This is a genomic window from Mesorhizobium sp. WSM4817 (genome assembly GCF_055811135.1).
Genome location: NZ_JBVVQQ010000023.1, coordinates 1 through 57,671, shown reverse-complemented (window position 1 = coordinate 57,671; position 57,671 = coordinate 1). Strand labels below are relative to the sequence as shown.

General features: G+C 61.6%; 47 protein-coding genes and 3 pseudogenes (1 of these 50 running past the window's edge). 24 read left to right on the top strand and 26 right to left on the bottom strand.

Features of this window, described 5'->3' with window-relative positions:
* The 4 genes from AC0L2K_RS26380 to AC0L2K_RS26365 all read left to right on the top strand — a co-directional run.
* Positions 1-149, top strand: the end of a protein-coding gene (locus tag AC0L2K_RS26380) for a Crp/Fnr family transcriptional regulator (RefSeq protein ID WP_473532750.1). It extends 535 nt beyond the left edge of the window; the window shows 149 of its 684 coding nt (coding positions 536-684); its start codon lies off the left edge, out of view; its stop codon occupies positions 147-149.
* 237 nt (positions 150-386) lie between these two features.
* Complete coding sequence (locus AC0L2K_RS26375) at positions 387-632, top strand: hypothetical protein (RefSeq protein WP_027155570.1); 246 nt, start codon at positions 387-389, stop codon at positions 630-632.
* A 7-nt stretch (positions 633-639) separates the two neighbouring features.
* Positions 640-879 carry a hypothetical protein gene (locus AC0L2K_RS26370; protein ID WP_473532749.1) on the top strand — a complete coding sequence of 80 codons (240 nt, stop codon included), beginning with the start codon at positions 640-642 and terminating at the stop codon, positions 877-879.
* Between the two features lie 442 nt (positions 880-1,321).
* Complete coding sequence (locus tag AC0L2K_RS26365) at positions 1,322-1,621, top strand: DUF1236 domain-containing protein (protein WP_473532748.1); 300 nt, start codon at positions 1,322-1,324, stop codon at positions 1,619-1,621.
* Between the two features lie 203 nt (positions 1,622-1,824).
* On the opposite strand, the gene AC0L2K_RS26360 is transcribed toward AC0L2K_RS26365, so the two are convergent.
* On the bottom strand, positions 1,825-2,718 hold the full coding sequence (locus AC0L2K_RS26360; RefSeq protein WP_128247807.1) for a transglutaminase family protein: 894 nt from the start codon (positions 2,716-2,718) through the stop codon (positions 1,825-1,827).
* A gap of 317 nt (positions 2,719-3,035) precedes the next feature.
* Here AC0L2K_RS26360 and AC0L2K_RS26355 point away from each other — a divergent pair, with 317 nt between their 5' ends.
* Complete coding sequence (locus tag AC0L2K_RS26355; protein ID WP_036263866.1) at positions 3,036-3,236, top strand: hypothetical protein; 201 nt, start codon at positions 3,036-3,038, stop codon at positions 3,234-3,236.
* Between the two features lie 360 nt (positions 3,237-3,596).
* Here AC0L2K_RS26355 and AC0L2K_RS26350 read toward each other — a convergent pair whose 3' ends face one another.
* A complete protein-coding gene (locus AC0L2K_RS26350) occupies positions 3,597-3,797 on the bottom strand; it encodes a CsbD family protein (RefSeq protein ID WP_023800267.1) in 201 nt (66 codons plus the stop codon).
* Positions 3,798-4,004: 207 nt separating this feature from the next.
* Positions 4,005-4,268, bottom strand: coding sequence for a hypothetical protein (locus AC0L2K_RS26345; protein WP_027155567.1), 264 nt, complete (start codon positions 4,266-4,268; stop codon positions 4,005-4,007).
* 225 nt (positions 4,269-4,493) lie between these two features.
* On the opposite strand from AC0L2K_RS26345, the gene AC0L2K_RS26340 reads away from it, so the two are divergent.
* Positions 4,494-4,778: a DUF3606 domain-containing protein gene (locus AC0L2K_RS26340; RefSeq protein ID WP_023800269.1), complete on the top strand. Its 285-nt coding sequence runs from the start codon at positions 4,494-4,496 to the stop codon at positions 4,776-4,778.
* Between the two features lie 37 nt (positions 4,779-4,815).
* On the opposite strand, the gene AC0L2K_RS26335 is transcribed toward AC0L2K_RS26340, so the two are convergent.
* The 5 genes from AC0L2K_RS26335 to AC0L2K_RS26315 form a co-directional block, all read right to left on the bottom strand.
* Positions 4,816-5,736, bottom strand: coding sequence for a YihY/virulence factor BrkB family protein (locus AC0L2K_RS26335; RefSeq protein WP_473532747.1), 921 nt, complete (start codon positions 5,734-5,736; stop codon positions 4,816-4,818).
* Positions 5,737-5,901: 165 nt separating this feature from the next.
* On the bottom strand, positions 5,902-6,621 hold the full coding sequence (locus AC0L2K_RS26330) for a hypothetical protein (RefSeq protein WP_128175894.1): 720 nt from the start codon (positions 6,619-6,621) through the stop codon (positions 5,902-5,904).
* Between the two features lie 321 nt (positions 6,622-6,942).
* Positions 6,943-7,353: a TadE/TadG family type IV pilus assembly protein gene (locus AC0L2K_RS26325; RefSeq protein WP_023800272.1), complete on the bottom strand. Its 411-nt coding sequence runs from the start codon at positions 7,351-7,353 to the stop codon at positions 6,943-6,945.
* The gene (locus tag AC0L2K_RS26320) at positions 7,343-7,786 is read right to left on the bottom strand and encodes a TadE/TadG family type IV pilus assembly protein (RefSeq protein WP_287347089.1); all 444 of its coding nucleotides are present in this window, start codon (positions 7,784-7,786) and stop codon (positions 7,343-7,345) included. The genes AC0L2K_RS26325 and AC0L2K_RS26320 overlap by 11 nt, the downstream gene beginning before the upstream one ends.
* Positions 7,787-7,791: 5 nt before the next feature.
* Positions 7,792-9,027, bottom strand: coding sequence for a TadE/TadG family type IV pilus assembly protein (locus tag AC0L2K_RS26315; RefSeq protein ID WP_128247765.1), 1,236 nt, complete (start codon positions 9,025-9,027; stop codon positions 7,792-7,794).
* A 209-nt stretch (positions 9,028-9,236) separates the two neighbouring features.
* Here AC0L2K_RS26315 and AC0L2K_RS26310 point away from each other — a divergent pair, with 209 nt between their 5' ends.
* Together AC0L2K_RS26310 and AC0L2K_RS26305 are read left to right on the top strand one after the other, a co-directional pair.
* The gene (locus AC0L2K_RS26310; protein ID WP_287067490.1) at positions 9,237-10,553 is read left to right on the top strand and encodes an NAD(P)H-dependent oxidoreductase; all 1,317 of its coding nucleotides are present in this window, start codon (positions 9,237-9,239) and stop codon (positions 10,551-10,553) included.
* The gene (locus AC0L2K_RS26305; RefSeq protein ID WP_473532746.1) at positions 10,553-10,711 is read left to right on the top strand and encodes a hypothetical protein; all 159 of its coding nucleotides are present in this window, start codon (positions 10,553-10,555) and stop codon (positions 10,709-10,711) included. Before AC0L2K_RS26310 ends, AC0L2K_RS26305 begins: the two co-directional genes overlap by 1 nt.
* A 244-nt stretch (positions 10,712-10,955) precedes the next feature.
* Here AC0L2K_RS26305 and proC read toward each other — a convergent pair whose 3' ends face one another.
* The 3 genes from proC to AC0L2K_RS26290 form a co-directional block, all read right to left on the bottom strand.
* Positions 10,956-11,771, bottom strand: a complete 816-nt coding sequence (gene proC / locus AC0L2K_RS26300; RefSeq protein ID WP_287239923.1) for a pyrroline-5-carboxylate reductase — start codon at positions 11,769-11,771, stop codon at positions 10,956-10,958.
* 128 nt (positions 11,772-11,899) lie between these two features.
* The gene (locus tag AC0L2K_RS26295) at positions 11,900-13,219 is read right to left on the bottom strand and encodes an O-antigen ligase family protein (protein WP_473532745.1); all 1,320 of its coding nucleotides are present in this window, start codon (positions 13,217-13,219) and stop codon (positions 11,900-11,902) included.
* The gene (locus AC0L2K_RS26290) at positions 13,188-14,186 is read right to left on the bottom strand and encodes a glycosyltransferase family 2 protein (protein ID WP_128247761.1); all 999 of its coding nucleotides are present in this window, start codon (positions 14,184-14,186) and stop codon (positions 13,188-13,190) included. Before AC0L2K_RS26290 ends, AC0L2K_RS26295 begins: the two co-directional genes overlap by 32 nt.
* 171 nt (positions 14,187-14,357) lie before the next feature.
* Between AC0L2K_RS26290 and AC0L2K_RS26285 the strand changes: the two genes are divergently transcribed.
* From AC0L2K_RS26285 to AC0L2K_RS26275, 3 genes are read left to right on the top strand one after another with little or no spacing between them, the layout of a single operon-like run.
* On the top strand, positions 14,358-15,530 hold the full coding sequence (locus tag AC0L2K_RS26285) for a glycosyltransferase (protein ID WP_473532744.1): 1,173 nt from the start codon (positions 14,358-14,360) through the stop codon (positions 15,528-15,530).
* Positions 15,527-16,357: a WecB/TagA/CpsF family glycosyltransferase gene (locus tag AC0L2K_RS26280; RefSeq protein ID WP_473532743.1), complete on the top strand. Its 831-nt coding sequence runs from the start codon at positions 15,527-15,529 to the stop codon at positions 16,355-16,357. The genes AC0L2K_RS26285 and AC0L2K_RS26280 overlap by 4 nt, the downstream gene beginning before the upstream one ends.
* Positions 16,354-17,277 carry a DUF6492 family protein gene (locus AC0L2K_RS26275; protein ID WP_473532742.1) on the top strand — a complete coding sequence of 308 codons (924 nt, stop codon included), beginning with the start codon at positions 16,354-16,356 and terminating at the stop codon, positions 17,275-17,277. The genes AC0L2K_RS26280 and AC0L2K_RS26275 overlap by 4 nt, the downstream gene beginning before the upstream one ends.
* Before the next feature lie 100 nt (positions 17,278-17,377).
* On the opposite strand, the gene AC0L2K_RS26270 is transcribed toward AC0L2K_RS26275, so the two are convergent.
* Both AC0L2K_RS26270 and AC0L2K_RS26265 read right to left on the bottom strand, forming a co-directional pair.
* The gene (locus AC0L2K_RS26270; protein ID WP_473532741.1) at positions 17,378-18,526 is read right to left on the bottom strand and encodes an alpha-hydroxy acid oxidase; all 1,149 of its coding nucleotides are present in this window, start codon (positions 18,524-18,526) and stop codon (positions 17,378-17,380) included.
* A gap of 454 nt (positions 18,527-18,980) precedes the next feature.
* Positions 18,981-20,276: a lipopolysaccharide biosynthesis protein gene (locus AC0L2K_RS26265; protein ID WP_473532740.1), complete on the bottom strand. Its 1,296-nt coding sequence runs from the start codon at positions 20,274-20,276 to the stop codon at positions 18,981-18,983.
* A gap of 197 nt (positions 20,277-20,473) precedes the next feature.
* On the opposite strand from AC0L2K_RS26265, the gene AC0L2K_RS26260 reads away from it, so the two are divergent.
* The 5 genes from AC0L2K_RS26260 to AC0L2K_RS26240 all read left to right on the top strand — a co-directional run bounded on the left by AC0L2K_RS26260 (position 20,474) and on the right by AC0L2K_RS26240 (position 27,414).
* Complete coding sequence (locus tag AC0L2K_RS26260) at positions 20,474-22,666, top strand: GumC family protein (RefSeq protein WP_473532779.1); 2,193 nt, start codon at positions 20,474-20,476, stop codon at positions 22,664-22,666.
* A 123-nt stretch (positions 22,667-22,789) separates the two neighbouring features.
* Positions 22,790-23,689, top strand: coding sequence for a bifunctional methylenetetrahydrofolate dehydrogenase/methenyltetrahydrofolate cyclohydrolase (locus tag AC0L2K_RS26255; RefSeq protein ID WP_473532739.1), 900 nt, complete (start codon positions 22,790-22,792; stop codon positions 23,687-23,689).
* Positions 23,690-23,708: 19 nt separating this feature from the next.
* Positions 23,709-24,707, top strand: a complete 999-nt coding sequence (locus tag AC0L2K_RS26250; RefSeq protein ID WP_287055993.1) for a GlxA family transcriptional regulator — start codon at positions 23,709-23,711, stop codon at positions 24,705-24,707.
* Positions 24,708-24,882: 175 nt separating this feature from the next.
* Complete coding sequence (locus tag AC0L2K_RS26245) at positions 24,883-26,544, top strand: vWA domain-containing protein (protein WP_473532738.1); 1,662 nt, start codon at positions 24,883-24,885, stop codon at positions 26,542-26,544.
* A 336-nt stretch (positions 26,545-26,880) separates the two neighbouring features.
* The gene (locus tag AC0L2K_RS26240) at positions 26,881-27,414 is read left to right on the top strand and encodes a dihydrofolate reductase family protein (RefSeq protein ID WP_473532737.1); all 534 of its coding nucleotides are present in this window, start codon (positions 26,881-26,883) and stop codon (positions 27,412-27,414) included.
* Positions 27,415-27,777: 363 nt separating this feature from the next.
* Here the strand turns inward: AC0L2K_RS26240 and AC0L2K_RS26235 are convergent, their stop codons facing one another.
* The gene (locus AC0L2K_RS26235) at positions 27,778-29,667 is read right to left on the bottom strand and encodes a CHASE2 domain-containing protein (RefSeq protein WP_473532736.1); all 1,890 of its coding nucleotides are present in this window, start codon (positions 29,665-29,667) and stop codon (positions 27,778-27,780) included.
* A 5-nt stretch (positions 29,668-29,672) separates the two neighbouring features.
* On the bottom strand, positions 29,673-30,209 hold the full coding sequence (locus tag AC0L2K_RS26230) for a FecR domain-containing protein (protein ID WP_473532735.1): 537 nt from the start codon (positions 30,207-30,209) through the stop codon (positions 29,673-29,675).
* Between the two features lie 665 nt (positions 30,210-30,874).
* Between AC0L2K_RS26230 and AC0L2K_RS26225 the strand changes: the two genes are divergently transcribed.
* Positions 30,875-32,557, top strand: coding sequence for an adenylate/guanylate cyclase domain-containing protein (locus tag AC0L2K_RS26225; RefSeq protein WP_473524107.1), 1,683 nt, complete (start codon positions 30,875-30,877; stop codon positions 32,555-32,557).
* A gap of 696 nt (positions 32,558-33,253) precedes the next feature.
* A complete protein-coding gene (locus tag AC0L2K_RS26220; protein WP_473532734.1) occupies positions 33,254-33,508 on the top strand; it encodes a hypothetical protein in 255 nt (84 codons plus the stop codon).
* 146 nt (positions 33,509-33,654) lie between these two features.
* On the opposite strand, the gene AC0L2K_RS26215 is transcribed toward AC0L2K_RS26220, so the two are convergent.
* Positions 33,655-36,390, bottom strand: a complete 2,736-nt coding sequence (locus tag AC0L2K_RS26215; RefSeq protein WP_473532733.1) for an adenylate/guanylate cyclase domain-containing protein — start codon at positions 36,388-36,390, stop codon at positions 33,655-33,657.
* Positions 36,372-38,351 carry a peptide ABC transporter substrate-binding protein gene (locus tag AC0L2K_RS26210; RefSeq protein ID WP_473532732.1) on the bottom strand — a complete coding sequence of 660 codons (1,980 nt, stop codon included), beginning with the start codon at positions 38,349-38,351 and terminating at the stop codon, positions 36,372-36,374. Before AC0L2K_RS26210 ends, AC0L2K_RS26215 begins: the two co-directional genes overlap by 19 nt.
* 482 nt (positions 38,352-38,833) lie before the next feature.
* Here AC0L2K_RS26210 and AC0L2K_RS26205 point away from each other — a divergent pair, with 482 nt between their 5' ends.
* From AC0L2K_RS26205 to AC0L2K_RS26185, 5 genes and pseudogenes are all read left to right on the top strand, one after another.
* Positions 38,834-39,322, top strand: coding sequence for a cupin domain-containing protein (locus tag AC0L2K_RS26205; RefSeq protein WP_473532731.1), 489 nt, complete (start codon positions 38,834-38,836; stop codon positions 39,320-39,322).
* A gap of 665 nt (positions 39,323-39,987) precedes the next feature.
* Positions 39,988-40,425 (top strand): YybH family protein, encoded by a 438-nt coding sequence (locus AC0L2K_RS26200; RefSeq protein WP_027152611.1) that lies wholly within the window; start codon positions 39,988-39,990, stop codon positions 40,423-40,425.
* Between the two features lie 624 nt (positions 40,426-41,049).
* Complete coding sequence (locus AC0L2K_RS26195) at positions 41,050-41,976, top strand: adenylate/guanylate cyclase domain-containing protein (protein WP_473532730.1); 927 nt, start codon at positions 41,050-41,052, stop codon at positions 41,974-41,976.
* Positions 41,946-42,752: a hypothetical protein gene (locus tag AC0L2K_RS26190; protein WP_473532729.1), complete on the top strand. Its 807-nt coding sequence runs from the start codon at positions 41,946-41,948 to the stop codon at positions 42,750-42,752. The genes AC0L2K_RS26195 and AC0L2K_RS26190 overlap by 31 nt, the downstream gene beginning before the upstream one ends.
* 51 nt (positions 42,753-42,803) lie before the next feature.
* Positions 42,804-43,287 (top strand): annotated as a pseudogene (locus tag AC0L2K_RS26185) (GNAT family N-acetyltransferase).
* A gap of 124 nt (positions 43,288-43,411) precedes the next feature.
* On the opposite strand, the gene AC0L2K_RS26180 reads toward AC0L2K_RS26185, so the two are convergent.
* From AC0L2K_RS26180 to zwf, 7 genes and pseudogenes are all read right to left on the bottom strand, one after another.
* Entirely contained in the window at positions 43,412-46,759 is a 3,348-nt protein-coding gene (locus AC0L2K_RS26180) for an AAA family ATPase (protein WP_473532728.1), read from the bottom strand.
* 284 nt (positions 46,760-47,043) lie between these two features.
* The gene (locus AC0L2K_RS26175; RefSeq protein ID WP_287239888.1) at positions 47,044-48,264 is read right to left on the bottom strand and encodes a cytochrome P450 family protein; all 1,221 of its coding nucleotides are present in this window, start codon (positions 48,262-48,264) and stop codon (positions 47,044-47,046) included.
* Positions 48,265-48,373: 109 nt separating this feature from the next.
* Positions 48,374-48,648, bottom strand: a pseudogene (locus tag AC0L2K_RS26170) (RNA polymerase sigma factor SigJ); the annotation flags it as partial.
* A gap of 6 nt (positions 48,649-48,654) precedes the next feature.
* Positions 48,655-48,870 (bottom strand): annotated as a pseudogene (locus tag AC0L2K_RS26165) (MAPEG family protein); the annotation flags it as partial.
* Between the two features lie 1,022 nt (positions 48,871-49,892).
* Entirely contained in the window at positions 49,893-51,737 is a 1,845-nt protein-coding gene (gene edd / locus AC0L2K_RS26160) for a phosphogluconate dehydratase (RefSeq protein ID WP_473532727.1), read from the bottom strand.
* Between the two features lie 66 nt (positions 51,738-51,803).
* Positions 51,804-52,520, bottom strand: a complete 717-nt coding sequence (pgl, locus tag AC0L2K_RS26155; protein ID WP_473532726.1) for a 6-phosphogluconolactonase — start codon at positions 52,518-52,520, stop codon at positions 51,804-51,806.
* Entirely contained in the window at positions 52,502-53,971 is a 1,470-nt protein-coding gene (gene zwf, locus AC0L2K_RS26150) for a glucose-6-phosphate dehydrogenase (protein WP_287286050.1), read from the bottom strand. The genes pgl and zwf overlap by 19 nt, the downstream gene beginning before the upstream one ends.
* Before the next feature lie 306 nt (positions 53,972-54,277).
* Between zwf and AC0L2K_RS26145 the strand changes: the two genes are divergently transcribed.
* Complete coding sequence (locus tag AC0L2K_RS26145) at positions 54,278-55,024, top strand: SDR family oxidoreductase (RefSeq protein WP_287286053.1); 747 nt, start codon at positions 54,278-54,280, stop codon at positions 55,022-55,024.
* A gap of 212 nt (positions 55,025-55,236) precedes the next feature.
* Here AC0L2K_RS26145 and AC0L2K_RS26140 read toward each other — a convergent pair whose 3' ends face one another.
* Together AC0L2K_RS26140 and AC0L2K_RS26135 are read right to left on the bottom strand one after the other, a co-directional pair.
* Positions 55,237-56,067, bottom strand: a complete 831-nt coding sequence (locus tag AC0L2K_RS26140) for an SH3 domain-containing protein (RefSeq protein ID WP_473532725.1) — start codon at positions 56,065-56,067, stop codon at positions 55,237-55,239.
* A 227-nt stretch (positions 56,068-56,294) separates the two neighbouring features.
* Positions 56,295-57,578 (bottom strand): NAD(P)/FAD-dependent oxidoreductase, encoded by a 1,284-nt coding sequence (locus AC0L2K_RS26135; protein ID WP_473532778.1) that lies wholly within the window; start codon positions 57,576-57,578, stop codon positions 56,295-56,297.
* Positions 57,579-57,671 lie beyond the last annotated feature (93 nt).

Genomic DNA, 57,671 nt, shown 5'->3' with positions numbered 1-57,671 from the left:
GCCCCGGGGTTACCACCGCCCTGCAAATGCTGGAATATCGGGGGCTGGTTCACGCCAGGCGCGGCGAGATCACGATCGTCGACCGTGCCGGAATGATAAAGCTCACACATGGCGCCTATGGCGACGAGGAGCAACGTCACTTCGGCTAATGCATGTCGCGCACAAGCATGCCCCTCGGGGACTGTCCCAGGACCTGACCCAGGGCCTGACCCGAGCGTGTGCAGCGGTTTTGCGATAACGACATGCATAAAAACAACATCCTAAAGCGCGTCGCATGGGCAGGGTCAAACGCGACGCGCTCCGCCTGATTGTCCGATATCAGACATATGCTTGAAGGCCGCAGCATGTTAGACGAAAGTCGAATAGTTGGCAGGGAGGAACTGTTGATGAGCCACACTTTTCACACAGTCACGGTTGAAGGCGCGGCGGAGGCCTATGTCCTTTCCAGAGGCAAGGCTCGGTATCTCTCGATCGCGCAGGCGATCCGCGCCATTCGAACACTCATGCCGGCTTGCAAGGCCACCAACCACGAGTTGGAGGAGATGCTGGCGGCGGCATGCGTAGTGCACGGCGTGCCCGTTGCCTTCGACGCCAAAACAGCCGATGGCCTGGAACCACGGCTCCATTCGTAGGCCGGAAATGTCCGCGCCGCTGCAGAAGCCAAATTCATTGGATGTTCGGCAAGCGATTGTCCGCTACCTGATCAATCATGTCGACAATCCGAGCGTCTCGATAGTCGAAGTGAGCATCGCCGTGAGGAAGATGTTTCCACTTTGCGAACTCACGGATTGGCAAATTGGCGATCTCATTGCGCGAAGCGCCATCGACGCGGGATTTGCGATCGATTTCGATGCGGCCCCCTGGACGGAAACTAGCTAAGCTAGACGCCTTTGGGTAGCAGCATAGTGGCGTTACGGGTTCGCGCAGTCGCCTCGCACAGCTGATGCTGGGGTCAATCCTAAGCGGGAGCCTGCTATAGTCCCGTATGGCCGCTCGCATAGTGGTTATCCTGGCGCTGCTTACCGCCTTCGCCTACGGCTTCGCAAAACTCGTGGAACGTTATGGCGACGCCGGCGACAGGCCCTCTGCGTGTGAAAAATGGCCACAGCCTGATTGTCCGGTCCCAAGCGCGCCGCCTCAAGAAAAAACCAGGCCTTGAGCGGGCGTTCGCGAGCGCCGCCAAACTTCGGTGTTGATAGGCCGTGGCAGCCGGTTCGCGCACCGCCGGTGGAACAAGAATTGCTCCGCATCGTTGAGATGACTAGGCAACCCGCCGCGGTAGCAATCAAGCACCGCAGCTAAAGGTTGCTTGGAGGCTATTATGGGAAAGCACCTTACATTGGCTGCGGCAGGCATGCTTCTGCTCGTCGGTGTCAGCGCCGCTGCCGCTCAGGACGTCATTATTCAACCCGAGCATGACACCGTGATCCGCGAATACGTGAAAAAGAAACCGGTAGCATCACTCAGCCTTCCTGGCGTCGAACTCAACATCGGCACAGCTTTGCCCGAAACAGTCGAGCTTTACGAGGTGCCGGACGTTCAGTACCGCTACGTCGTCATCGATGGCCGAACTGTCCTGGTCGATCCAGGTACCCGCAAGATTGTGAAGGTCTACGACTGACGTGACCCCACGCTGAAGCCCGTCGTGCCGAAAGGCGCGGCGGGCTGGCGCCTTCCCGATATGCCGATGGCAGAGATAGAAGGTGCAATATCGCGCTGGAACAGTCATGCAACGGCGTGAATTGCGAAAAGCGTAAAATCCCGACAGACACCGGCGAGCAAACTCCCGCGAACAGTTCCGAATATATTGGAAGATGCTGATTTTTATCGATGCTGGTGATTGCCGGCTTCCCTCACCACCTTGACCTCCACCGTCATGCCGAGAAAGCTCGACGCGCTGCCGCAGTAGCTTCCCGAAAGTGGGATGGCTTGCCCGGGATGCCTGGCCACAGCCACCCTGATCAGATCCCGGTTGCCGACAATGCCGTTGGTGGGATCGAACTCGACCCAACCCGCGCCAGGCAAATAGACCTGGCACCAGGCATGCGTCGACCCGCCGCCGACGACAGAACCGCTGTCGCGGTTCGGCACATAGACATAACCGGTCACAAACCGGGCGGCAAAACCGAGCGAACGAACCGCTTCCATCATGAACAGCGCAAAGTCTCGGCATGTGCCTCGACGCAGGTGCAAGGTCATCAGAGGCGGTTGCGTCCCTGATTCAGTTCGACGCGAATAAACAAAGCTCTCGTGGATGGCGTAGCAAAGCGTCATCAGCAATTTGCCGGTCTCGGTGCGCCCTTTGGCGCTCACGAACTGTCGTGCCCATTTGCCGATCTCGTCGCCATCATCGAGGTGATGGCGCTCGATGGTTTGGCTGAGGTCGGTTGCCTCGTCGGGATCATAGGAAAATGGATAGCTGAGTGCTGCGTCATCGATACGGAAATCGGGCGCATGCTGCGGCGTGTGATCGAGCCGAATGTCTGTCACGAAACGCAGTTCGTCGCCCGAGCCGTTGAAATCGATTACGGCAACGCAGTTTCCGAAAACGTCATGGATCCAGCCAATCTCTTTCGGCTCGGGGTCGACTAACAGGGCGTGATCCAGAAGACGCTGATCGAAACTGTCGCGCGGCCTGAACATCAGCCGGTGCTCGCCGAATGTCACCGGCTGCGTATAGCGATAGACGGTCGTGTGCTTGACTGAAAAGATCGGCATTGGCTTGCGTCGACCACCTGCGATATCAGCGCCATCATATAATCTTTTTTGATGTGCAGCGGACAAAATGGGGCTGCCCCTCAAGACGGCCGTATCAGGCGGACTGATGAACAGATCGGCGCGGCTAGCGCCGAATTGATCATCCATGCTGGCCCGCTGTTCTTGGTTCTGTCGGCAGCATGGCCGCGAAAAAAGCAGCGGACTTGCGCCGCAGGCCTTTTGCAATCTCTAATTGGTAGACTCTCTCAAGACCGGGGAAGTTAATCCTTGCGCCGCGGAGGGGCCAAGGCGAGGAACGTCGCAAACGGGAGGAAGCAATGAATGAAGACTACGAACTGGCCATAGACCACGACAAGCCTTACGAAATAACTGCTTTCGCTAAAAAGCACGGCCTTACGACAAGGGCTGCCGAGCTGATCCTTTTCGCCTATAGCCCGTCCCGAGCGGCGTGCGATACTGCCGCAACGGCTTTCCTCACCGCCGTCGCCGTGCAAGCCAAGAGACAATCGGCGCGCTAGCCGATCGTGACATCGGGGCGTCGCGGCGATCGTATTTTGATGCTGGCGGGGCAGCGCCCCTCTGTCCTGCCGGACATCTCCCCCACAAGGGGGGAGATTGGCAATGTCACTGTGGGCGCCCTCTTTGCGGCGTCGAGATTGGCGAAAGCGGTCCCGACATCCGATTTCCCCCCAAGGGGGGAGATGTCCGGCAGGACAGAGGGGGCGCCTCCCTCCGCCATCAACGGTTCTGCACCGTCGTGACGCTCTGAGGTAACGGCATGGATCCTAGGTCTGCGCCGCGTCGCTTCGCTCCTTGCTTCGCCCTAGCTAGGACGACGAAGGCGCGCCGATCGACGGCGCAGCCTGGATATTGAAGACTCAGGTGAGGCTTCTGGACCAGTCGTCTACCTGGCGCTCTGCCTCTTCCTTGGCGATTCCATACCGCTCCTGAATGCGTCCTGCGAGTTGGTCACGATTGCCCTCGATGCGATCAAGGTCATCGTCGGTAAGGTCGCCCCATTGCTCCTTGGCCTGGCCTTTGAACTGCATCCATTTTCCCTTGATTTGATCCCAGTTCATGAATTCCTCCTTTGTTGTCTAGAGGAAATGCAACTGGACACCACATGTTCCCAAACAGCGGATCGCCATGACGATTATTGCCGATGACGATTGTCATTGGCGACGCGGCAAACACGCCGCCGGCCGGAGCCAGCGGGGCGAATTGGAGCAGGACGGGAACGATCCGCGTCTTGAAATCACACTCGCCGGAAAGGTCCCTCAGCCGGATCAGCTGGCGCGCGCCAAGGCTATCGATATGACGTTGTCTGCATCCGCCCCCGGCAGATCGAACAGCATCGGAAGTTGGCGGGTCATGGCCATTTCAACGATCAACTCTTCGATGGAAGCTGTCGGCAGATCGGTCTCGAGACTATTCGAGATCATCGAGGCAAGCTTGTGGACTGGCACTGGTGCCGACTTCGCACGGTCGTCGAGCAACCTGCTGATTTCGATTACAACGTCTGCGTCAATGCTCTTTGGCAATTCGCGCATGGCTTTTCCTCCCTGCCCATATCATGCGCGTGCCTGAGGGCTGAGTCTCGAAAAATCGACGTATGGACTTAACCAGATACGTGCTTCGACCCGATTGCTTTGGCCGGGCGCTCGGGCCTGCGGCGAAAAAGCGAACTGCATTGGTGTCGCATGCGGCAACGAATTCGCCCGTTTTGCGTTGGCCAATCGTACATCGTGAGCAAACGTGACCAAAGGAGAGTAAGCATGACAGCCGACGCGGCGAAGCTCTATCCCCGCCACCGGGATCGGATCTCCGGCAGCGAAGCTTATATGGTAAGGCATTTTGCCCGACAGAACGGCATCACCCCAGCGCAAGTCCATCAGTTGATCAAGAGATATGGAAGCAACCGCGCCAGGCTGGTGGCTGCGGCGAAGGAGCTTCGCGCGTCGCTCCGACCGGATGTCCCCAAGGCCATGCTCGCCTCGGGGCGCCGCGCCGGGCGTCTCAGCGCCAGTGTTGATGCTGGAAATGGCTTAGGGACGCAGTGAGCGGACTGCGGAAAACAATCTAGCCGACGACTTCGTTTTAGACTTTTCGATCCTGGCCGCCGTCGCCGGCTTCTGTTTGCGATTTACTTGCTTCAATGGTCGCCTCCAGGTCGGACCGGCTGCCATATCGAACCGAGTAGGCTCGTGTAAATTCGGCGCCCAACAGAAAGATCTCGGACGAATAGAAGACCCACAGCAGCACGACGAGCAGTGCACCGGCTGCCCCGTATGACGAAGCGATGGCGCTGGTCCCGATATACCAGCCGATCAGTGACTTGCCGATCGTGAAGAGAAACGCCGTCGCTACGGCGCCGAAGCCAACGTCGCGCCATTGCAGCGCGCGGTCGGGCAGTATCTTGTAGATTGCCGCAAACAACAGGGCGATCATGGCAAACGACCCGATCCCGTTGATTGCGCTCAGGATGAGGGTGCCAAAGGGCAGATATGCGTTGATGATATCGCCAAGCGCCGAAATTGCAGCGCTTACGACGAGGGATACCAGCAGCAGAAAGCCAAGCGCCGCGACGAGACCCAGGCTGGCAGCGCGCGCCCGGACGAGCCGTGAAATCGATGTGCCAACCGGTTTGACTTTCCAGATCTCGTTCAGGGCAACCTGCATTTCGCCGAAGACGCCGGATGCGGCAACCAACAGCGTGACGAGCCCCAAAATGCTGGCAAGAGTTCCCGCCTCTTTTTGTGACGCGTTCTCGATTGTCGCTTGCAAAAGCTCGGCGCTCTGCGGACCCATCAGGCCCGCCAGCTGGGCCGAAAGCGCCAGTTGTGCGGCATCGTTTCCGAAGGCCATGCCTGCGATGGCGACAACGATGAGCAGGATCGGCGCAAGCGAGGTCGTGGCATAAAACGCCATCGCTGCGCCGTGGCTCAAGGCATTGTCATTGATGAAGCCGACAATGCTCTCCTTAAGGAGCGTCCAGCCCTCTTTCGCCACATCCCACATGTTTGCCTCGCCTGCTTCTCAAGCAAATAGAGGCAGTGCCGCGGCGGACCAGACCGTGGCAGGTCGCAAACCTCTATAGGATTGGGAGCTGGAGGTCGCTCGGCAGCGACCGCTCACAGTCCCTTTCAGGCTCAGTCGAAGAACCAAATCCTCTGTGCAGAGCAATCAGGTGACGGATCCCGGCTTGTTTGGCGCGACCTGCCCCGCGGCTCTTCTTGTGAGACCATCCTGCGTCGGGAAGGCCGCGAATGCCGCGATGGCCAGATAGACCGGAATCCCCAATTCGAGGATTTCCTCGAACACTGTCGAGGTATCGTTCCGGGCAAGATGGATGCCGAGAAATGTGAGATTTGACGGCGCCCCGTCGATGACCTTCGAAAGGACGGCGCAACCGATAGCGGCGGCAATGGCAACGGCAGTCGCCTCGCCGTGGCGAAGCCCGTGCACAAAGCTACGGAGGCCGTCTTTGAGGAGAAAATAGAAGGCAACGGCGAGGGCGATAACGACCGTCGCGCCGATCAGCTTTTCCAACAGCGGAACGTCAGGCGAAATGTAGAGGGTGGTCTTGGTGATGTTGTGGGTGGTGAAATGCGCATGGAAATCCAGCTCGCGCAGGCACATCGCGATCGAGATGGCAACGAGATACCAGCGCTTGAGCAGCTCCCGATAGGACATTTCCCGCACAAGCGTCGCCACGACGATCAGGTAACCGGCGGCCGAGAAGACTTCGATGGGACCGCCCTCGCTGAGGTAGAACTTCCGTATGTCTTCGGGAAGAAAGGCGAGCGGCAGGGCGATGAGAAAGACGAGCACCAGCAGCGCAAGGCCCATTTGAATGAAATAATGGTCCTTGCCGTAACCGGTCTTTCTTTCGCTCCATGCCATGTCTGTCTCGCCCATGTCTGTCGCACCGACTCTCTATTGATCGTGATTTCACTCAATTTGAAAGATTGGGCCTTTGTCAAGTTGCCGCTCCGCATGCCGCGCCCGATGCCCGGCCGCTTGCCGGCGCTCTGACGGCATGACTGCGCAAGCGTGACGAGCCTGGTCCGGCCTAGCGCGGTGATGGCTGTCCTGTCCAGAAACGTGCCTTTGTAGCGACGACGACCCGTTCGCTCACGCCACCGATCGCCGCCATCGACCCTGCGGCGGTGTTAATCGATCGACACCCCACCGCCTGTTGCGTAGAGGCGCTGTTGGACGCTCTCACGATCCAACCAACGGAACTGTGACAGTTGTCGCATAATTGATCGGATATTGGTCGAAGTACGGGAACTCGATCACGAAAGCATATCTGGCCGTGAGATGCGCCATGCGGAAGCCGCCGCTGGGAGGGTCGATTGCTATCGTCACATCGACATCTTTCAATCCCAAACCCAGCAATTTTTCTGTGGCTATGGCCTCTATTTCGGCCTCGGTCAGCGAGTTCTTCAAATGCAGCGCACGTGAGGACGTTTCCAGCGTATAGCGAACGCTGGACATGGCATTCAGAGCCCAGCCGAATGCGAAGATACCGAACAAAAGCATTATCAGAAAAGGTGCGATCAGCGCGAATTCCAGCCCAGTCCCGCCTGATGCATCACGGCTGAACGCTCTCGCGATCCGCTTAGCGGACACGGATCACCTCTTGATGGCCGATCTCGCGAGAAAGAGAAAACGCGCCAAAAATGAAGGGCGGGGACCAGGTCGCCGTCGCTTTTATTTCCACGAAGACCGAGGGAGCTTTCGTCCCCCCGTTGCACAGGCTCGATGCATCGACCACGGTGCTTCCGCACATGTATTTCCGGCCCAGTGTAACCTGTGCGCCTTCGGGATGGTTTTCCCAACTTGAAAGGGCGACGGCTTGGGTGGCCGCGTCGTCGGTTGCTCCCTCCATCACAAGATTTGCCGCCGTCTTGACGCTTGCGCGCATCGACAGCGAGCTTGATACGAAAGACCAGCCGTCAATGATGCCGAAAAGCACCAGGCAAAGGATCGGCACAATCAGGGCAAACTCCACCGCAGCAACACCCGAATCGTTCCGGAAAATCCGACGTGACCGCCGTTCCATGACGGTTACTCGACAAGCTGAACGGATTGCGCGGCCGGAATATCTCGCATTCCGAGGCTCGTGCAATCCTGCTTGATGCTTGTAGCGCCGGACCACTCTATCGTATCGGCGACGACCTGTGTGCAACCACCTTGGCCCGAGAAATTGCCGAGATATTTAACCTCCTGCGTTGGAAAATACAGAACGCCTGTCAAAAGCGAATCCGCCGTGCCATTAAACGAGTTCGATCCCGCCAGGTTTGCTCTGTCGCCGTAAAACAGCACACCCGAATAGGTGCCTGACGTCGGGGCGCTAAGCTTGACGGTGGCCGTGCCGTTCATGCTGACGCCGGAGCTGCCGGCCAGATAGATGATGACTCCGTCGCCGGAAATATTTGCGTTCGCGCTTGCTTTGAAATCGCCCCCCTCAACGACATATACCCCAGGCGAGAGCGTTACACTGCCGCTCAAGCTGAGCCCCTTGCAGTATCTTCCAGGTTGCAAGGTCGACTGATTGTCGTTTTGACAAGGATTCGTGGCTGGCGGCGCCGGCAAGTCGGCAAAAGGATCTGCAGCGGGCAGCGCCTGGGTTAGCGGGTTCGCGCAAACGGTTTTTACAACGTTGCTCAAAGAAACACCGCCTGCCGATATCAGGCAATCGGCCTCCAGATATGCCGACCCTTGAAGCTTGAGGGCGTCCGCGGCGATTGAATCCGACATGACGGAGCAGCCGGTCAGCTTGAGATTCGAACTGCCGGAAAATAGCGCCGCTCTCGAAGCGGAAGGATTGAGCGCCAGAACGCAGGCTTTTGACGCGTCCGTGATAAGAGCCACTGCCCTTGCCTGTGCGCCGACCGCGCTTTGACTGAAGATCGATGTGAAAAATCGATCGAGCGTCTGATGGACGACTACTTCAACAGCCTTTTTTGCGACATTCGGTCCGGACGATGGAGGCGTGAAGACCTCGATTGTGCCTGTCGATGGTCCCCAGCCGTTCGTGATCGCTGACAGTGTCGCGGCCGAGACAATCATTGGCTTGTCGGATCCCGAAATTTTTTCCAAAGCGCCAGCATAGGCTGCCGCATCTGCCACCGCCTGTAGCTTCAGGCTGCTGTAATACCAGTAGGAAGTCTCGACACCGAGTCCCGCCCCGCCGACAACAATCGGCAAAGACAGGGCAAAAATAATAGCAACGTTGCCGCTCTCGCTGATTCGTCGCGGACAGCTGAAAAAACGCCTGAAGGTATCGCCACCCCATCCCATTTGCCTATTCAAGCAGCGATGCATAAAGGAATGACTAAGATTTTCACTCGATTTGTTAGCTGCGCTCCTCGCCATCCGCCGACACTGAGCCAGCTTCTTCCTTTTCCCGGGGTCATGCGCAACAAATTGCCGACGGCTGCCGGTTTCGTTGGCAAAAGGTTACCGTTCCCTGCTATTCCCCCCTCAAATCAAAAGCAGTGGACTTGCGCATGACCAATGTCGCCCTGACCGGGCTTGCCAGCGATCTCGCCAAGCGCGCCGCGGAAGGCCGTCCGGTGCGCATCGGCGTCATCGGCTCCGGCGAGATGGGCACCGACCTGGTGACGCAAGGCATGCTGATGCAGGGCATTTCGGTGTGCGCCGTCTCGACCCGCCGCCCGCACACGGCGCGTGATGCCGTCCGCATCGCCTATGGCGACGAGGCGAGGGCACGGGAGGCCGATACGCCGTCGAAAGTCAGCGAGGCGATCGAGAGCGGAAAAATCGCCATCACCTCGAACGAGATGCTGGTCACCAATCCGCTCATCGACGTCGTCATCGACGCCACCGGCAAGCCCGGCGTCGCCGCCGATTTCGACCTGATGGCGATGGAGCACGGCAAGCATCTGGTGATGATGAACGTCGAGGCCGACGTCACCATCGGCTGCTATCTGAAGCAGCAGGCCGACCGGCTCGGCGTCGTCTATTCGGTCGGCGCCGGCGACGAGCCGTCAAGCTGCATGGAACTGATCGAGTTCGCCGCAGCACTCGGCTACACCATCGTCTCGGCCGGTAAGGGCAAGAACAACCCGCTCAACCACGACGCCGTGCCCGACGACTATCGCGCGGAAGCGCTGCGCCGCAACATGAACCCGCGCATGCTGGTCGAGTTCGTCGACGGCTCGAAGACCATGGTCGAGATGTGCGCCATCGCCAACGCCACCGGGCTGGTGCCCGACATTGCCGGCATGCACGGTCCCAAGGCCGACCGCGATGAATTGGCCAAGGTGCTCATCCCGCGCGCCGACGGCGGCATCCTGTCGAGGAAGGGCGTCGTCGACTACACCATCGGCAAAGGCGTGGCGCCCGGCGTGTTCGTCATCGTCGAGGCGACGCATCCGCGCATCATCGAGCGCATGGACGATCTGCATATCGGCCATGGACCCTATTACAGCTTCTTCCGGCCCTATCATCTGACCTCGCTGGAAGTGCCGCTCACCGCCGCGCGCATCGCGCTCTATGGCAAGCCGGACATGGTGCCGCTGCCGAGGCCAGTTGCCGAGGTCTGCGCCGTGGCCAAGCGCGATCTGGCGGCGGGAGAGAAATTCGACGCCATCGGCGAGACCTGCTACCGCTCCTGGACGATGACTGTCGAGGAGGCCCGCGCCAACCGCGCCGTGCCGGTCGGCCTGCTCGAAGGCGGCAGGGCGCTGAGGCCGGTCAGCAAGGGCGAGCTGCTGACATCAGCCAATGCCGCGCCCGACCCGACCACCAGGCTGTTCGCCTTGCGCCGGCTGCAGGACGAGATGCTGTACGGATTAGGATAATGATCGAGACGCGTGAATCCGAATTGAAGCGGGAAAGTGGACGCATTCCTCTGGCCAAACGACTCGCAGCCATTGCCCACGATCTCAAAGCCAGAGCGGGCAAGAACGGCCGGCCTGTGATCAAGGATGAGATCAACGAGTTGTGGGGACATCCCTGATGCCGGCGAATGGAACGACCATATCGAAACGGCGATGCGGCTCGATCTGACCACTGGATCGCTGCACTTCTGGGCCACTGTAACGGCATGATCCTAGGATCCATGCGGTTACCTCTGAGCATCGCAGCGTTTGAATACGGAGATTCTGTGACCTTCGAGCGCTGCTGCACTGAACAGCAGGCAGCAGCTCACCCGGTCGATCGACCGCCGGCTGAATATCAACGCCTGACTCGCAAAGCCGCCGCTACTTCCCCAACTCGATCGACCGCAGCCGCGCCGCCTCCACCGCTTCGGTGAGCAGTTTTGTCAGCCGGTCCTCGCCCATCAGCACGGCAAGCGCGGCGGCCGTTGTGCCGTTGGGGCTGGTCACCTGCTGGCGCAACACGCCCGGATCTTCGCCGCTTTCGGCGGCGAGCGAGGCGGCGCCATAGACCGTCTGCACGGCCAGCAGCCTGGCGGTTTTGGCTGGCAACCCGGCCGTCTCGGCAGCCACCGCCAGTGCTTCGATGAAATGGAAGACATAGGCCGGGCCAGACCCTGACACCGCCGTCACCGCGTCCATCAGGCCCTCGTCGTCGATATCGGTCACTTCACCGCTCGCCGAAAGCAGATCAGCAACGAAACGATTCGTATCGATGGAGACCAGCCGGTTGGAAAACACCACCATCATGCCCTTGCCGATCGCCGCCGGCGTGTTGGGCATGCAGCGCACGACCGGCGCGCGATCGCCCAGAATGGCCTCGAAAGTGGCGACCGGCGTTCCGGCGGCGATGCTGAGGAAGGTGGTGCGGCCATCATTGAAGCGCTTGTAGGCGGCGGTCACGTCGCGGATCACTTGCGGCTTCACCGCAATGACGGCGAGGGCCGGCACCGCGTCTGCCGGAATGCCGCCGGCATCCGCGGCAGCACTGCAGCCCAGCGCTTCGGCGCGCTTGCGCAAATCGGCATTGGGCTCGACCACGAAAACCGCCGCCGCGGCGAGCTTGCCCGATTTCAGCCAGCCGGAAAGCATGGCGTAGCCCATATTGCCGCAACCGGCGAGGACAAGCTTGATCGTCATTGGAGCCTCCGCAGAGCATCGGACCCAAAAGTGGGTACCGGTTTTGGCAAAAATCCGATGCTCAAACCAAAAGATGGCTTCCCATAGACGTTCGTGGCGGGGCGGGGAAGCCCTGTTGGGACGGAGGATCAGGACGGACCACGAACCGCCATCGGCCGCAGCGACACTTGCCTCAGTCCGAACATGCCGAACACGAAGAACAGCCAGACCGGGTCGGCGCGATGGAAGAAGAAGCTTTCAAGGAAGGCGTTCAGCGCTGCGAACAGCACCACCATCATGAAGAAGTCGCCCAGATAGATGTTCTCCTTGCGCAAGGGAATGCGCATGTAATCGCGCAGCGGCGCGACAAGGAACGTGTAGACCGCCACGCACAAAGCCGGGATGCCCATCAGCACCGCGATGTCGAGATAGCCGTTATGGCCGTGCACGATGGTTCTGATGTCCCAGGCGCGGTCGAATGGCTGGTCCTGGTTCAACAGCAGCGGCGTGCCCCAGAAGCTCTCGAAGCCATAGCCGGTCCACGGCCGCTTCGCCAGCATCTCGCCGGCGAACTCCCAAAGAGTCGTGCGCCCAGTGTAGGTCAGGTCGGGGAAATAGAGTGCCGCCAGATGCTTCACCGGCGGCAGGAAGACGATGCCCAGCGTGCCGATCGCTGCGGCGATGATGGCCAGCGCGAACAGGATCGGCGTGCCAAGCCGCATGCCGATCAGGCTTGGCAGCACGACGATCAGGATCGAAAACGGCACCAGTCCGGCCGTCGTCTTGGAACCGGTGTGCAGCATGAAGATCATCGCTGCGCAAAAGATCGATGCGCCCCAGAGCCGCTGTCCGCGCCGGTAGAGGTACAGCCCGGCGAAGCTGAAGCAGGCCATGACGGGCCCAGCGATGTTCTTGTGGGTGAACACGCCGCGCCACAGGCCGACATGTTCCGGCTCCAGCGACGCGGCGGTGTGCAGCGCCTCGTTTGGAAAGACGATGAGCCCGATATAGGACAGGCCCATGACGACGACGATGGTGAAGATGATGACTTTCGAGAAAGCTTCGGCGTCGCGCGGAAGCGCTAGGATCGTCACCATCGTCAAAATGCCGATCAGCGTGAAGAAGGCGGCGCGCATGGCCGACGGCGGATCGGTTGCCATCACCACCGAGAACATCAGGAAAGCCAGCATCAGCAGCCAGGACGGGCTGAGCAGCGAGCGCACCACGCGCGGGTCGGCAAAAGCCATAAGCGAGAAGACCGAGATCGCGCCAAGCGAGCCGAAGCCGAGCTGGTTGACGATGTCGCCGCCATCGCCGGTCGTTGCGGCGCCGGCCGGCTGGAACGGACGGAACGACACCAGGATGACGGTGAACAGCAGCGCGGCGACCGCAGTCGCGACACCGTCGCGTGTGAAGGCCGCGCTGAGCGGCGCGCGTTCAGTTCTTCTCAGGCTGCCGGTATTGCTCATTGGCGTATCCGAATTCGGCAAGCACGCGGCCGACAGCGACATGGATTGGGTATAAGGCCGTCGCCAACGACCGCGTCCGCGCCAGCCTGGCCGCGCCGCGAAACGGCGAGACGGCAAGCAGCGCCAGGCTCTTCAAGAAAACCCTGGTGCCGGCGAACGGCGTGCCGGCCCGCTTCTTCTTCTCGACCAGTGTCGAGATGACGCCGTTGCGCAGGCTGCGGGCACGGATCCAGTCGGCCTCGATGCGCCGGGCCGGAACTGTTTCATGCACTTGCGCTTCGGCGCACCAGCCAAGCACAAAACCTGTTTGTGCCGCCCGGCTCAGGAAATCGGAATCGCCGCCGCCCATGAAGTTGAATTTCAGGTCGAGGAAGGGCGGCCCCATGGCGGTGAGCACGTTGCGGCCGACCAGCAAATTGCCGGAGGAATACAGCGCGGGCACCCGCCCGGTCTGCCGATAAGGTGGCGCAAAGACCGGGTGCTCGGCCCAACTGGCATGGGCCGCGTCGGCAAACACAGGCATTTGCGGGCCACCGACAATATCGGCACCGAGCGTCTCGGCCGCATGGCACATGCGCTCGAGCCACTGCGGATCGGCGATCTCGTCGTCGTCGATGACCAGCAGGTGGCTGAAGTCAGGAAAGTGGAGGATAGCCGTCTGCCAGCCGGCATTGTAGGCGCTGCAATTGCCGCGCTCATGCGCGACGATCACCATGCCCGGGATGTCGCCGCCCTCGAACAGCGGCAGCGCCGCCCTGGCGCCGGCGCGCGCCTCGGCTTCGTTCTCGATGACGATGATTGCGAAACGTCTGCCGGTTTCCTGGGCCTTGAGCGATGCCAGCGTCGCCAGCAGTTGCTCGGGCCGTTTGAAGGTCGGCAGCGTAACGACCGCCTCGACAGCAGCGGCGACAAGTCCCGGCGACCGCCCTGCGATCGATACCGATCCGTCCGATGGCAAAGGGATCATCCGTGTCCAGCCCGGGATGGTGAGTTTGGCTCTCGATAGCATCGCGGTGATAACGTTTCGTTAATCACCTTCGCGGACAAGCCGGCAAATCGGCAACGCCGGGCCACCAGATAGCTTCACTTAATCAAGGCTTCACCGCGCCTTGCTAACCAATCAGCGCTGGAAGGTGAGATGCATCTGCTGTTCGCCACATCGATCGTGCCCGACGGGGCCCTTGCCTCGGGCTACGAGATCGCCAATGCCGCGATCATCGCCGCGTTGCGGCGCGCCGGCGCGCGGGTCACGGTGATCGGCTTCACCTGGCCGGGCAAGCCTGCGAGCGATCCGCAAAACACCATCGTACTCGGCGCCGTCGATGTGCGCACGGAAACCGCCTCATCGCTGCAAAAGCTCGCCTGGGTTGCAAGGGCGATGCTCTCCGACCTCACTTTCGCGTCGGTCAAGCTGCGCGTGGTCAACGACAGCGAGGTCCGCGCCGCCGTCAAACGCGCCGGCCCTTTCGACGGCTACGTCTTGAATTCCGTGCAGTTCGCCGGCGCCTTCGAAAGGCTTTTCGGCGACCGGCCGTCGATCTTCGTCGCCCACAATGTCGAGCATCGTTCGGCGCGTGAGAACGCCGCTGCCGCCCGCGGCCTTTTCCAGCGCCTGCTGTTTCGCCGTGAGGCAAGGCTGCTCAAGACTGTGGAAGAACGGCTCTGCCGCCGGGCACGCTTCGTCTTCACGCTGGCCGAGGAAGATCGCTCAGCGCTCGGCGTCGCCTCCGACGACCGTTCGGCGGTGCTGCCGCTGGTGACCTGCGCCGAGCCGCCGGTGCAAAAAACCCCGCGCCGCATCGACTGCGACGCGGCGCTGATCGGCACCTGGACCTGGCAGCCGAACCGCATCGGCCTCGACTGGTTCCTGGAAAAGGTAGTGCCGCATCTCAGGCCCGATTTCCGGGTCAGGATTGCCGGCGGCATGCCGTCCGGCCTCGCGTCCGCGCATCCCGGCGTCGAATTCGTCGGCCGCGTGCCGGACGCGCAGGCTTTCGTGCGCAGCGCCGCCGTCATCCCGCTGATCAGCACCTCCGGCAGCGGCGTGCAGCTCAAGACCATCGAAACCTTCGAGCTCGGCCTGCCTTCCGTCGCCACCAGCCATTCGCTGCGCGGCATCGACCATCGCCCGGTCAATTGCGTGGTGACCGATGATCCGGTCGCCTTCGCCGGCGCCCTTGAAGCAGCAGTGGCTGATGTCGGGGACGTCGACGGCAGCGCTTTCCACCGCCGGCAGCTGAAGGCGCTCGATGCCGCAATCAGGCTCGGCCTGGAAAAGCTCGGGCGTGTCGGCCAGGAGATGTTTGCATGAATGTGCACAACGCCCGCGCCGTTTTCGGGGCCGACAGCTTGAAATCGATCCTGGGCATCCCGGTCCTTGCCATCCGCTGGGACGATGCGGTCGCGCACCTGACCCGGTTGATTGCAGAGCGGCGCTTCACCAAGGTCACCTTTCTCAACGCGCACAACGCCAATGTCGCCTATACGGACCCGGTCGTTGCCGAGGCGCTCGACAATTTTCTCATCCTGCCGGACGGCGTCGGCGTCGATCTGGCGGCGAAACTGCTTTACGGAGCATCGTTTCCGGACAATCTCAACGGCACCGATTTCATCCCTGCCTTCCTGCAGGCGTCCGCCAGGCCGCTGACCGTGGGGCTGCTCGGCGCGACCCGTGTCAACGCCGAGGCGGCGTCGAAGAAGCTGGCAGCGCTCGCGTTGCAGCACCGGTTCGTCGTCATCCATGACGGTTATTTCTCTCCCGCCGAGGAGCCGGCAATCGTCGATCGCATCGCCAGATTGCGGCCGGACGTGCTGCTTGTCGCCATGGGCGTGCCACGCCAGGAATTATGGATCGCGCGTCACATCGACGCGCGCCACTGCACGCTGCCGATCGCCGTCGGCGCGCTGCTCGATTTCCTGAGCGGCACGGTGCCGCGGGCGCCGCTGTGGATGCGCCGGCTCAGGCTCGAATGGCTGTTTCGGTTGTGGATCGAACCGGGCCGTCTCTGGCGCCGCTATGTGGTCGGCAATCCCCTGTTCCTGTGGCGCGTCATCGGCCAGAAATTCTTGCGCAGGCCCGCTCCTGCCAAAACTCGCCCCAGAGCAGGCCCCGGAGCGGGCCCCGGAGCAGATCATTGAACAACCGGTTCGTGCCGAGCCCTGATCCCGAGGCTGATTTCCTTCCCCGGGCGCCGACGGCGGCGGTCGTGACGGCAAGCTATGCGCCGGATTTGGAGCGCTGCCGCCTGCTGTGCGACACAATCGACCGCTACGTTTCCGGCGTGGCGCACCACTATATTCTTGTCGAGCATCGTGACGTGGCGCTGTTTCGTCAGTTGGAGAACAATCGCCGCACCATCGTCGACGAGCGGGACCTGTTGCCGCGCTGGCTGCATGCCTTCGACGATCCGCTCAGCCTGTTCCGCCGACGCATCTGGCTCAGCCTGAAGACCAAGCCGCTGCGCGGCTGGCATGTGCAGCAGCTTCGCCGCATCGCGATATCGGCGCATGCCGGCGAAGACGTGCTGGTCTTCTGCGATTCCGACGTGGCGTTCCTAAAACCTTTCGACTACAGCGCCTTCTGGCGCGATGGCAAGGTGCGGCTGTTCCGCCGCGACGGCGTGCTGTCTGGTGACGGTCATGAGGAGCATCGCATCTGGTCGCGCAATGCCGGTTCGGCGCTTGGCATCGAGCCATCGGAGGTTTCGACCCACGACTACATTTCGACGCTGATTGCCTGGCGCCGCGAAACCGTGACGGCGCTGTGCGCGCGGATCGAGACGATCCATGGCCGCAACTGGGTCGAAGTCGTCGGTGCGGCGCGCAAATTCTCCGAATGCATGATCTACGGCCGCTATGTCGACGACGTGCTCGCCGGCGCCGGCCATTTCCATGGCTCGGAGGAGTTCTGCCGCGTCCACTGGACGGGCGAGGCGCTGTCGGATGACGAGTTCCGCCGTTTCGTCGCCGCCATGGCGCCGCAACAGGTGGCCATCGGCATGCAGTCGTTCATCGGCACCGACGTCGGCCGCATACGTCGCTTGATCGGGCTGGATTAGTCCGAGGATCAAAACTCATCGCCCTTTAACGACCGGGCTTAGGCCCCCGACCTTCCCATTTACCCCGGTAGGAGGTGATGAAAGGGTGGGAAGTCGCCTGTTACTGACGGAAGCGCAGGTTCCGTCGCGTGAGCTCGTTGACCGAGGTGCAGCCCATCAGCTTCATGCCCCGCTCAATCTCGATGTGCATCAATTCCAGCGCGCGTTCGACGCCGGCCTGCCCGGCGGCCGCCAGTGGGAAAAGGTAGTAGCGGCCCAATCCGACGGCCTTTGCGCCCAGCGACAGGGCCTTGAGCACGTGGGTGCCGCGCTGCACGCCACCATCCATCATCACATCGATTCTGTCTCCCACCGCATCGACGATCTCGGCAAGCTGGTCGCACGCGCTACGCGAGCCGTCGAGTTGGCGACCGCCGTGATTGGAGAGGACAATTCCGGTGCAACCAATCTCGACCGCACGCCTGGCATCCTCGACCGACATGATGCCTTTCAGGCAGAACTGTCCGCCCCAGTGCTGCACCATCTCGGCAACGTCGCCCCACGACATGGAGGGGTCCAACATCTCCGTGAAGTAGCGGCTGATCGACATCGCGCCGCCGCCCATGTCGACATGGCCATCGAGCTGTGGCAGCCGGAACCGCTCATGCATATAGTAGTTGATCGCCCATGATGGTTTGACCGCGAACTGCGCGATGCCAGCGAGGTTGAGCTTGAAGGAAATAGCGAACCCCGTTCGCTTGTCACGCTCGCGGTTGCCGCCGGTGATGCTGTCCACCGTCAGCATCATCACCTCTACTCCCGCCTGCTTGGCCCGGGCCATCATCTCACGGTTCAATCCGCGGTCCTTGTGGAAGTAGAACTGGTAGACTTGCGGCCCATTGCTGATCTGGCGCGCCTCTTCGAGGCTGACGGTGCCGAGCGAGGAGACGCCGAACATCGTGCCATATTTCGCCGCTGCTGCCGCCACCGCACGTTCGCCCTGATGGTGGAACAGGCGCTGAAGCGCCGTTGGCGAGCAGTAGACCGGCATCGCTAGCTTCTGGCCCATAACGGTCACCGACATGTCCACGTTGGTCACGCCGCGCAGGACATTCGGTACCAAGTCGCAGTCATCGAAGGCAGCCCTGTTGCGTCGATAAGTGACTTCGTCATCGGCCGCACCGTCAATGTAGTTGAAGATCGGTCGGGGAAGGCGCTGGCTGGCCATGCTGCGGAAGTCATGGAAGTTGTGGCAATTCCTCAGACGCATCTCATCACTCTATTGGCCCGGGTCATCTGCTCGATAGCACACTGCTGCGCGATGCCTAACTGACGCGGGCTGAACGATAAACGGCCGCAACAAACCGGTAGCAATCGTGGTGCGAATGTTGCTCTGGAGAAGCGGCGGCAAGGCTCGCCGCTACCCGACACCCGGCATTTTTCGAGTGAACGACCACAATTTCGATGGTCTCATCTCGAAAATAGAACAAGAAATGCCGTGATGTCGGACTGTCCGACGACAGAACCCCCCAATCGGGCTCGTCGACTGCCCCGCCGTCGCCGATCACTTCGTAGAACTCCCCCCATTTTGGAGCTTGATTGCTATAACGGCCTTCACCTGTAAACCACGCGTGATCATTTGTGGCGTCCCATCGCCAGCGACTACTGCCAACGAATCGAAGTGTCCATCCCATCTCGGCATCGACGGCAGCCAGCTGGTCGACCTAGACCGGCTTCGCCGGCCTGCGCATCGCCGAGTAGGTGAGCAGCGCCGAGGCGAGATAGAGCAGCAGGAAGACGACGTTGAGCGACAGCACCAGATCGGGTGTGTCCAGGATATGGGTCAGCACATAGGTCAGCAGCACCGCCTTCAGCCCGGCAAGCAGCGCCAGGTTGATCGCCCGCACCAGCGTCTGGCCGCGCGCGAACAGAAGCTCGGCCTGGTATTCGACGAGATTGCGCAGGCCCGGCACGCAGATCGCCAGCGCCACCAAAGGGGCGGCCTCCGCAACATTCCTGCCCAGCGCGTTGGGGAAGAAATGCAGCACGATGCCGAGTGTCGCCAGCGCCAGCGTCGAGACCGCGAACACGCCGCCTTCGATACCGCTCTTGACCGAAAGGCGCGACAAAAGTTCCGGTGCCCGCATCATGCGCTGCACCAGCATCATCGAGAAGGTGCGGATCGGGATCGCCGTCAGGTCGACCAGCCGCATGATGATGGCATAGATGCCGGCGAGGTGCGGACCGCCGATCGCCAGCACCAGCAGCTTGTCGAATTCCATCTGCAGGTAGAACAGCACCTCTGCGCCGGCCACGTAGATGGAATCGGCGAGCCGCCGCAGATAGAGCGCCAGCCGCAGCCGCAGCCGCTGGCGCGGATAGAAAAATCCGAAGGCGATGAGCAGCGAGGCGGCGTTGGTGCCGATGTAATACCAGGACCAGGCTCCTATGGTCGGCTGCGCCGCGAACATGAACAGCACGGCGCCGAGCGCCCGCAAGGCCGTCGCCAGGATCGTCAGCAGGGCGGCGCGGCCGAATTTGCCGAGGCCGTTGTTGACGATCAGCGCCACCTCGACCGGCCGCCACAGCAACGCCTCGGCAAACACGATCGCCGCAAAGACCGATAGCGGCACGGTGCCGGCAAAGAAGACCAGGTAGACGCCGTAGGAGGCGGCCGCCAGCAATGGCAGCGATATCGCGCCAAACAGCAGGAAGCCGGCCGTGAAGGTGCCGATCAGATTGGGGCGGATGGTGGCGGTTCGGTAAAGCGCCGAGATGAAGCCGAAGGCCAGGATGCGCGACAGCATCACGCCGGCCGCTGAAGCGGTGGCAAACATGCCGAACTCGGCGATCGACAGCGTGTTGGCCAACGCGATGAAATAGGCGAGCGAAAACACCAGCCGCCCGCCCGCGCCGCTGATCGCCGAAAGATAGTCGCGAACCAGCCGCCGTCGCTCGGCGACGAAAGCGCCGATCCGGGCGAGAGGCCGTTTTTGCGGGACGTTGCCAGCCTGAGTCATGTGTCGGGACAGCATAGGCCGGAAAGTTTAACGCGCGGTTCTGGGCGCTTTTCGATGCTTTCAGGAAGGGCACAACCCATGAGGGAAACCTTGTCTTCAAGGCAGGGAAATTAACTTTTTGTTTCCTATGCTTGTTTAGCGTGGTTTAACGAATGGCTGACCGCGCGTCCAAGCCGCAAAGGGCAAGCTCCACGACAATGGTCGACAGGCAAAACCGTGAAGATTGGAAGCGCGAGCGCTCCTTGCTGGCGCTCGGCCAGGCGTTGCGCGGCGAAGAAGAACCATCGCTGGTTGCGATCGGGGACCGGGCAGACCCGTCATGGCGCGAGGATGCCGCAACGCGCCATCGTCTCGCGCGCTTACGCCGCGAGGGGCGGGCGGATCCGGAACTCTCTGCAAACCCGGAGCCCTCGGCGACCCCGGAACGCTGGGTGACTCCGGAGTTATCGGCAAACGATGAAACAAGCCGGTTTCAAGCCGAGGATGCATCGGCCTCGGCCGCCCGGATGCCGCCTGAGACCGACGAGCCCGTTGAAGCGGACCATGCGGAAGCCAGGCCGCGGGAGAAGCCGGTTGCTGCCGGTGTTTCCGAGGACCGGCGTTCCAATGCCGATTCTCGGTACGCCGCGTTCGAACCTCGATACGCCGCGTTCGAACCTCGATACGCCGCGTTCGAGCCTAGATACGCCGCACCCGAACCCGGATATGCAGATGACGAGCGGCGGTCTTCCCGTCAGGATGACGACAGACACGAATGGAAGCCGTTGATCGATCCGATGCAGGTCGTCCGCGGCATTGCCCGCTCGAAGCTGCTGATCGTCGCCATGACGATACTGGGCGCCACGCTTGGCGTCGCCATCGCGCTGTCGACGCCGAAGAAATACGAAGCCACCGCAGAGCTGATCGTCGACCCGCGCGACCTGAAGCTCACCGACCGCGACCTCACGCAATCGGTGGTTGCGTCCGACGCGACGCTGGCCATCGTCGAGAACCAGGTTCGCGTGCTCACCTCCGGCACCGTTCTCAACAAGGTCGTGGACAAGCTCAATCTCGTCAATGATCCGGAGTTCAACGGGCAAGATTCCGATGGCCTAGGGATGATGACGTTCATCCGGTCGGTCCTGTCGCGCAATGACGGGCCGGCTGCCGGTGAAGGCCGCCGCCGTGCGCTGGCCGTCGCCAATCTGGCGGAGAGCCTTTCGGTCGAGCGCGGCGGCAAGACCTTTGTCATCTCCGTCGGCGCCACCACGCAAAATGGCGAGAAGTCGGCGCTGATCGCCAACACGATGACGGATGTTTTTCTGCAGACCTTCGGTCAGATCCAGTCCGACACCGCTGGCCGCGCGACCAACGAGCTGACAGGCAGGCTCGACGAGCTGCGCAAGGGCGTGGAAGTGGCCGAGCGCAAGGTCGAGGATTTCAGGGCCGCGCACGACCTCGTCGACGCGCAAGGCCATTTGATCAGCGACGACGAGATGCTCAAGCTCAACCAGCAGCTGGCCATCGCCCGCGCGCGCACGCTGGAACTTAACGCCCGCGCGGCGTCGGCGCGCTCGATCGACGTGAATTCGGTTCTGAGCGGCACCTTGCCGGAGGAGATCAACTCCAACACCATGAGCGAGCTGCGCTCGCAATATGCGACGCTCAAGCAGGAGGCCGACCGCGCCGCGATCCGGCTCGGCCCGCGCCATCCCGAGCTCCAGGCGCTCAATGCCCAGCTTGCCGGATCGCGCGAGCGTATCGCCGGGGAACTGCGCCGCATCGCCTCGTCGCTGCAGGTCGACTTGAGGCGCGCCGTGCAGCTCGAACAGGATCTGGCCTCCCGGCTGGCACAGTTGAAGGTCCGCAGCGGCGACGTCAACAGCGACCTGGTCACGCTGCGCGAACTGGAGCGCGAGGCCGCCGCCAAACGCTCCGTCTATGAGCAATATCTTCTCCGCGCCAAGGAGACCGGCGAGCAGAAGGACATCAACACCGCCAACATCAACGTGATCTCCAAGGCCTTCGCCCCGCTCGAGCCGAACGGACCGTCGCGCGCCATGACGGTGCTTGCCGGCCTGCTGGCGGGGCTTGCTTCCGGTGTCGGCCTCGGCGCCATGCGCGGCGCTTATGCGAGCCTGCGCGAAACCGCCGATTCGCGGCCGCGCCGCAGGGCAGAAGAGCGCCGGACACCCATTGAAGACAAAGCATACCAGCCGCCCGTTCCGCCCCATGCCGGGCAAGTGCCTCATCCGCAGCAGCAGTATCCGCGAGCCTCGTCGGACGAGGCAGATCAGGCTTCGAAAGCCGCTGAACAGCAAGCCTCCATCGAGGAAATCCGAGCCAGCTTGCGCGAATTCCGCGAAGCGGTTCGCGAACTCACCGAAAGCCGATCGCGGCGCTATTTCTGAGCGCCGACTAGAATAAAAGCCATCGGTTTCGAGTTAGCGGCATAAGACGGCGCTTTGACGGGATTGCCCGGTCGGATTTTCGTGAGAATGCCGCCCGAAGCAGAAAGATGTTGAGGGTGGTTGATGGCCGAGTTGATTGACGGAAAAAGCGTTGCCGAAGGCGTGGTTCGGCGCGTCAAGGCCCTGACGATCGAACTGATGGAAGAGGGCGCGCACAAGCCCGGTCTCGCAGTGGTCATCGTCGGCGAGGATCCGGCGAGCCAGGTTTACGTCGCCTCCAAATCCCGCACCGCCAAGGAATGCGGCTTTCATTCCGTCCAGCACACGCTGCCGGCCGAGATGTCCGAACTGGAACTGCTTGCCATCATCGGCGAACTCAACGCCGATCCCGGCATCAACGGCATCCTGGTGCAGCTTCCGCTGCCTGGCCATATCGATGCGGGCAAGGTCATCCAGGCAATAGCGCCGCAAAAGGATGTCGACGGCTTCCACTTCATCAATGTCGGCAAGCTCGGCACCGGAGAACTGGAGACGGCGTTCGTGCCTTGCACGCCGGCCGGCTCGATGCTGCTCATCGAGCGTGTGCGCGGCAAGGATCTTTCCGGGCTCAATGCGGTGGTCGTCGGCCGCTCCAACATCGTCGGCAAACCGATGGCCAATCTTCTGCTTGCCGCCAACTGCACCGTCACCATCGCGCACAGCCGCACCAAGGACCTGGCTGCACTGGCGCGCACCGCCGACATTCTCGTTGCCGCTGTCGGCAGAGCTGAAATGGTCAGGGGTGACTGGGTCAAACCGGGCGCCACCGTCATCGACGTCGGCATCAACCGCATCGCGGCGCCAGAAAAGGGCGAAGGCAAGACCCGTCTCGTCGGTGACGTCGCCTATGCGGAAGCGGCCAAGACGGCCGGCGCCATCACGCCGGTGCCCGGCGGCGTCGGACCGATGACCATTGCCATGCTGATGGCCAACACGCTAGCTTCCGCCTATCTCGCGGCCGGATTGAAACGGCCGTCTTTCTGAACCTGGAAAGCCCAAAGCTTTGCCGAACCTCACTGTTCCCCCAGAGCGGCCGGTCGCCAATGATCCCATTCACGGCGGCCGGCAGTTCGGGTTCCTGCTGGTCGACAAGTTTTCCATGTTCTCGCTGGCCGCCGCAATCGACACGTTCCGGTCGGCCAACCGGCTGCTCGGCCACGACTTCTATGGCTGGACGACGGTGTCGGCCGACGGCGATGCCGTCATGGCCTCCAACGGCCTGCCGCTCAAGATCGACTACGCTGTCGCCGATCTGCCGCCGGTCGATATTCTTTTCGTCTCGGTCGGGCTGACGACCGAGTTTCCCGGCAAGAGCAAGGTGCTGGCGGCGCTGCGCAGCTGGGGCCGGCGCGGCAACGCGCTCGGCGCACTGTCGGTCGGCTCCTATCTGCTCGCCGAGGCAGGCCAACTCGAAGGCTATCGCTGCACCATCCACTGGGAAAACCGCGCCGGTTTCGTCGAACGGTTTCCCGACATCAACTGCACCGGCAACGTCTTCGAGATCGATCGCAAGCGTTACACCTGCGCCGGCGGCACCACCTCGATCGACCTGATGCTGGAGATCGTGCGCGGCGATTTCGGCTCGAGCCTGGCCAACGGCGTCGCCAACCAGTTCCAGCACGAGCGCATCCGCTCCGCCGGAGACCGCCAGCGCGTCGGCCCTGAGCGCGACCTGACCGGCAAATCGGAAAAGCTGCGGCGCATCGTCGAACTGATGGCCGACCATCTCGACGAGCCGCTGTCGGCGGTGCAGCTCGCCAAGTCGGCGGGCCTGTCGGTGCGCCAGGTCGAGCGGCTGTTCCTGCGCCACCTCAGTGTGACGCCCGGCCGCTATTACATGCGGCTCAGGCTTGAGCGGGCGCGCGAATTGCTGCGCCAGACCAACATGCCGATCCTCGACGTGGCGATCGCCACCGGCTTCACCTCGCACTCCTATTTTGCCCAGAGCTATCGGCTGCAGTTTGGCCGGCCGCCTTCCGAAGAGCGGCGCACGACATATTGAGTGGTTTGGCGCAGTCAGCCCCGCCACGTGCCCCGGCGCCCGGGCTTGTATCCTGACGCGGCGTCAAATAGCTTCCCCCGGCGGCACGGACTGGCGGGCATGGACTGGCTGGCAGAAGCTGACTGGCTGCGACGAACTGGTGACCACTGACTGGTCACTGACCGGGGGAGATTTCATGGCGGGACTTGCACGGAGCATCGTTGCGGCGGCGCTCCTGTTGTGGATGACGACGCTCGGCCTTGCCGCCGACCGTGTCGTCATCATTCTCGACGCCTCCGGTTCGATGTGGGCGCAGATCGACGGCAAGCCGAAGCTCGAAATCGCCCGCGAATCGCTGCGAACGGTGCTGCAATCGGTCCCCGCCGACAAGGAAATCGGCTTCATGGCCTATGGCCATCGGGAGAAGGGCAGTTGCGAGGACATCGAGCTCATCGTGCCGCCGCAGGCTGGCTCGGCAGGTGCTGTTTCCACTGCCGCCGACAGCCTGAAATTCATCGGCAAGACGCCGCTGACATCAGCCGTCAGGCAGGCGGCCGAGGCGCTGAAATACACCGAGGACAAGGCCACCGTCATCCTGATCACCGACGGGCTCGAGACCTGCAAAGGCGACCCCTGCGCGCTCGGCAGGGAACTGAGGGCTGCCGGTGTCGACTTCACCGTAAACGTCGTCGGCTTCGGCCTGACCGCGGACGAGGGCAGGCAGGTTGCTTGCCTCGCCGACAACACCGGCGGCAAATACATCCAGGCGTCGGATGAGAAGGCGCTGCAGGACGCGCTGGTCGAGACCATCGCCGCCGCACCTGCACCGGCGCCCGAACCAGCGCCGGCGCCGCAGCCGGCCGCCGCGCCGGAAAAACCGGAGTTCAACTTCATCCCCGCCGTGGTGCTCGCCGAGGGCGGCGATCCCCTCACCGACGGCAATTCCTGGGAGATCCACCAGGCGAAGTCCGACGGCACGCGCGGCGAATACGTCGCCACCGAATACGGAGCTTATAAAGGCAATTTGGAGCCGGGTGATTACACAGTCGTGGCGCGCCATGGCGAGGCCAGGACCGAACAGAAGATCACGGTCGAGGCGGGCCAGGTCTACAAGCCCCTGTTCGTGCTCGATGCCGGCACGCTCATCATTCATCCGCGGCCAAGCGAGGGAGCGGATGTGGCCGATGGTGCGGCTGTCGTGATCGCCTATCCGGGCGTTGAAATGCCGGCGACCTATTATGGCGACACCAAGGTGGTGTTGCCGGCCGGCGATCAGAAAGTGACGGTCAGGATCGGGCAGGGCGAGGTTACCGAAACCATCCCGCTCGCTGCCGGCAAGGTCGTCGACAAGGATATCATCGTCGGCGTCGGCCATGTCGTTGCCAACGCCTACTACATTGCCGGCGGCGACAAGGCCGACGGCTCGGGCATTGGCTTCAAGGTGTTCAAGGCAAAAAAGAAGCTCGACGGAACGAGGCAAGAGGTGGCTTATGCCTATGGCCCCGACAGCAAGTTCGATCTGCCGCCCGACGACTATGTGCTGACGGCGACGGTCGACCTTGCCGTCGTCGAGCAGCCGTTCAGCGTCAAGGCCGGTGAGCATCAGGATCTGCAGATCGCCATCAATGCCGGCGTGCTGGCGATCACCGCGCCAGGAGCTTCGAAGATCGAGATTTTCGATGCGAAGAAGGACATCAATGGCAACCGCAAATCGCTCGGCTACGCCTTTGACGAGAAATATCAGGCGGCGCTGCCGGCCGGCGAGTATGCGGTCGTTTCGGAGAAGTCGGACAACAGCTCGAAGGAAAGCGCGGTGACCATCAAGGCCGGCGAGCGTTCCGAACTGACGGTGCAGTAGGGACATTCGACGTCTGAAAAAAAGGTGGTCGTGAAGACCCGCCCCTAACCCAAATTGGAACCCAAGTATCTTGCAGCGCAATATTCGCCTGCGGCGCAGACGTTTCGCGCGGTTTAGCTTGCTGTAAAAATTTCGCAAAGCATTCTGTTCGCTGGATCGTCGCAGAACATCCGGTTTTGCGACGTCGCAAATATCAGTCGCGAAACCGATTCAAAACTCGGGAATTTTGCGACAAGAACCGGGTAACGACCCCACAAGAAAAAATTTCGGGCATGTGTCGGGGCGCTTGGCTGTCGTTCGTCTTGTATACCCGACACGACGGGGAGATTTTGCAGCATGGCGAAGATCGTATTCGGAATGAACCAGTCCCTCGACGGCTATGTCGACCACCAGGAATTGCCTGCGCCAACTCCCGCGCTCTTTCGTCACTGGATAGAGCACGTGCGCGACCTGACCGGCAGTGTGTACGGTCGCCGCATGTACGAGGCCATGCGCTATTGGGACGAAGACCGTCCTGAGTGGAGTACGGAGCAACACGAGTTCGCGGCGGCGTGGCGGCGCCAGCCGAAATGGGTTGTATCGCGCTCGTTGAAGTCGGTCGGTCCCAATGCCACGCTTATCGCGGATGACGTCGAGGTAGTGATACGCAGGCTAAAGGCCAAGCTAACAGGAGAGATTTCCGCTTCCGGACCAGAGTTGGCGCAAAGCCTGACCGAAATGGGTCTGATCGACGAATACCGCCTCTACCTTCACCCCGTGGTGCTTGGTCGCGGCAAGCCCTTCTTCGCCGGCTCTCGGCCACCGCTCCGCCTTGCGGCCAGCGAGCGAATCGGCGGGGAAGTCATCAGGTTGACCTACGTTCCTGCCTGATTACAGACCACGCCGACCAGGCCCGCTTTGAGGTTGAAAGACACGCCAACGTCACCGCTGAATGCCACGCCATTTTTGCAGACTTGACGCACACAGCTGGATCGCCATTCGGCGGGGATCGGCCGAACGGCTTAGGAGCGCCATTTGCCGACGTTCATTGCGTTTCTCCAAACCTGCCGTTCGCGCCTGATACCACCCTAAGCGGAAGCTCGTTCGCACCCGGCCGAATTCACGCCCATGACCCGAAGCTGCCTTCCATCAATGCGGATTTTTTTCAGAATCTCCCGTTCGGGCTGGCCGAGGCCTCAGGCAGGATTCGAAGTGTCGCGGCCAAACGGGCGCCATTCAGACATTCCGGTACCATCATTGTTCACGGGGCCTGGTATCCTGCAGCGTCTGCGAACTCTGCCACAGCCGGATTGCGAGCGAGCCTGAACGCCCGCGGACCTGTGCTTCCACAGGTCCTCTCAGAGCACCAGATTTGAACAACTCGCAGTCGCGGCCGGCGACTTGCAGCATTTCGTCGCTCACTGCGACTTCGGCATTTTGGTCGGCCGCGATCTCCATCAAGCGACTGGCGACGTTAACCGTATCACCCGTCGTCGCGATGTGCTGACGGCCTTTGCCACCGAGTCTCGACGCAACGATTGTTCCGTAATGCGCTCCGATCTTGAAGCCGAGCCTAGATGCAGTTGATGCGGGCAGCGAGACGAGCCAGTTGCTGGTACGGCTGGAGAGCGCTGCGCAGCAGCGGGCAGCATTGAAGGCATCATCTGTCGCTGCTTCCGGTAGACCGAACAGGATCATGGCTCCGTCACCCATGAAATTCGTGACAACGCCACCGCATCTTGTCACCTCTTCGTCCACCAACGCATGGAACGTGTTCAAAAGTTCGCGTGTGGCGTTCGGCCCCAATGTTTCGCTCAGTCCGGTGAAACCGGACAGGTCAATGAATATGATGGCGGCGTCCCTCCGGACAGGTTCCAGGAGAAAGTCGCCATGCTCCGCAAGCCACCCCGCAAAGCCCGGGGCCTGAACTCGTTGAAGCAATTCGCTCTGCGTGGCGAAATACTGGGCCTGGTTCCTGCCCAACCAAAGCTGCGCGGCCCCGAACAAAATAGCCGGCGGAACGGCGGCGGCCATCGGCAACGCCGCGCTCAGCCAGATATGGTGTGAGAATGCGGTCATATTGACCACGAACCAGATCGCAACCACGCCGACGATCGCTGCAAGGCCGACGGCGTTGCGACGCCATGCCAACAGCCCCACAAGAACCACCGGCAGCACCACCGCAAAGCCGGCATCTGCAAGGCGAACGTACTGATCTCGCACTATGCCGTCGCCGGTCATCAGATGGGCAATGGCCGTCGACATGACCTCGACGCCTGGGAGCACGGGATCAAACGGTGTCGGGAAAACATCGCCGGCGCCGGTTGCAGTTGCTCCGATCACAACAATTCGATCCCGAATAATGCCGCCATCGACTTGGCCGCCCAGCACCGTCGTGGCGCTGATCGTGCGGATCGTGCCGCGGGGGCCATAGAATGTCAGAGGGAGTATGTGACCAATGTCCGTCCGAATCCGCTGTCCACCCAGAGATAGATAGTCGGGCGCTATTCCCGGATCCTCTCCCACCGCCATGGCGGCAACGCGCAGGGAGAAAGACGCTTCAGTCCGATTTCCGGCCCGAAACAGCAACGGGACGAACCGAGGCGTTCCCGTCCAGTCGGTAACCACGTTCACGACGCCGACAGCGGCGATATCCGAGAACGCTTTCAGGGGCCACAAAAACCGCTCGGCATTCGGCACTCGGGCGAGAGGGCCATCGCCCTCGACTGCAATCGATTGTTTACCTCCCGAGTAGACCGCTGCAGCAGCGATTACGCTTGAAGTCCCACGCAGCGAACGCGCGAGCGCCTCATCATCATCTTTTGTCCCGGGATCGACCAGCAGCAGGTCGAACGCAATGGCTTTCGGTCCAAAGCGAGCTATCGTATCGACAATCCGGGCAAGCGTGGCACGGCTGAGGGGATAGCGGCCATCGTTTCGGACCGCTTCGTCGTCTATGGCGATAATGGTAATCAGCTCCGGCGGCTTTGTGGTTCCCCGAACAAGCGTTCGAAGATCCGTCATCGTTGCTTCGACGCGATCGAGGGACCACATGTTGCCGCGCCAGTGCGCAAAGCCAAGGCCGGCCCCCCAAAGACCCGCCAGAACGAGCGCGATCAGCGTCTGAAGCGCTCGCCCGCTCATTTAGCTTACTGACCGAAACGGGCCATCAAAGCCGAAACACGTGCGGCGGGCCAGCGCTTGACCGTCAGTGTGCCTGTTCCGGCTTCGACATCGACGCCTTCGCCCGGCCCGAGGACTACACCAGCATTGGACGCCGGCCTTTGCACGGCGACGCGACCTTTGACGACGAAAACAGAGGTCTTGCCTCTGGCAACGTCGACTGCCCATTTTGTACCTCGCACCGCGGCAATCGCCTGCGGGGTGACGACAGCGAAGCCACCCCGGACCCTGCCGGCTGGAGCATCGAGCAACAGCGCCTTGCGCCGTAATCTGACCGCATCGGCACTACCATTTCGATCACGGTCCACCAGGGCAAAACGAGCGCCATCTTCCGCAATGATGGTAAGGCCTTCCCGGCATCTCAGAATTTGTCGGGACGTACCTGCTACCAGTCTGAACGTACAGCCGGCGTTATTCGACTGCGCTGAAACGGTATCCACCCAAAAGACACAGGCAAGCATGCATGCCATCAGGCTCCGGAGATATCGGCCACTTGCGCTCATGAACGTCTCCTTGCTTTTGCGAAAATCTGCGGCAAGAAAATCTTTGCATTGTCTTCTGCGGTCAGCCTGGCAGTATACTCATGCGTACGAACCGGCACTTGCAGCCGCGTTGCCTTAGAGGTAGCACGGTGCCGACCAGCGATCTTAGCACGATAGCTTGCTCCAACACCAAATAAGCCGACATCAAGCCGTTTGAAGCGGCCGCGATGCGAATGTCGCGAACCTCACGCGGCGACGCTGCTGTTCGGCTCATCTGCCAGAACGAGCAGGTCGCGCCAGAAGCGGTCACTCCGTAGCAAGCCCTTGAATGACCGCAATGGGGCCGAGAGCAGACCGGCAGCTTTGGGCTGCGAATATTCAAGATCGGACATTCAGGTTGGTGTGGGCATCGTCGTGACCTGACCCCAAGCCGACCTTCATCAACCCGTTTTTCTGCCCGATAGCCGACATTCGCGGCCACCAGCACTGATGACCCGAAGCAGTCATTGACTGTTGAAGGCTCAATGTCCCGAAAGGGGTAAGAGACCATCATTCCACTCAGGTAGCCGTTCTCGTTGCTGGCCACGATGGACTCCTCCGTGCGGCGCAAATATCATCGATCCAACCAGTGAGGCGATCACTTAATGGCTGATGAACGCGTCAGACGCCGTCTTGCCGCCATCGCTGTGGCCGACGTGGTCGGCTACAGCCGAATGATGGAGGCGGATGAGGCGGGTACGCTGGCGGCACTGAAGGAGCGGCGCAAGGCGATCCTGGAGCCGATCGTTCGCGATCGCGGCGGGCGGATCGTCAAGCTTATGGGCGACGGCGTGCTGATGGAGTTCACCAGCGCGGTGAACGCGGTCGAGGCTGCAGTCGAACTACAGGCCAAAATGGCGGAGGCCAACCAATCCGTCACCGAGCACCGCCGCATATTGCTGCGTATCGGCATCAATCTGGGCGACGTGATCGGTGAGGGCTCGGACATCTATGGCGACGGTGTGAACGTTGCGGCTCGCCTCGAAGCCTTGGCAGAGCCAGGCGGGGTCTGCGTCTCGGCCAAGGTTCATGAGGAATTGCGAGGCAAGGGCAACGCTGCCTTCGAGGACATGGGCGAGGTGGCGCTCAAGAATATCGTCAGACCGGTGCGGGTTTACCGTGTGGAAACGAGTACTGGTCAAGTGGGCGGGCGGGCCGCAACGACGTCTGCTGCCAGGCCCTCCATTGCCGTTTTGCCATTCGACAATCTGAGCGGCGATCCCAGTCAACAATACCTTTCGGACGGCATCACGGAGGACATCACCACCGAGTTGTCGCGGTTCAGAAATCTTACCGTCGCGGCGCGTCACGCTTCGTTCCATCTTGCCAGGATGGGCATCAACCCAATGCAGGCCGCCCGCGATCTGGGCGCGAACTACGTCATCGAAGGTAGTGTGCGGAAGGCGGGCGAGCGGATTCGCATTACTGCACAGTTGATCGACGCAAGGACAGGCAACCACGTCTGGGCGGAGCGGTATGATCGCGAATGCCACGACATTTTTGCTGTGCAGGACGAAGTCGTGGCAGCAATCGTGACGACGCTCGAGGGGCGAATGGTGGCCGCTGCTGCTCTTCAGGTGCGCAAGCGGCCAACGTCGAGCTGGACGGCCTATGACTTTTTCCTGCAGGGCCGGGAGCTGGCCGACGCCAACATGGAGAAGGAGGCCGTTCCGCTTTTTTCCCGCGCGACGGCGATCGATCCCGATTTTGCGCACGCCCACGCCTGGCTGGCGATCGCTCTCCTCGGCCGCTACTGGTTCGACACCGATCCACGAACGCTGCACGAAGCGTCACTTGCCGCACAAAGAGCCATGGAGTTGGACAGCAACGATCCGACGGTCCACCACGCCAACGGCATGGTCATGGTGTGGCTCCGCGAATACAAACGGGCCGGCGTCCATTTCGACCGCGCCGTCGCTCTCAATCCGGCCGATGCGCAAATTCGCGCGGACCGAGCGAATTGGTTGCGATACGCCGGCCGGCCGGAGGAGGCTCTGGCTTCAATCGACGACGCGCTGAAGAGAACCCCGTTTCCACCACACTGGTTCTGGGTAATTCGCGCCAAAATCTTGTTGGAACTGAGGAGATATGGCGAAGTCGTAGCGGCCTTGGACAACATGCCAAAAAAGGATCACCCCGCTTGGCTCACACTGGCGGCCGCCCATGACCATCTCGGCCATGCCGCTCTCGCTGCGCATGCGCTGGCGAAGGCTCGCGAACTTAGACCCAGCATCTCATCGCGGGAACTGATCGCTGTGAATCCTTATGCTCACCGAGATGCGCTCAAACCTCTGCTCGATGGCCTGCGCAACGCCGGATTGCCGGAGTAAGTAGGCCGCCAATGGGACATTGAAAATTTACACCACGCGACGAGTTCACCGGAACGCATGCGGATGGCTTCGCGGTCGCAAACGATAGTTCGTCCTTTGAGGTTGCGGAACACCGCGCCTCTTGCCCCGGCCGTAGGCTACGCGCGGAGTGGGTGACGAATGCGGCGTTTCGCGTTCGTATCGTGAATGCCCAAAGATGGCGTGATCAAGGCGATGCACGCTTCAGCCGCTCAGTATGTCCAGAGCGGCATTAAAGGACCGGATCGGGTGGGAAGTTCACGTTACTTGCCGCCGATCCGAACGGTTAAGGAGCGTCCCAAGGACGGACATTCAAATCCAAAGAGTAGCCTTCGGCATTGTCCTAGCCTAGTCGTTGTAGCGTCGATCAAATGGACTCGCCCGAGTGGCAGAGGAACTGACATACAGGGATGAAGCTGCGGCCGGTTACGACGGTGCCTTCGCGCGCGTCACGACACACTTCGCACCCTACCTACTTCGCGCGGCTCACATCGCGCCGGGTATGCGCGTCCTCGACATCGCCGCGGGCACAGGTCTCGCAGCCGAAGCGTCGCGGTTTCAGTCAACACAGTGCCAGGACGGTCCTATAACACTCGCATTAACCTCGCCATTGCACGGCACGTGCCATCGTTAGCGGCCGCCGCCGCCCGCGTATTTTCGCTTGGCGACGAAATGAAATTGAGGTCGCTGCTCGAGGTCGCGGATTTCCGGGACGTGGAGATCACCACCGAGATGCATCGCTTCGTGCTGCCTTCCTTTGATGCATACTTCGAACCCTTCGAGAAAGGTGCGGGCTCGGCTGGGCAAGCATTTGTCTCGCTTTCCGCGGAGGCGCGCAAAGCCGTGCGCGAGGAAGTACGGAGCGACGTCGGGGATACTGGCGGCATCATCGAGGTAGACGTCGAATACAGGTTGGCTGGCGGGCGACGATAACGGCCGCGTGCATGACCGCTTTGAGTCAACTTGTGCCGTTTGCGTGCTCGAATCCCAACGACTGGAGGCGGGTCGACTCGATCCGTTGCGCGAACGGCAGCTTTTTTTCGCGAGCGACCAAAGCACTCAGCGTTCGTCTCGAGCGTTCAGTTCCGTAGTTGCGTAATAAATTCTTCAAGCACCTTGATGGCTTCGGCTCGGCTAGCGCCTTTCAGGAAGGGCACGTCGATCTCGACCCGCAATCCTTCCTGGATGTGGCGGAGCACCGGCGCGGGAGTCGGTTGATCGCCCCGAATTCCAAGCACCCGATATGACCGAACCGGTTCCGAAAAGCCTTTGATGGTCAGCGGCGTCAGCTCCTCTGACTCGATGTCGTCCTTGACAAGCGCCCAGGTCTCATGCGCCAGCAGGATGCCGCCAAGGTCGGCATGTGCCTGAAGACGCGAGGCGAGATTCACCTCTCCGCCAATGATGGTGTAGTCCATCCGGTCCTCACTGCCGAAATTGCCGACTGTGCAGTAGCCGGTGTTGATTCCGATACGCAGATGGAAGGGCAGTTTATAGCCTGCGTCCACCCACTCTCTCTGCAGCTCCTTCATGCGCCTCTGCATCGCGATCGCCATGCTGACGCAGGCGAGCGCATCCTCTCTGGTGCCTTTGGTCTCGGGGTCGCCGAAGAAGGCGAGGATGGCGTCCCCAACATACTTGTCGATGGTTGCGCCGTGCTCCAAGGCGATCTTCGCCATCTCGGTCAGGTACTGATTGAGCAGTTCTGTCAATTCCTCGGACTCGAGTTTGTCCGTCGTCGCGGTAAAGTCGGCAATGTCGGAAAAGAACACGGTGAGTTTCTTTCTCGATGAAGAAATCTCGACGTTCCGTTTGCCCGAGAAGATCGATGAATAAACCTGCGGCGAGAGATACTTGGACAGCTTGCTGGAAGGCGATTCGAGCATGCGGTTCTGTTCGCCGACGCGATTGCTCGCTTCCTCCGCCTCGCGCCTGGCAGCCGCCGTTGCAGTGTGAAGTTGAGCGTTTTCCAGCGCGATCGAGGCGAGCTGTCCAAAGCGCTTCAACAACTCGACCTCTTCCTCGCCGAAGTCGAGCGCCGAGGCGTCGTCGTAAGCAATGCCGAGCACGCCAACGACCGTGTCGCCGGACTTGAGCGGCACCCCCATGATCGCCCGAATAGTGATGTCCATTTGGGCTGCGGCAGCGGCCCGTCCCGGCCAGTTCTGATAGTCGGTGATCACGAGCGGCTCGCCAGTATTCCACACCGTGCCGGCTACCCCTTCGTTTATCACCAGCCTCTGGCCGATATGCGTGGCGTAGACCCCGACTCCGACCTTGCGCTCGAGAGATTCACCGGCCTCGTCAACCAGGTAGACGTAGCCGTGCTCGGTACCCAGCAACTGCGCTGCTCGACTCGTGAGATCCGACAGAAGCTCGGCAAGATCGAGCCTCGCGATCAACCCGAGCGACGTGTCATGCAAGGCGCCCAGATATTCGCTCTGGCGGCGAAACCGTCTGGCGAGGTTCTCCTGCTCTCTGCGGCGGTTCTCGAGGTCTCCAATGTTCGAAGCCAGTTGCACGGTCATGCTGTTGAAGCTGGCAGCGAGCTTGCCGATTTCATCGCCTGACTCGACCTTCGCGCGGGCCGCGAGGTCGCCTCTGCGCACGCGATCGGCGACACCGGTCAGTCGCTGGATCGGTCCGGCGATACTGTCCCGGAATATCAGGCCAAGCAGTAAGCCCGACAAAACGGCTGCTGCCCCGACGGTCAGGATTATTTGTTGCGCACGTTCGAGCTGGTCCCGGCCGCCCGCGAGGTCGACTTGAAGCCGCTGCTGCTCTTGAGTGGCGACAGCGTCGAGGAGCGCGAGCATGCGCTCTGCGATCGGCACTGCCTTCGTGCGGAACAGATAAAGGTCCTCGCGTGCGTGTTCGCCCTCCACCGCCTCGAACATCCGCGCGGGCAGCTCGAGGAATGCAGTCCGGCTCTTGGCCATTCTATCGATCAATACAGTCTGGTTAGCCGCAAGCGTGGTGCCCTCTTTCGCGATGTTGGACCAGGCCCCTTCATTGATATTAAGGTTGGCCTGATACTCATATTTGAAGCTCTCCCGTCCAGTGGTGACATAGCCGCGCAGCCCAGCGACCATCGCGTAGAAGGAGCTCTGGAACGAGGCCAGGTCGGCCAGGAGCGCCGTATTGGCAGCCGTCGGATCACGGTTCTGCTGGGCCAGCATCATGGCTTTGGCCGACGCCACCACCGTCGCTATGAGCGGGTTGGCGTCGCTCACAAGGATCTTGAGCGCGGGTTCCCTGCGCAGCTGGTCGTTACGCAGTTCGAATAGCTGCTCGGACAGTGGTTTCCATTCAGCCAATAGTTGACCGATTTCTTGCATGCCGAGCTCGGCATTGCTGCGCCCGGCTGGCGACTCCCCCTTTGCGCGCAGGAGACCCTCGAGCTCGCGCATGTCGCCAAGGAAGGCCTCGTTGGCCAGCCGATAGTCATCCCGATAGGATTCGTCGCCAAGTGCCAGATAACCTCGGACCTCGCCCAGCATGCGGAGCAGATTCGCTTGAGCCCGAGCCGATGCAACCGCGCTTGGCGCGCTGAGATCGGTGGTTCTGTTGATGTTGCGAACGGCCGCTATGCTTCCCAGGTAGTTCAACCCGACGACAAGCAGCATTAAAGCGACCAGGATGCCAAAGCCGACCGTAAGCTTGCCGCCAATGTTGAGCTTGCGCAGCGCCGCCGCGACCCAAGCGGTCAGTTTCCCCAAGGGAGCGGTGTACAACTGCCGAATTTGCCCCGACTTCCCGTCCGCTTGGATGCCTTCTGCGTCCCGGCCGCCTCCGATCACTTCTTGCGATGCCACTTCGCTATGTCCCAGGTTTCAGCGTCCCAAGGGGTAGGATAGTAGCCGGCTATGTCATTGCGCAGGCCCGAAGTATAAGCCCATTCGATGAGCGGAATGACCGCGGCATCGGCGATCAGGAGATCGTTCATCGCCATGAACAGCGCGCCCCGTTTCTCCGGATCGACTTCGGTCGCCGACGCCTGGAACAGCGCATCATACTCGGGATTGCAATAGCGGGCCCAATTCGTTCCCGACCAGTTGTTTTTCTTCTGTGCTGCTTCGGCGCAGGTCCAGCCGATCATGTAGCTGCCGGGATCGGGGCCCTTGTTGCCGTAAGCGAACTCCTCGAGGTCCGCATAGAAGTGCCGTCTGGTGTTCGTATTGTCGGGCGACGACCCCAGGAAGATGCTGGAATCGATCAGCTTGTTTTCCACCCGGACTCCGATCGAGCCGAAGTCCGCCTTTATGAAGTCCTGGGTCGCCTCCCGCACCGGGTTGATGCTGGTCTGAAACACCAGCGCCAGCGGGACGCCGTCCTTGTCGCGGACGCCGTCGCCATCGGTGTCGCGCCATCCGGCTTCGTCCAGCAGAGCGCGCGCCTTATCGAGATTGAACTCCCATTTCGTGTTCGGCGAGGCGAAGGCGGCCGGTGCGACTAGGAGATTGGCGGTGGCGCGGCCACTCCTGCCGTGCAGTTCGGCAGCTTTCCGCCGGTCAACGGCGGCGGCCAGCGCCTGCCGGACGCGCCTGTCGGTCAGGATTGGATGCGGGAACTCCACGCTCGCGCGTTCGCCGTCGGCGGTTTCCCGTCTGGGATCGGTGAAATTGAGCATGATGCGTTCGACATAGGATCCCCAATACAACTCGACCCTACCAACGCCCTTGGTTTCAAGGCTTCGAAGGTCAGCCTCGCCGACCTGAAGGTTCCACGCGTAGTCGACGATGCCTTCGCTCACGGCGTTTGCAGCGGTTCTGGCGTCGCCACCGCCCTGAAGCGTGACCTGCGTGAACGCCAGGCTGTCACGATCACGATACTCGGGATTTGGCTCGAAGATGATCTTGACCGTGTTGACGACGTCCTCGCCGATGAGAAGGACGTCCTCCGTCCGGAACTCCTTGAGTCGGTAAGGACCGGTGCCCACCGGGGCGAGGTTTGCCGGAGCGCTGGCGGCATCTTTGTTATTGTACTGGCCGAATACGTGTTCCGGAATAATCATTCCCTGCACGCCGACGAAGGGCAGCGACCAGGCGGGATTGACGTCCTTGAAGGTGACCTTGACCGTTAAGTTGTCGAGCGCCTCCACCTTCGCGACTGATTTGTACGAGCCCGCGCTCGACGAGCCCACGTCCTCGTTCACTATGTATTGGTAGGTGAAAAGGACATCCTTCGCGGTGAACGGCACGCCGTCGGACCACTTGATGCCCGGCCTAAGCTTCCATGTGACCGATCTGCCATCGGGCGCGACCTGGCCATTCTCAAGCGATGGAATCTCGGCTGCGAGAAAGTGCACCAGCCGGCCCTCTGCGTCGAAGCTGGCCAGTGGCTCGTAGACGATACGGCTTGCCGTTTGATCCTTGATGCCCGGCGCTTGGTGTGGGTTCAGTGTGCTTGGCGCTTGCCACAGCAACAATCTCAACGGATCGCCATCCAGCTCGGTCGGCTGTGCGGGTTGGGGCAAACCGACAACGAGCGTCGCGACCATGAGCAGCAATAACCTGCAAATAGCATTGATGCGGGCCAACGATACACCCTCTCGGCTCCGAGACGCTCGCATCCCTTCCTCCCTGCCCCTGTGATCCTGCGGCCGCAGCTCCCTTTCAGACAGTTGGCTGTGCGAGGAGATGTATATCTCCAGTCTATGAAATTGATCGCAATTGCAGCCGCTGGCAAGACCAATCGGTCCGAGACAATGAACCTGCACCTGGGGCCCGAATGATGCATCCGCTGAAATCGCTGGAGAGGTCACCGCGATATGCAAGCGACTGTGCGCTCGGAATCTGCAACCGCTGTTTAGATGCAAGCGGTAGGCCAAGAATCACAGCCCATCGCTCATGCGAGTCCTTGCCCTAACGGTGGAAATGGTGTTTTCGGGTCGCTGGAGGATTGCTGCGAACGAAGGGCACAAAATCGTTGGGATTGAGCCATTCGGCGGGCGTCGGCCGGACGTCAGCTCCTGGCGCTGCCTGTGCGTTCCGGCAGTCGGCTCAGACAGCAAGATTCCACCCGACCCGGTCCTTTAATGCCGCCCTGGACATGCTGAGCGGCTGAAGCGCGCATCGCCTTGATCGCGCCATATCCTGACCTACACAGCGGGAACAGGTAAGGTCGCCTCACGCCCCGATTCCCGACGGTGGGGTTGGCTGGGATGGCGACCACCGATCAGTTGATTTGACAATTGGTCGGGTCGGGCTCTGGATGATTTGTTCGTGCGCACCACGCACATGCTAAATGGAGGAAGCGATGAAATCTATGAATCGCAGATCCACACTTGCCTTCGGTATTACAGTTGCAGCAGTTTTGACCGTATGTGGAGGTTCGGCATTCGCGGACGATATGGATGTGACCCTGCTTACGCCTGACAAGCTGGTATGGAAGGATAATCCTAGCCTGCCAAAAGGGGCTAAAGTCGCTGTCTTGACGGGCGATCCGACAAAGACTGGCGAAGTGGTTGTCACACGCTCCAAGTTTCCGCCCAACTATCAGATTCCGCCCCACACTCACCCGTATGCCGAGACCATCACCCTGGTCAGCGGCAGCATTGGCTTTGGAGTCGGCGAAAAGAGCGAAAAGACTGGCGACCTGCTAAAACCCGGAGCCTTCCACGCGCTGCCAGCAAATCAAGCGCATTACGTCTGGACGGGAGGCGAAGAGACTATCATCGAGGTTCATTTCGTCGGACCGTTTCGTATTACTTACATCAACCCGGCTGACGATCCGCGCAAGAAGTGAAATGCGGCTCAGCCGGCTACTTTGCACCTCGCACACCCTTGTTGCCCGGAATAGAAGCGCGAGCTTTACCTCACGCGGATAAATGCAAACCGCATCAACGGAAGCGGAGCTCGGCAGCTCAGGCTCCCTCTCTCTCCTTCTGCCAAAAATCGTGGCCCATTGGCGATATTAAGAAAGCTGGTCCCGGAGACGTTGGAATTTGCCACTGGGGCATGACCGCCTCGGATCATTCCGAACGGGAAGGTCGCGCCAGGAGCGGTCTTTCGATGCTCTGCCGCTGTGATTTCGGCTGTCGTGATTGGGTCACGGATTGTCGTAGCGCCGCCCAGAAGGAAGGGCATGGAAGGGTCGGATCAGGTCGTAGCGCGAACGGCAGGTTTGGAGCAGCGCCATGAAGGTCAGCAAATGGCGCGACCGACCCAGCCGAAGGATTCGTTCTGCCGTACAGCCGCGGAGCGTTCTACATCGCGGTCGAGTGGAAACCGGCCATTTGCCGAGCCGTCTCAAAGCGCTGTCGCGAAACTTGTCTTGGCCCTGCTATACTGACCAAGCCAACCCGCGCTGCGCCGCAGTTAGTGAAATGCCTCACCGCTGCGGACACACAGAATGTTGAACCTGCAGGAGTCGCCAGTCCGGATCAGAAATAAAACGACAGGGAGGATGACGTGTCTCTCGACGCCAATGATTTCGATCAAGCAGTTGAAAAATATCACCTAGCCCTGGATGAGTTCATGAAAGGAAACCCCGCGCCTGCGAAGAAGCTCTTTTCCCAACGAGACGATGTAACACTGGGCAATCCCTTTGGCCCTTTCGCGCATGGATGGAAGCAGGTCGCTGAGACGATGGAGCAAGCGGCATCGAATTACAGGGACGGCGACGCTACCGGCTTCGAGAGCATAGCGAAGTGTGTGACGTCTGAGCTGGCATACCTCGTCGAAGTAGAGCAGCTCAGGTCCAAGGTTGGCGGTCGGAGCGATGTCACACCTCTAGCGTTACGCGTGACGAGCGTCTTTCGCCCAGAAGATGGTCTCTGGAAGATTGTGCATCGTCATGCCGATCCGATAATGACGGCTCAGCCGGCCGATTCGGTACTCCGCCAATAGGCGCGGTTGTGGTTTTGGGGAGCGGTCGATCTCGCAAACCCCTTGCTGCGGCAGCGCGGCTATTCTTCAGTCCGTTCTCTGCGAAGGGTCGGCCCATGTCATCAGGCTCGCAGCATCGGACGGCCGCTTTGGGTCCCCATCAAGTCATAGCGCGAACGTCAGGTTTGTAGATGCGCCATGAACGTCGCGAAAAGGCGCAACCACGACCCTAAGCGAGGTTCTTGGGATGTCGGCTTTCAGGAAGGGGCAATGCTGATCTCAACGTCCGATTTTGGGCGCATTGCTGCTCGAGAGCATAGTGGGCCGAGAGCAGACCGGCAGCTTCGGGCCGCGAATACTCAAGAGCGGACATTCAGGTTGCTGTGGGCATCGTCGTGACTTTGCCGTCCTTCATCAGCCCATTTCGCTGCCTGATAGCCGACGTTAACCGGAACCAACGTTCCTGACCCCTTGCTGACCTTCTTGAGCCGGTGCTCTTGCCAGAAAGCAGACATTGGCCGCGACCAGTGCTCATGATCCGTTTTTGACCTTGCCTACGAGGTAGGCCGGGGTCGGACTGATAGACTCGTTCACGAAGCGTCGGTACACTGCCGGACTGCTTTCAGATGAGAGCAATCGCCGCACATGACCGACGAACGCATCCAGCGTCGACTCGCCGCCGTAATGGCGGCCGATGTCGTTGGCTACAGCCGCCTCATGGAAACGGATGAGGCCGGCACGCTGGCCGCGCTCAAGTCCCGACGTAAGCAAGTGCTGCAGCCGTTGGTCGCCAGGCACCATGGCCGGGTCTTTAAGGTGACTGGCGACGGCGTGATGGTGGAGTTCGCCAGCGCCGTCAATGCTTTGCAATGCGCCATAGACGTGCAGCATGCGATGGCTGCCGCCAATGCCGCTCTGCCTGAGAAGCTCCGTATCGTGCTGCGCATTGGCGTCAATTTAGGTGATGTGATGGTCGAGGGCAGCGACCTTTATGGCGATGGCGTCAACATCGCTGCGCGCCTGGAAACCACCGCCGAGCCAGGCGGCATCCTCATCTCCGGAACGATCTACGACCACGTCCGAAATAAGATCGAGGTTGGCTTCGAGGATCTCGGGGCCCAGACCGTGAAAAACATTGCCCTGCCAGTTCGCATCTACCGCGTTTCCGGCACGCCGCCTGTTGTGATTTCTACGTCCAAGGCCATTACCGACAAGCCTTCGATTGCCGTTCTGCCATTCACGAACATGAGCAGCGATCCCGAGCAGGAATACTTCGCCGACGGTCTTGCGGAAGACCTGATCACTGACTTGTCGAAGGTGCCTGGTCTGTTGGTGATCGCACGCAACTCCACATTCGCCTACAAGGGGAGGTCAGTCGATGTCCGCTCCGTCGCCAGGGATCTGAGGGTGCGTTATGTGCTTGAAGGAAGTGTGCGCAGGGAGAAGGCAAGGGTGCGGATCAATGCCCAGCTAATCGACGCGACGGACAGCAGTCATCTCTGGGCTGATGCTTCGACCGGGATTTGGCGGACGTATTCCTGTTGCAGGACGAAGTCGTCGGCACGATTGTAAATGCCCTGTCCGATGTATTGCCAGCCGCTGCGACCTCAAGCACGCGTAGGGCGGCAAGTCTCGAAGCGTATGATCTGTTCGTCCGCGGCCGGGTGCTGGTGATTCAGTCGCCCGAAAGCAACAGGGCCGCGCCGCCGCTCTTGGAAAGGGCCATCGAACTCGATCCCGGCTTCGCCGATGCTCATGCTTGGCTTGCGATGAGCCTGGATGCTCCAGAGCGCCATCATTCGCTGGCTCTGGCGGCAGCCCGGCGCGCCGTATCGCTTGATCCGGAAAATGCCGTGGCCCATGCAATTTTCGGCGACGTGCTGATCTACGATGGCAAGCCGGATGAAGGCGCGGCGGAGCTGGCCACTGCCCTTCGGGTCAATCCCAATCATGCCGATGCCTGGGCATTCCTGCGGCAACTGCAGGCATTCGAGGGAAAGGCTATCGAGGGCATCGGACATTTGCGCCACGCCATTCGCCTCAATCCGCACCCGCCGGGGTGGTACTATTGGCTTCTCGGGCTCGCCCAATACGCAGCGGGTCAATACGCCGATGCCGTCGAGACACTCCGGCATGAGGCCACGCACCGGCTCGGCTCGCAACGCATCTTGGCTGCAAGTCTGGCGCGGCTCGGGCATATGGAAGAGGCCAGGGAGGAAGCAAGGCAATTCCTCGCCTCGAATCAGGATTTCTCAATACAGCACTGGGCAAGCACACAACCGTTCCGGCACGAGGCCGAACGACAACATTTCATCGATGGCTATGAAGACGCCGGCCTGCCACAGTAGGGCCGGACGTGGCCACAACCCCATCCGTGCAAATTTGGATATCTAGCCTTGCTGACCATTCGCACAGCCACACTTGCCGACGCAGACGCCATTTGGAACATAGTCGAACCCATCTTGCGGGCAGGCGAAACCTACGCGCTGCCGCGTGACTGGAGCAGATCCGACGCGCTGTCCTACTGGTTTTCCCCGGATCACGAGGTGTTCGTCGCAGAGACGGACGAACTGGTGATGGGGAACTTATTATCTGCACGCGAACCAACGGGGCGCCGGTGCCCACGTCGCCAACTGCGGTTATATAACCGCGCCGGACTCGGTCGGCCGGGGTGTTGCAACGGCGATGTGCCAGCACTCTCTGGGTCACGCGGCTGCGCGAGGCTTCCGGGCCATGCAGTTCAACTGTGTGGTCAGTACCAACGAACGCGCGGTCAAGCTTTGGCGTCATCTTGGATTCGACGTTGTCGGAACGATTCCGCGAGGTTTCGAGCATCCGGTTCTGGGGTTCGTGGACACGCTGGTAATGCACCGATCGCTCTGACTGCCTTGCGCAGGCGCATAGCAGCCCTTCGTTCGCCGCGGCCATGGGCCGGGCGATACCGCAGAGGATCGACGACCAGCAAGAAGGCCGCAGATGGCTGGCGGCGGACTGGCATGGACTCTATTCACTTCAGGCTGTCGAGCATTGCTTTAGCCTCTTTGAGGTCCGATGTCTCAAATCCCTCGGTGAACCACGCATAAACCGGCACGAGCAGATTGCAGGCGTCGGCATGCTTGCCCTCGTCGCGCCAGAGCCGGGCGAGACTGGTGGCAGCGCGTAGCTCCCAGGACTTTGCGGATTGACGCCGGGCGATCTGGATCGCGCTCTGAAACGCGGCGCTTGCCTCGCCTGGTCTTCCGCCGTCCGGCAAAGCTGTCAGGAACTGCCCTCGCAAGCGATACAGTTCGGCCTCCGGCCAACGCTGCCCCGTCCGCTCGACCGCCGCCATAGCCTCATCCAATTCCCCGAGCGCCCGTAGCACGTCACCGGAGAGTGCGCAGGCCTCGGCCAGCAGGCCCAGGAAGAACGGACGCATCCACGCCGCGCCGCTCTTCCCCCAATCCGCAAGCCCGCGCTGGATCGCTTCTATCCCGGCGGCCTCCTGACCGTGACGAGCCATGGCCCAGCCCTGGACCACCGTCGCGCTGGCGGCCCATAGATCCAACTTGTGTTCCCGGGCCAGCTCCAGCAACGCCGCCGCATGCCCCGCGGCCGCGCTGTCGTCGCGGCCGAAAGCCCCCACCAGCGCGCTGTACATCAGGGCAAACCCGAGGGTGTTCTTATGGCCGACCCGGTGGGCTACGGCCAATCCCTCGGCTTGTCGGCGGGATGCCTGATCCGGGTAGCCCAGCAGCCACAGCACCCAGGTCAGGTGGGCGAGCGCGGACACGCCAAGGTCCTGGCCAAAAACAAAGGCCGTCGAACCATGCCGTTCCGGGTCGTACAGCGCAACGGCACACTCGAGGTGCTCGCGGGCGGCGAGCAGCTCGCCCCCCACCTCATCTGTCGCGCCGCACATTCGGTGCGCCAAGCACAGCCGCTCCGGGTCTGGGTGCAGCTCGGCCAAGGCGAGAATTTGCCTGGCCAGCTTCTGCTGCTCGGGAAGCGCCATGCGTACGAATTGGACAGCCCAGAACCCATACAGCACAGGAAACTGTTGTGATGCGTCGCCTACGGCCTCTACCAACTCCTGCGCCCGGGCGAAAGCGGAGGCGGTCTCAGGTGCTGCGTGGCCGTACCGGGCAATGCACGCCTGACCAAGCATAGTCTGAAGATGAAGTTCGCGCTCTGCCCGGGCGCGGCTCTCGGGCAAGGTCCGCACGAGGTCAATGCTCCGGGTGAGATGGCCGATGGCTTCCGCAACGGCCGAGCGCCGGAAGGTGCGTTCCCCGGCCCGCTGCCAGTAGTCCGCAGCCCGCTCGGTCAGTTCCGCCTGGGTAAAGTGATGGGCCAGCAGCTCAGGCTGGGTTTCGACCACGTCCGGCCACCGCTCTTCCAGCACCCTGGCGATCCGCGAGTGGAACTTCTGCCGTGTGCTGCGTAGCAGGCTCCCGTAGGCGGCATCCTGAACGAGAGCGTGCTTGAAGGAGTAGATACCTTCGGGCGGGGTGCCGCGGCGGAACGCGAGACCGGCGCTTACGAGCTCGTCCAATCCTTGCGTCAATGCCGCCTCCGGAATTCCCGCCACCGCGGCCAGCAGCTCATTGCTGAACTCTCGACCGACGACCGCGCCGATCTGTGCCACCTGTTTTGCGACCGGCAACCGATCCAACCGTGCCATCAGTGAAGCCTGCAAGGTGCTCGGCACCGAAAGCGCTGACCCAGCGCTATCGGGCTGACTGGCGCGTTCCAGCACGGCCTTGGTTAATTCCTCGATGAAGAGAGGTACGCCATCGGTCTGCGCCACAATCCGCTCCAGCATCCCCGCCGGAAGCGCCTGACCGACGACAACCTGACTTGCGAGCGTCGTCGCCTGGCGAGGACCAAGCCGGCTCAGCGCCATCAAGCTTACGCTGGCCTGGCCGACCCAAGGCGCGTGAAACTCTGGCCGGAAGGATATGATGACCATCACCGGCAAAAAGGCCAGTCGCATGATTAACCTGTCCAACAGCTCAAGCGAACTTGGGTCGGCCCAATGCGCGTCCTCGAACAGGATCAGCACGGGGGACCGGCGTGCCCTTTCGTCCAGAATCCGGTTCAATGCTCCGAAGGTCTGCTCCTTCTTGCGCTCCGAAGTGAGTTCCAGCGGCGGATACCGCTCTCCACCCGGCACGCCGAGCAACTCGGCAATGAGCGTCACCTCTTCGCGAGTTGCCCCGAGTGGGAGAAGCAGGGCTTCCAGCTTGTCAAGCCGTGCGTCCGCAGACTCGCTGCGCACGAAACCCGCATCGTTCTGCCAGCGTGCGATGACGGGCTGTAGTGCGCTGTCGCGGTGATGCGGCGAGCAGAAATATTTGAGTCTGAGATGCGCCTCCCCGGCCACGCGCTCCTCGAGCGCAGCGATCAGGCGGGATTTGCCGATGCCGGGCTCGCCGGAGATGAGCACTACCTGCCCTTCGCCGTCCTTTGCTTGCTGCCAACGGCGCAGCAGCAGATCGAGCTCGTCATCGCGCCCGACCAGCGGCGAGAGGGAGGCCGCGTGCATTGCCGCGAAGCGGCTCTCAACCAAGGCTTCGCCAAGCACTTGCCACGCGCACACAGCGCCAGACAGGCCTTTGAGATGAAATTCGCCAAGCTCGCGGCACTCGAACAAGCCGCCGATGCGCCGCCGTGTTTGTGCGTCGATCACTGCGCAGCCAGGATCAGCGAGGGATTGTAGGCGCGCGGCGAGGTTTGGGGTCTCGCCTATCACCGTCTGCTCCTGTGCGGCCCCGGCACCCAGCAGGTCGCCGACGACCGCGAGACCACTGGCTATGCCAATGCGAGCGACCAGCCGTTCGCCGGCTGACGCGGCCTGGCCGACCTCCTCCAGCGTAGCCAAGGCGGCGCGCACAGCGCGCTCGGGATCGGCTTCATCAGCTTGTGGCCAACCGAAGTAGACCAGGACCCCGTCGCCCATATACTTCGCCACGAAGCCGCCGTAGCGGCCAACTGTGTCAGCGACACTGCGATGGTAGGCTCCGATCACCTCGCGCATGTCCTCCGGATCCAGGCGGCCTGCGAGTGCCGTCGAGCCGACGACGTCAACGAACATGACCGTTAGCTGCCGCCGCTCAGCCTCTGGAAGCGGCGGGGCTGTCCCTGGGACCGCCGCCAGGGATCTCGTGGTCGAGGTGGCCGCGGTATCCGAACTAGCGCGCAAGGCGTCGATGGCGGCGAGCAGCTTGCGGCGGTGACCAATCGATGTGACCCCGAGCGCCACGAGATCGTCGGCCGTAAGCTGGAGAAGCGTATCAGCTTCAATGTCGTTGTCGCGAAAAGCCGGCTCGTATTGCTGCAGGCCGAGGCTCAGTAGCCATGCCGCGATATCCACGCCCCTTCTCCTCTTCGGCTGCGGGGGCTGCCCTGTTCTCCCGACTATATCCCAAATTGATGGAGTAGGCGGAAATCTCTTTGGAAGAGGCCGCTGAAAGGGAGATATCGGCCGTGGAACGAGTGGCCTGGCGAGCATAATGTTGCAGACGCTAGAGTGTGCACTCCGCAGGCAAAATCGCCATATAAGCGATGTGTTTCTCTTCTAACTCCGCTTGTTCTCGCATGCTCTTTTCAGGCGCCCTGCGCGCATCGTGAGGTTGGATGCGGTCGACCGGCACCACCTCATGCCACAAGTCGCACGGGCAACTGTGCGAGGGCGCGGATGCCAAGGCGCTTGCGCCATTCGATATTCCCCGTCCTGTTGTCGAGGCGCATGTCTGGAAAACGCGCAATGATGCGCTCGAGGGCGATAGCGGCCTCCGCCCGAGCGAGTTGGAAACCGAGGCAGAAATGCGCGCCTGTGCCGAAGGAGAGGTGCGGGTTCGGGTGGCGCGTGATGTCGAAACGGTGCGGATCCTCAAACTTGGCAGGATCGCAATTTGCCGCCGCCAGGAATCCGGCGAACATGTCGCCGCGGCGGAATTGCCGTTCCTGCCAAACCATGTCGCGGGTCGCAAAGCGCGGCTTGGTCATTTGCACTGGCGATACGTAGCGTAGACATTCTTCGACGCAGGTGGGCATCAGGCTTAGTTCGCTCTGCAGCCTGCGGCGTTGATCTTCATGCGATAACAATGCAAAGAGCCCGCCGGAAATCAGATGGGTGGTGGTTTCCTGCCCGGCACCGAAGAGCAGGAAAATCATCGAGACTAGTTCGTCCTCGCTGAGCTTCTGCCCATCGGTTTCGGCATCCCGTAGCGCAGCGATCAGTCCGTCCGGCAAGGCTCCGCCTCCGGGTCGTGAGACGCGGCGAAGATAGCGGACGACACGGATCACGCCGGGAACGGCGCGGATCACCGCTCCGATATTGGCAGTGTCCTTGAGCCCGCCTAACCAGTTCTTGAACCGATCGTGATCCTCCTCCGGCAGGCCGAGCATCGCGCAGATGACCGAAAGAGGCAGGTCCCGGCAGAATTCAGACATGAGATCGACCTCCAGTCTTCCCTCCATCCTGTCGAGAAGCCGATCTGCTATTTGCGCGATCATCGGCTTCATGGCCTCGATGGTTCGGCGCTGGAAAGCCTGATCGACTAGGCCGCGTAGGCGGCGATGCTCCGGGTCATCGTGACCGAGCATATTCAGCGCCAGAAGGCTGATCGTCCTTGGCAGGAACCTCAATATCCGCGCCTGTGTCCTGCTCCCGGCGTTCCCAGGGTCGCGCGCGAAGCTCTCGTGATCCTTCAACAACGCCGCACAGGCTTCATGTGTGACCGCGAGGTACGTGCGGCCAACAATCGGCAGCTTCATGCAAACGACTGGGCCTTCGGCTCGCATGCGGTCAACCGTGGGGAAGGGGTTTGTATGGAAGCCCGGCGATAAGATGTCGAAATCGCGCGTCTCGATCATGCGCTCACTCCCAATGTTGCCAGTCCTTCATGAGGCACTGCTGCGCTTCTCCGGCTAATCCGTCTCGGCACTTCCACGGCACCGGCACGCTAGCAGAAAAGAGTCCAGACTACCTCGGTCGCGCGGCTGAGTGTGATGAATGCAGGTGTCTCAGCTTGTCAGGGTTGGCACCACATAGATTGCTGCAACCTTTCCGTCCTCGATTTCGGGCGCGGTCGTCTGAAGTTCACCATCGGCCCTCTAACGTGGTGAAACCGGTCAGTCCGTTGACGAAACCGGCACGAACAAGCTTCGAGCCATTCTTCCGAAAAGAGTCGCCAGACTTTCATGGACCTTCATGACGGCATCGAAGCCGAAGATCGGCTCGTGACGGCCGTCGGCATGCGGGCACTATAGCTCGGGCCAGACTGAAGCGAGCAAAAGAAGGACAATTCCAACGAACGCGGCATTCCAGACGAGCGACCGGAGCAAAGGAACGCCCGCTGCGTAGAGTAGAAGGTAAACCAATCTGGCGGGAAAATAGAGACCAGCTCCCCATTCGCTGAGGGCGCTCTCACGACCGAGCACGTGAACAAGGAAGACCGCCACCACAAACACCGGGAACGTCTCAAGAAAGTCGAAGTGCTCTTTCCAGGCGTCCTGCTACGCCCGTGAGCGGAGAGACTTCGGCGTCACGAGAGCTGGCCGTCCAACGATAACCTCGTTGAAAGCTGGCAGCGTGGGAGGAGACAACAATTTGAATTAAACAGAGCACGCAACTCGCCACAAGCATCGCTAGTTCGAAGCTCATTCAACCCTCACACCTGCCCGTTCTTCAAAGACCCTACCAGAATCGTGCGTTGTATGCCGGTCCGCTGGCCAGGTTGATGTCCGGGAAGGGTCGATCGTTGGGATTCATCAACGCCGGTGGGCAGCGGTCCTTCCTTACTGCCCAGATTCAAGGGAGAGGTGCGGGCGTCTGCCATCAGTTCGAATTGAACTGGCCTCCCAGTCTTTTGTTGCACAACCATGGCCCGGGTCCGAATCTCAACGAGGCGGATGGCAAACATAGTCTCGGTGGCAGGGCCGGTGGCAGCCAACGCTCGGCTGACTCAGGATTGCCTGCACGAAATCTAGAGCCACGAAAGCGAGGGGATGCGCAAAGCTGTAAACATTTAACAACCCACAACCTTTGACCGCGTTGCTGAGATGTGCTCGGAGGCTCGTCGCGACGCCACGTACAGCGCGGTCACAGGAGATGTCTGCTTCCGGGCAACGTCGAGATCGACTTCTACGGCCGACATTGGGCGCAAAGCTGCCGTCCACGTCGCGGCAGATGTCAGTCGTCTTTGGGTCACGAATGCTGGTTCCGGCCAATGTCGGCTTCCAAGACGAGAATTCGACTCCGGAAGGTCTCGAAAGGGTCAACTTATTCCGTAGCGCGAGCGAATCTGGACGACTGGAACGGGTCGACCTTTGCCGTTCCCTAACGACGCAGAACCACTCAACACTGCATCCCTCGATGTGTTTAATGCCCTTCTTAAGGAGATAGGACAGCATGTCTGCCCTGAAGGCAGAGTAGTGGCCAAAAGGGCAAAATCGCGTGGCAATCGACAACCGCCAAAAGGGGGGCCACGAGCCGCCCTTTTTCACTGCAGTGCGAATTCCGCCACGTTGTTTCCGAATGCGCTGGCGCCGTGGTCGGCACGGCCGACCATTTGCCGCAACCCGGCGAAAAGCTCGCGGCCAAAACCGAATTCATTGCCGACAAGATCGCTGTCCGCCGCCCGCCGCAGCGCGAAATCGCCTGCCGGCACCAAGACTTCCAGCGTACCGGCGTCGGCGTCGAGCCTGATGATGTCGCCGTCATGAATCCTGGCGATCGGCCCGTCCTCGACCGCCTCCGGCGTCACATGGATCGCCGCCGGCACCTTGCCGCTCGCGCCCGACATGCGCCCGTCGGTGACCAGCGCCACATGCTGGCCGCGATCCTGCAGCACGCCGAGCACGGTGGTCAGCTTGTGCAGCTCCGGCATGCCGTTGGCTTTCGGCCCCTGGAAGCGGATGACGGCGATGAAATCGCCGGTCAACGTGCCGGCCTTGAACGCCTCGTTGAGCCCTTGCTGGCTGTCGAAAACCTTGGCCGGCGCCTCGATGATGCGCCGCTCCGGTTTCACCGCCGAGGTCTTGATGACGGCGTGGCCGAGATTGCCTGACAGCATTTTCAATCCGCCCGTCGGCTGGAACGCCCTCTTGAACGGCGCCAGCACCTTCTCGTCGCCGCTTTCGCGGGGCGAGGCCTCGCGCACCACGCCGCCATCGGCGCCGAGCTTGGCCTCGACCGCATAAGGCCGCAGCCCTTCGCCCCAAACCGTCTGGACGTCCTCGTGCAATATTCCCTCGTCGAGCAGTTCGCGGATCAGGAAGCCGAGCCCGCCGGCTGCGTGGAAATGGTTCACGTCGGCAAGGCCGTTCGGATAGACCCGCGCCAGCAGCGGCACGGCTTCCGAAAGGTCGGAAATATCCTGCCAGCTAATGGCGATGCCGGCCGCGGCCGCCATGGCGATCAGGTGGATGGTGTGATTGGTCGATCCGCCGGTGGCGTGCAGGCCGACGATGCCGTTGACGAACGAGCGCTCGTCGATCATCCGGCCGACCGGCGTGTAGGCGTTGCCGAGCGCGGTGATCGCCAGCGCCCGCTTCGTCGCCTCCCGGGTCAGCGCGTCGCGCAACGGCGTACCGGGGTTGACGAAGGAGGCGCCCGGTGTGTGCAGGCCCATGATCTCCATCAGCATCTGGTTGGAGTTCGCCGTGCCGTAGAAGGTGCAGGTTCCCGGCCCGTGATAGGATTTTGACTCGGCCTCGAGCAGTTCGGCCCGTCCTGCCTTGCCTTCGGCATAGAGCTGGCGGACCTTGGCTTTCTCGTCGTTGGGCAGGCCCGTCGTCATCGGCCCGGCCGGGATGAACACCGCCGGCAGATGGCCGAAGGTCAGCGCCGCGATCACCAGCCCCGGCACGATCTTGTCGCAGACGCCGAGATGGACGGCGGCGTCGAACATGTTGTGCGACAGGCCGATCGCCGCCGCCATGGCGATCACGTCGCGCGAGAACAGCGACAGCTCCATGCCGGGCTGGCCCTGGGTGACGCCGTCGCACATCGCCGGCACGCCGCCGGCGACCTGGGCAATGCCGCCGGCTTCGCGCGCCGCGTCCTTGATCAGTGCTGGAAATGTCTCGAAAGGCTGATGCGCCGACAGCATGTCGTTATAGGAGGTGATGATACCGAGGTTCGGCACGCGGTCGCCGCCCAATGCCAGCTTTTCCGAAGGGCTGCACACGGCAAAGCCGTGGGCGAGGTTGCCGCAGGACAGCACGGCCCGGTTGGCGGTGCGGCTCGATGCCTCGGCGATGCGGCCGAGATAGGCCTCGCGCCCCGGTCTGGAGCGTTGGCGGATGCGCTCGGTGATGGCTTCGATGTCGCGTCTCGCGGTCATGGCGTCGGTCCTTTCAGGCGAGGTCCCGCAAACACGGTCCGTGCGGGACCCCTCGGCAAGTTGAAATCAGGGTGCCCAGAAAACCTGTACGGGTCTCTCGGCTGCGTCGAGCACGGCGCGAATGGGCTTTCGCGTGTCCGATGCCATCGCGCTTTCGAATGCCTTGCGCTTGTCCTCGCCCTCGATGTGCAGCGCGATGAAGCCGGCCCTGACGATCCGCGCCAGCGACAGCGTCAGCCGCTGCTCGCCGGCGCTTGTCGCGTGAACCGGGAGCACGACCCTTTCCGAGGACGGGTCGAGCAGTGTTTCCAGATTGTCGGCGTCAGGAAAAAACGACGCGGTATGGCCATCGGTTCCCATGCCAAGCACGACCACATCGAGCGGCCAGGGCAGCGACCGCAACATCCTGCTATCGGCCTCCGACGTATTGCCGACGCTTTCTGCCTCTTGGTAGAGCGGCACGAAACGTGCGGCTGCGGCGGCGTGTTGCAAAAGATTGGCGGCGACCAGCCCGGCGTTGGAGCGCGGCGAGGAGACCAGCACGCAACGCTCGTCGACCAGCGACACCGTGACCTTGTTCCAGGCGATCGGGATGGTCGAAAGCGATGCGAAAAATTTCGCCGGCGTCGTGCCGCCGGAAACGGCGAGCAATGCCGTGCCACGCTCAGCGATCGCAGTGGTCAGGCGGCCTGCGACGTGGCCGGCAAGTGCAGCCGCCAGGTCCTGGCGTTCGGCAAATGCGTGCCAGTTGTAGGCGTCGCTGTTCAATTGCTCTCGTGCCATGTCCGCCCGTCGCGTTCGATCAGCGCAATCGAGGCGGAGGGGCCCCATGTGCCGGCGGTATAGCCCTGCGCCTCCTGCCTGGCGCCTTCCCATGCGTCCTGAATCGGGTCGATCCATTTCCACGCCGCCTCGACCTCGTCGCGGCGCATGAACAGCGTCTGGTTGCCACGGATGACGTCCATGATCAGTCGCTCATAGGCGTCGGGGGCGCGGCCGTCGAAGGATTGCGCGAAGCTCATATCGAGCGGGATCTGGCGCAGCCGCATGCCGCCAGGCCCCGGATCCTTGATCATGATGAACTGCTTGACGCCTTCATCGGGCTGCAGCCGGATGACCAGCTGGTTGGCCGAGATCGGCCCGGCGCTGTCGCCGAAGATCGAATGCGGGATCGGCTTGAATTCGATGACGATCTCCGAAACGCGTGTCGCCAGCCGCTTGCCCGTCCTGAGGTAGAACGGCACGCCCGCCCAGCGCCAGTTGCCGATTTCGGCCTTGAGCGCAACGAAGGTCTCGGTGTTGCTGTTCTTGCCGAGCTCCTCAACATAGCCTTTCACCGGCCCGCCGGCCGAGGCCCCGGCACGGTACTGCCCGCGTACCGTGTGCTTGGGCGCTTCATTGCCGTTGATGCGTTTCAGCGCGCGCAGAACCTTCAGCTTTTCGTCGCGCACGGCGTCGGCGTCCATCGACGACGGCGCCTCCATGGCGACGAGGCAGAGAAGCTGCAGCATGTGGTTCTGCACCATGTCGCGCAGCGCGCCCGCCTTGTCGTAATAGGTGACGCGGTCTTCGAGGCCGACGGTCTCGGCCACGGTGATCTGCACATGATCGACATTGGCGGAATTCCACAGCGGCTCGTAGAGCGCATTGGCAAAGCGCAGCGCCATCAGGTTCTGCACCGTTTCCTTGCCGAGATAGTGATCGATGCGGAAAATCTGGCTTTCATGGAAATCGTCGCCGACCAAATCGTTGAGCTGGCGCGCCGAGGCGAGATCGCGCCCGATCGGCTTCTCCAGCACGATGCGCGAGTTCGGCGTGATCAGCCCGTTCTCTTTCAGCTTGTGCGAGATGTCGCCGAACAGCGCCGGCGCAACCGCCAGGTAGAAGGCGCGGATGCATTCGCTGTCGCCGATCGCCGTCTTCAATTTGTCGAAGCCTGCGCCGGTCGTCGCGTCAGCCGAGACGTAGGAAAGCCGGGCGAGGAACGTCTCCAATTCCGCGGCGTCGATATCGGCCGGTTTCACATGGTCGGAAATCGCCTGCCTGGCGAAAGCCTGGAATTCCTCGTCGGTCATTCTCGAGCGCGACGTGCCGATGATGCGCGTCGGTTCGGAAAACTGATGGCCGCGCTGGCGATGATAGAGTGACGGCAAAAGCTTGCGTTCCGACAGATCGCCGGTGCCGCCGAAAATGATGAAGTCGAAAGGGTCGACGGGAATGATCTGGCTGGTCATGGTCTGTCCGCTCTGACGCCGCTCGCTGTGTAGCGGTGGATATAATCTAATCGATTTAGATTTTCCAGTGACACGGCGTCACATCCCAAGCCAATCGGATGTTTGCCGATTGTTCTGAGGTGTGCCCTTGACACTGGCGCAACCCGGACGCTTGTCGGCGAGGTGGTTCCGGGAGGCCTTCGCAGATGCAGCATAGAGCGGGATCGAGGCGAAAGCCAAAGGAGAAATCGAGAGTATGTTGATCTTTCGGCGGCCATTGCCGGAGGCTGCCGGAGCGGGGAGTCTTCAATCATGAGTGAGAAAGCCATGCGCCTGGAAAACAAAGTTGCCATCATCACCGGTGCCGCGTCAGGCTTCGGCGAGGGCATGGCCAAGCGTTTTGCCGAGGAGGGCGCCAAGGTCGTTGTCGCCGACCTCAACGCCAAGGGCGCCAAACGCGTCGCCAACGAGATCGGCCGGGCGGCGATCTGGACCCAGACGGACGTCTCGACCCGTTCCGAGTTCGACGAGATGGTCTATGCCGCAAAGAGTGCCTTTGGCCGCATCGACATCATGGTCAACAATGCCGGCTACACCCATCGCAACGGCGACATGCTCGAGGTCGACGAGACGACCTTCGATCTGATCACGGCCGTCAACATGAAGGCGATCTACCACGCCGCCTTGGCAGTCGTGCCGGTGATGGATGCGCAAGGCGGCGGCGTCATCCTGACCACGGCCTCGACCGCCGGCATCAGGCCGCGGCCCGGCCTCACCTGGTACAATGCGTCGAAGGGCTGGGCGATCACCGCGACCAAATCCATGGCGGTGGAACTCGCGCCGAAGAACATCCGCGTCAACTGCCTGTGCCCGGTCGCCGGCGAGACCGGCATGCTGGAAAAATTCATGGGCGCCGACACACCCGAAATCCGCGAGAAATTCCGCGCGTCGATCCCGCTTGGCCGGCTTTCGACGCCGCTCGACATAGCCAACGCGGCGCTCTGGCTGGCTTCGGACGAGGCGGCCTTCATCACTGGCGTGGCGCTGGAGGTCGACGGCGGACGGTGCATCTGAGCCGTCCGGCCCTCGCACCCGGGCGGCTGATTGGCAGCAGCCAAATGAGCCGTGGGCAACGTCAAGGAATGGCCTGACCGGCCCTAAAGCGCGTCGCCTTTGAATCGACTCATGCGACGCGCTTTGGGTTCCTGTTTTTATGCATGTCGTTGTCGCAAAACCGCTGCGCACCCTCGGTTCAAGCCCGAGGGCATGCTTTTGCGCGACATGCATCAGGCGCCGGTCTTGACGAAGCTCTTGTAGATCCAGCCGCGTTTGCCGTTGTAGACGATCTGGCACCATTTCTTGCAGCCCATCACCTGAACCGAGGTCTTGGCGGGAATGGTGACGATGGCGGCCGCACTGTTCTTCGGACCGATGCGCATGGTGACGCCCCTGAGGATGCGTCCGGTATCTGCCGCGCTTGCTGGCTTGGCCTCGACTTTGGCCTGGGTGCCATCCTTCTGTGTCGCGGTCGGCAGCGGCTTCGGGGTCGAGATGGCGGCGGTGGGCGCACCGTCCGTCGCCGCCTTGGCGGGAGCAGCGACTTTGGCAATCAATGCTGCCACTTTGGTTTTCGCCGCCGGATCGGCGAATGCCGCCGCAGTGGACGGCTTGTCTGCTTTTTCAGCCTGGCCCGCCGTCTCGCCGCCCCCCGTCTGGCCGGATGTGGTCTTCGGTCCCGATCCTGTCCAGCGAGGGTCATTGGGCGCCAGCGCCGCTATCTCGGCCTTCGCTGCAACCACCGCCGACGAAATCGCATCGGTCTTGCTTGCAGCCTGCTGTGCCGCTTCTATCCTCGCGGCCGGCACGATCCTTGTCGTTTTCACCGGAATGCCGGAAACGATCTGCTCGGGACTGGCGACCGCTTGTCTCTCGGTGGCCGGCAATGCCAGCCATAGCGCCATCGCTGCCACGCCAAGCAGCGCTGCTGTGCCAAACGCGGCGATGACCAGATGCAGGTTCGACCGGATTTGCCGCCAGAACCTGGGCTGCATGTCGTAGCCAAACTGCATCGCAAAGCGCCGTCGTTCCGGCGCGCCGAAACTGAAGGGCTCTCTCACTGTTACAACCTCCATTTGCGGGCCAACGTTCTTACGACCTGTGCCGGAAACCGGCATCTGGTCGGCATCGGTCCCAATCCAACGCGGGCAGGCCCGCAAAATCCCCCTTCGACTGCCCAGAACCGGCATCCTTTGCCGGCGATTGTGGCATCACTGCGCCCTTGCCGGGCGGATTCTGCACCTTTACCATCGATTCTGCAACTTGCAAGGGATTTTGCAACCTGTGGTTATATGCGGTCCCTCAAGGCATACCAGTTGAGCGCAAGAAACATCAGAGGCGCGCGCAAGCGCCGGCCACCGGGAAAGGCCGGGATGTTCAGGTCCTCGATCAGCCTCAGCCGGTCCCGGTTGCCGGCGACGGTTTCGGCATAGAGCTTGCCGAAAAAGTTCGACAGCATGACGCCGTGGCCGGAATAGCCGCCGACCGAGATCACATTGGGCATCACCTCGCGCACGAACGGTTTTCTCGGTATCGTGATGCCGACATAGCCGCCCCAGCCATGGGTGATCTCGACATCCCTGAGGTCAGGGTAAAGCTCGGTGATCTGCCGGCGGGTGTGGACATGGATGTCTTTCGGATCGTTGACCGCGTAGATCTCGCGCCCGCCGAACAGCAGCCGCCCGTCCGTCGATTTGCGGAAGTAGCGCACGACGAAGCGGGAATCGTCGACCGCCTCACCGCCCGGCAACACGTTTGAATCGCCGAGCGGCACCGTCGCGCCGATGAAGGAGCCGATCGGCATGATATGCGCGGCACTGATCGGCTCGAGCGTGCCGCCATGGGCGTTGACGCCGATCAGACATTTCTCGGCTGATATCGTGCCTTTCGGCGTCGTAACCCTGACCTTGCCGCCAACGGACGCGATGGCGGTCGCCGGCGTCTGCTCGAACAGCAGCGCGCCCGCCTGCGCCGCTACGTTTGCCGTGCCGATCACCAGCTTCAGCGGATGGATGTGCCCGGTGCCGGTGTCGCGGGTGCCGCCGAAATAGCGCGCCGAGCCCAACCGCTCCGCCGTCTCCCTGGCGTCCATGAAGCTGATGTGTGGATAGCCGAAGCGGTTCGCCATGATCTCGGCATGCGCCTTGTAGTCATCGACATAGCGCTGCTTGTGCGCCACCGACATCTGGCCTTGCATATAGTCGATCTCGATCTTGTTGACGGCGGCGAATTCGAGGAGATGCGCCTTGGCCTCTTCGGCGAGGTCGAACAGCGCCTTGGCCCGGGAAAAGCCGTATTCCGCTTCGAGCTCCTCGGCCCAGGCGCGCTGACCGGTGCCGAGCTGGCCGCCATTGCGGCCCGATGCGCCGTCGCCGAAACGATGCGCTTCGACCAGCACGACATTGCTGCCGGCCCTGGCGAGGTGCACCGCCGCCGACAGGCCGGTAAAACCGCCGCCAACGACGACGACGTCGCACCTCAGGTCACCGTCGAGCGCCTTGTATTCGGGCCGCGGCCCGGCCGTGTCCTCATACCAGGAGCGGCCGGGGGAGATTGGGGATTGGTAGGGCATGATGCTCGGAGTAGGGGAGTAGGGCAGTAGGGCAGTAGGGCAGTAGGGCAGTAGGGCAGTAGGGCAGTAGGGCAGTAGGGCAGTAGGGCAGTA

Excerpts from the sequence above, each read along its gene's own strand:
- AC0L2K_RS26375 (WP_027155570.1), top strand. The coding sequence starts at position 387 with ATGAGCCACACTTTTCACACAGTCACGGTTGAAGGCGCGGCGGAGGCC.
- AC0L2K_RS26370 (WP_473532749.1), top strand. The coding sequence starts at position 640 with ATGTCCGCGCCGCTGCAGAAGCCAAATTCATTGGATGTTCGGCAAGCG.
- AC0L2K_RS26365 (WP_473532748.1), top strand. The coding sequence starts at position 1,322 with ATGGGAAAGCACCTTACATTGGCTGCGGCAGGCATGCTTCTGCTCGTC.
- AC0L2K_RS26360 (WP_128247807.1), bottom strand. The coding sequence starts at position 2,718 with ATGCCGATCTTTTCAGTCAAGCACACGACCGTCTATCGCTATACGCAG.
- AC0L2K_RS26355 (WP_036263866.1), top strand. The coding sequence starts at position 3,036 with ATGAATGAAGACTACGAACTGGCCATAGACCACGACAAGCCTTACGAA.
- AC0L2K_RS26350 (WP_023800267.1), bottom strand. The coding sequence starts at position 3,797 with ATGAACTGGGATCAAATCAAGGGAAAATGGATGCAGTTCAAAGGCCAG.
- AC0L2K_RS26345 (WP_027155567.1), bottom strand. The coding sequence starts at position 4,268 with ATGCGCGAATTGCCAAAGAGCATTGACGCAGACGTTGTAATCGAAATC.
- AC0L2K_RS26340 (WP_023800269.1), top strand. The coding sequence starts at position 4,494 with ATGACAGCCGACGCGGCGAAGCTCTATCCCCGCCACCGGGATCGGATC.
- AC0L2K_RS26335 (WP_473532747.1), bottom strand. The coding sequence starts at position 5,736 with ATGTGGGATGTGGCGAAAGAGGGCTGGACGCTCCTTAAGGAGAGCATT.
- AC0L2K_RS26330 (WP_128175894.1), bottom strand. The coding sequence starts at position 6,621 with ATGGCATGGAGCGAAAGAAAGACCGGTTACGGCAAGGACCATTATTTC.
- AC0L2K_RS26320 (WP_287347089.1), bottom strand. The coding sequence starts at position 7,786 with ATGGAACGGCGGTCACGTCGGATTTTCCGGAACGATTCGGGTGTTGCT.
- AC0L2K_RS26315 (WP_128247765.1), bottom strand. The coding sequence starts at position 9,027 with ATGGGATGGGGTGGCGATACCTTCAGGCGTTTTTTCAGCTGTCCGCGA.
- AC0L2K_RS26310 (WP_287067490.1), top strand. The coding sequence starts at position 9,237 with ATGACCAATGTCGCCCTGACCGGGCTTGCCAGCGATCTCGCCAAGCGC.
- AC0L2K_RS26305 (WP_473532746.1), top strand. The coding sequence starts at position 10,553 with ATGATCGAGACGCGTGAATCCGAATTGAAGCGGGAAAGTGGACGCATT.
- proC (WP_287239923.1), bottom strand. The coding sequence starts at position 11,771 with ATGACGATCAAGCTTGTCCTCGCCGGTTGCGGCAATATGGGCTACGCC.
- AC0L2K_RS26295 (WP_473532745.1), bottom strand. The coding sequence starts at position 13,219 with ATGAGCAATACCGGCAGCCTGAGAAGAACTGAACGCGCGCCGCTCAGC.
- AC0L2K_RS26290 (WP_128247761.1), bottom strand. The coding sequence starts at position 14,186 with ATGATCCCTTTGCCATCGGACGGATCGGTATCGATCGCAGGGCGGTCG.
- AC0L2K_RS26285 (WP_473532744.1), top strand. The coding sequence starts at position 14,358 with ATGCATCTGCTGTTCGCCACATCGATCGTGCCCGACGGGGCCCTTGCC.
- AC0L2K_RS26280 (WP_473532743.1), top strand. The coding sequence starts at position 15,527 with ATGAATGTGCACAACGCCCGCGCCGTTTTCGGGGCCGACAGCTTGAAA.
- AC0L2K_RS26270 (WP_473532741.1), bottom strand. The coding sequence starts at position 18,526 with ATGCGTCTGAGGAATTGCCACAACTTCCATGACTTCCGCAGCATGGCC.
- AC0L2K_RS26265 (WP_473532740.1), bottom strand. The coding sequence starts at position 20,276 with ATGACTCAGGCTGGCAACGTCCCGCAAAAACGGCCTCTCGCCCGGATC.
- AC0L2K_RS26260 (WP_473532779.1), top strand. The coding sequence starts at position 20,474 with ATGGTCGACAGGCAAAACCGTGAAGATTGGAAGCGCGAGCGCTCCTTG.
- AC0L2K_RS26255 (WP_473532739.1), top strand. The coding sequence starts at position 22,790 with ATGGCCGAGTTGATTGACGGAAAAAGCGTTGCCGAAGGCGTGGTTCGG.
- AC0L2K_RS26245 (WP_473532738.1), top strand. The coding sequence starts at position 24,883 with ATGGCGGGACTTGCACGGAGCATCGTTGCGGCGGCGCTCCTGTTGTGG.
- AC0L2K_RS26240 (WP_473532737.1), top strand. The coding sequence starts at position 26,881 with ATGGCGAAGATCGTATTCGGAATGAACCAGTCCCTCGACGGCTATGTC.
- AC0L2K_RS26235 (WP_473532736.1), bottom strand. The coding sequence starts at position 29,667 with ATGAGCGGGCGAGCGCTTCAGACGCTGATCGCGCTCGTTCTGGCGGGT.
- AC0L2K_RS26230 (WP_473532735.1), bottom strand. The coding sequence starts at position 30,209 with ATGAGCGCAAGTGGCCGATATCTCCGGAGCCTGATGGCATGCATGCTT.
- AC0L2K_RS26205 (WP_473532731.1), top strand. The coding sequence starts at position 38,834 with ATGAAATCTATGAATCGCAGATCCACACTTGCCTTCGGTATTACAGTT.
- AC0L2K_RS26195 (WP_473532730.1), top strand. The coding sequence starts at position 41,050 with ATGACCGACGAACGCATCCAGCGTCGACTCGCCGCCGTAATGGCGGCC.
- AC0L2K_RS26175 (WP_287239888.1), bottom strand. The coding sequence starts at position 48,264 with ATGATCGAGACGCGCGATTTCGACATCTTATCGCCGGGCTTCCATACA.
- edd (WP_473532727.1), bottom strand. The coding sequence starts at position 51,737 with ATGACCGCGAGACGCGACATCGAAGCCATCACCGAGCGCATCCGCCAA.
- pgl (WP_473532726.1), bottom strand. The coding sequence starts at position 52,520 with ATGGCACGAGAGCAATTGAACAGCGACGCCTACAACTGGCACGCATTT.
- zwf (WP_287286050.1), bottom strand. The coding sequence starts at position 53,971 with ATGACCAGCCAGATCATTCCCGTCGACCCTTTCGACTTCATCATTTTC.
- AC0L2K_RS26145 (WP_287286053.1), top strand. The coding sequence starts at position 54,278 with ATGCGCCTGGAAAACAAAGTTGCCATCATCACCGGTGCCGCGTCAGGC.
- AC0L2K_RS26135 (WP_473532778.1), bottom strand. The coding sequence starts at position 57,578 with ATGCCCTACCAATCCCCAATCTCCCCCGGCCGCTCCTGGTATGAGGAC.